The organism is Gammaproteobacteria bacterium, from assembly GCA_016199745.1.
GTDB lineage: Bacteria > Pseudomonadota > Gammaproteobacteria > Acidiferrobacterales > Sulfurifustaceae > JACQFZ01.
The window spans coordinates 57,672-113,152 of the sequence record JACQFZ010000057.1 but is presented as its reverse complement, the minus strand read 5'-3'; the positions used below and the strand labels follow the sequence as shown (position 1 = coordinate 113,152).

Annotated in this window: 62 protein-coding genes (2 of these 62 cut by a window edge); 37 read left to right on the top strand and 25 right to left on the bottom strand. The window is 58.5% G+C overall.

All coding sequences use genetic code 11. The annotated features are described in order from the left end of the window. Window positions 1–157: the beginning of an ATP-binding cassette domain-containing protein gene (locus HY308_16000; GenBank protein ID MBI3899780.1), read on the bottom strand. 797 nt of this gene lie to the left of the window's left edge; the window shows 157 of its 954 coding nt (coding positions 1–157); the start codon lies at window positions 155–157; its stop codon lies beyond the left edge, outside the window. A 212-nt stretch (window positions 158–369) separates the two neighbouring features. On the opposite strand from HY308_16000, the gene HY308_15995 reads away from it, so the two are divergent. From HY308_15995 to HY308_15975, 5 genes are all read left to right on the top strand, one after another. After that, window positions 370–996, top strand: coding sequence for a hypothetical protein (locus HY308_15995; GenBank protein ID MBI3899779.1), 627 nt, complete (start codon window positions 370–372; stop codon window positions 994–996). Between the two features lie 88 nt (window positions 997–1,084). Then, entirely contained in the window at window positions 1,085–2,116 is a 1,032-nt protein-coding gene (locus HY308_15990) for a CDP-6-deoxy-delta-3,4-glucoseen reductase (GenBank protein MBI3899778.1), read from the top strand. Window positions 2,117–2,132: 16 nt separating this feature from the next. Further along, window positions 2,133–2,333 carry a hypothetical protein gene (locus tag HY308_15985; protein MBI3899777.1) on the top strand — a complete coding sequence of 67 codons (201 nt, stop codon included), beginning with the start codon at window positions 2,133–2,135 and terminating at the stop codon, window positions 2,331–2,333. Between the two features lie 513 nt (window positions 2,334–2,846). Next, the gene (locus HY308_15980; GenBank protein ID MBI3899776.1) at window positions 2,847–3,497 is read left to right on the top strand and encodes a hypothetical protein; all 651 of its coding nucleotides are present in this window, start codon (window positions 2,847–2,849) and stop codon (window positions 3,495–3,497) included. A gap of 3 nt (window positions 3,498–3,500) precedes the next feature. Continuing rightward, window positions 3,501–4,271 carry a sel1 repeat family protein gene (locus HY308_15975; GenBank protein MBI3899775.1) on the top strand — a complete coding sequence of 257 codons (771 nt, stop codon included), beginning with the start codon at window positions 3,501–3,503 and terminating at the stop codon, window positions 4,269–4,271. A gap of 195 nt (window positions 4,272–4,466) precedes the next feature. Here the strand turns inward: HY308_15975 and HY308_15970 are convergent, their stop codons facing one another. From HY308_15970 to HY308_15940, 7 genes are all read right to left on the bottom strand, one after another. Continuing rightward, window positions 4,467–5,711: a heme biosynthesis protein HemY gene (locus HY308_15970; protein ID MBI3899774.1), complete on the bottom strand. Its 1,245-nt coding sequence runs from the start codon at window positions 5,709–5,711 to the stop codon at window positions 4,467–4,469. Then, entirely contained in the window at window positions 5,708–6,763 is a 1,056-nt protein-coding gene (locus HY308_15965) for a uroporphyrinogen-III C-methyltransferase (protein MBI3899773.1), read from the bottom strand. Before HY308_15965 ends, HY308_15970 begins: the two co-directional genes overlap by 4 nt. 21 nt (window positions 6,764–6,784) lie before the next feature. Further along, window positions 6,785–7,576, bottom strand: coding sequence for a uroporphyrinogen-III synthase (locus tag HY308_15960; GenBank protein MBI3899772.1), 792 nt, complete (start codon window positions 7,574–7,576; stop codon window positions 6,785–6,787). Further along, a complete protein-coding gene (gene hemC, locus HY308_15955) occupies window positions 7,569–8,540 on the bottom strand; it encodes a hydroxymethylbilane synthase (GenBank protein ID MBI3899771.1) in 972 nt (323 codons plus the stop codon). The genes HY308_15960 and hemC overlap by 8 nt, the downstream gene beginning before the upstream one ends. A gap of 84 nt (window positions 8,541–8,624) precedes the next feature. Beyond that, window positions 8,625–9,395 (bottom strand): response regulator transcription factor, encoded by a 771-nt coding sequence (locus HY308_15950; protein ID MBI3899770.1) that lies wholly within the window; start codon window positions 9,393–9,395, stop codon window positions 8,625–8,627. Beyond that, window positions 9,392–10,522 carry a histidine kinase gene (locus HY308_15945; protein ID MBI3899769.1) on the bottom strand — a complete coding sequence of 377 codons (1,131 nt, stop codon included), beginning with the start codon at window positions 10,520–10,522 and terminating at the stop codon, window positions 9,392–9,394. The genes HY308_15950 and HY308_15945 overlap by 4 nt, the downstream gene beginning before the upstream one ends. Window positions 10,523–10,677: 155 nt before the next feature. Next, window positions 10,678–11,736, bottom strand: a complete 1,059-nt coding sequence (locus tag HY308_15940; GenBank protein MBI3899768.1) for a histidine kinase — start codon at window positions 11,734–11,736, stop codon at window positions 10,678–10,680. 425 nt (window positions 11,737–12,161) lie between these two features. Between HY308_15940 and argH the strand changes: the two genes are divergently transcribed. Genes argH through HY308_15925 form a run of 3 tightly spaced genes read left to right on the top strand, consistent with a single transcriptional unit; the run spans window position 12,162 to window position 15,051 of the window. Beyond that, window positions 12,162–13,559, top strand: coding sequence for an argininosuccinate lyase (gene argH / locus HY308_15935; GenBank protein ID MBI3899767.1), 1,398 nt, complete (start codon window positions 12,162–12,164; stop codon window positions 13,557–13,559). After that, window positions 13,556–14,695, top strand: coding sequence for a GGDEF domain-containing protein (locus HY308_15930; GenBank protein ID MBI3899766.1), 1,140 nt, complete (start codon window positions 13,556–13,558; stop codon window positions 14,693–14,695). Before argH ends, HY308_15930 begins: the two co-directional genes overlap by 4 nt. Further along, window positions 14,692–15,051: a nucleotide pyrophosphohydrolase gene (locus HY308_15925; GenBank protein MBI3899765.1), complete on the top strand. Its 360-nt coding sequence runs from the start codon at window positions 14,692–14,694 to the stop codon at window positions 15,049–15,051. Before HY308_15930 ends, HY308_15925 begins: the two co-directional genes overlap by 4 nt. A gap of 2 nt (window positions 15,052–15,053) precedes the next feature. Here the strand turns inward: HY308_15925 and HY308_15920 are convergent, their stop codons facing one another. From HY308_15920 to HY308_15910, 3 genes are all read right to left on the bottom strand, one after another. Continuing rightward, a complete protein-coding gene (locus HY308_15920; GenBank protein MBI3899764.1) occupies window positions 15,054–15,500 on the bottom strand; it encodes a DUF3106 domain-containing protein in 447 nt (148 codons plus the stop codon). A gap of 84 nt (window positions 15,501–15,584) precedes the next feature. After that, window positions 15,585–15,923: a hypothetical protein gene (locus tag HY308_15915; protein ID MBI3899763.1), complete on the bottom strand. Its 339-nt coding sequence runs from the start codon at window positions 15,921–15,923 to the stop codon at window positions 15,585–15,587. After that, a complete protein-coding gene (locus HY308_15910) occupies window positions 15,920–16,507 on the bottom strand; it encodes an RNA polymerase sigma factor (GenBank protein MBI3899762.1) in 588 nt (195 codons plus the stop codon). The genes HY308_15915 and HY308_15910 overlap by 4 nt, the downstream gene beginning before the upstream one ends. A gap of 127 nt (window positions 16,508–16,634) precedes the next feature. Here HY308_15910 and HY308_15905 point away from each other — a divergent pair, with 127 nt between their 5' ends. Continuing rightward, the gene (locus HY308_15905; GenBank protein ID MBI3899761.1) at window positions 16,635–16,826 is read left to right on the top strand and encodes a hypothetical protein; all 192 of its coding nucleotides are present in this window, start codon (window positions 16,635–16,637) and stop codon (window positions 16,824–16,826) included. Window positions 16,827–16,836: 10 nt separating this feature from the next. Here the strand turns inward: HY308_15905 and HY308_15900 are convergent, their stop codons facing one another. Beyond that, complete coding sequence (locus tag HY308_15900; GenBank protein MBI3899760.1) at window positions 16,837–17,349, bottom strand: hypothetical protein; 513 nt, start codon at window positions 17,347–17,349, stop codon at window positions 16,837–16,839. Between the two features lie 182 nt (window positions 17,350–17,531). On the opposite strand from HY308_15900, the gene HY308_15895 reads away from it, so the two are divergent. Both HY308_15895 and lysA read left to right on the top strand, forming a co-directional pair. Then, entirely contained in the window at window positions 17,532–17,651 is a 120-nt protein-coding gene (locus HY308_15895) for a lipoprotein (protein MBI3899759.1), read from the top strand. Between the two features lie 9 nt (window positions 17,652–17,660). Continuing rightward, window positions 17,661–18,926, top strand: a complete 1,266-nt coding sequence (gene lysA, locus HY308_15890) for a diaminopimelate decarboxylase (protein ID MBI3899758.1) — start codon at window positions 17,661–17,663, stop codon at window positions 18,924–18,926. On the opposite strand, the gene HY308_15885 is transcribed toward lysA, so the two are convergent. Beyond that, window positions 18,923–19,174 (bottom strand): hypothetical protein, encoded by a 252-nt coding sequence (locus tag HY308_15885; GenBank protein ID MBI3899757.1) that lies wholly within the window; start codon window positions 19,172–19,174, stop codon window positions 18,923–18,925. The genes lysA and HY308_15885 overlap by 4 nt on opposite strands. A gap of 98 nt (window positions 19,175–19,272) precedes the next feature. Between HY308_15885 and dapF the strand changes: the two genes are divergently transcribed. The 5 genes from dapF (at window position 19,273) to HY308_15860 (ending at window position 22,928) form a co-directional block, all read left to right on the top strand. Continuing rightward, window positions 19,273–20,112, top strand: a complete 840-nt coding sequence (gene dapF, locus HY308_15880) for a diaminopimelate epimerase (GenBank protein ID MBI3899756.1) — start codon at window positions 19,273–19,275, stop codon at window positions 20,110–20,112. 44 nt (window positions 20,113–20,156) lie between these two features. After that, window positions 20,157–20,864: a DUF484 family protein gene (locus tag HY308_15875; GenBank protein MBI3899755.1), complete on the top strand. Its 708-nt coding sequence runs from the start codon at window positions 20,157–20,159 to the stop codon at window positions 20,862–20,864. 47 nt (window positions 20,865–20,911) lie between these two features. Next, a complete protein-coding gene (gene xerC, locus HY308_15870; GenBank protein ID MBI3899754.1) occupies window positions 20,912–21,799 on the top strand; it encodes a tyrosine recombinase XerC in 888 nt (295 codons plus the stop codon). Continuing rightward, the gene (locus HY308_15865) at window positions 21,799–22,650 is read left to right on the top strand and encodes a hypothetical protein (GenBank protein ID MBI3899753.1); all 852 of its coding nucleotides are present in this window, start codon (window positions 21,799–21,801) and stop codon (window positions 22,648–22,650) included. Before xerC ends, HY308_15865 begins: the two co-directional genes overlap by 1 nt. A 77-nt stretch (window positions 22,651–22,727) precedes the next feature. Beyond that, window positions 22,728–22,928 carry a hypothetical protein gene (locus HY308_15860; GenBank protein MBI3899752.1) on the top strand — a complete coding sequence of 67 codons (201 nt, stop codon included), beginning with the start codon at window positions 22,728–22,730 and terminating at the stop codon, window positions 22,926–22,928. A gap of 40 nt (window positions 22,929–22,968) precedes the next feature. Here the strand turns inward: HY308_15860 and HY308_15855 are convergent, their stop codons facing one another. Continuing rightward, complete coding sequence (locus HY308_15855; protein ID MBI3899751.1) at window positions 22,969–23,886, bottom strand: class I SAM-dependent methyltransferase; 918 nt, start codon at window positions 23,884–23,886, stop codon at window positions 22,969–22,971. Window positions 23,887–24,440: 554 nt separating this feature from the next. Here HY308_15855 and HY308_15850 point away from each other — a divergent pair. After that, a complete protein-coding gene (locus HY308_15850; protein MBI3899750.1) occupies window positions 24,441–25,625 on the top strand; it encodes a hypothetical protein in 1,185 nt (394 codons plus the stop codon). A gap of 116 nt (window positions 25,626–25,741) precedes the next feature. Here HY308_15850 and HY308_15845 read toward each other — a convergent pair whose 3' ends face one another. Beyond that, window positions 25,742–25,945 carry a cold-shock protein gene (locus tag HY308_15845; protein MBI3899749.1) on the bottom strand — a complete coding sequence of 68 codons (204 nt, stop codon included), beginning with the start codon at window positions 25,943–25,945 and terminating at the stop codon, window positions 25,742–25,744. 222 nt (window positions 25,946–26,167) lie between these two features. On the opposite strand from HY308_15845, the gene HY308_15840 reads away from it, so the two are divergent. From HY308_15840 to HY308_15805, 8 genes are all read left to right on the top strand, one after another. Then, entirely contained in the window at window positions 26,168–26,605 is a 438-nt protein-coding gene (locus tag HY308_15840; protein MBI3899748.1) for a DMT family transporter, read from the top strand. A gap of 71 nt (window positions 26,606–26,676) precedes the next feature. Next, complete coding sequence (locus tag HY308_15835; protein MBI3899747.1) at window positions 26,677–27,459, top strand: hypothetical protein; 783 nt, start codon at window positions 26,677–26,679, stop codon at window positions 27,457–27,459. 10 nt (window positions 27,460–27,469) lie between these two features. Next, the gene (locus HY308_15830; protein ID MBI3899746.1) at window positions 27,470–28,153 is read left to right on the top strand and encodes an RDD family protein; all 684 of its coding nucleotides are present in this window, start codon (window positions 27,470–27,472) and stop codon (window positions 28,151–28,153) included. Beyond that, complete coding sequence (locus HY308_15825) at window positions 28,150–29,136, top strand: stage II sporulation protein M (GenBank protein ID MBI3899745.1); 987 nt, start codon at window positions 28,150–28,152, stop codon at window positions 29,134–29,136. The genes HY308_15830 and HY308_15825 overlap by 4 nt, the downstream gene beginning before the upstream one ends. Further along, complete coding sequence (locus HY308_15820; protein MBI3899744.1) at window positions 29,123–30,673, top strand: DUF4129 domain-containing protein; 1,551 nt, start codon at window positions 29,123–29,125, stop codon at window positions 30,671–30,673. The genes HY308_15825 and HY308_15820 overlap by 14 nt, the downstream gene beginning before the upstream one ends. Next, window positions 30,643–31,938, top strand: a complete 1,296-nt coding sequence (locus tag HY308_15815; protein ID MBI3899743.1) for a DUF4350 domain-containing protein — start codon at window positions 30,643–30,645, stop codon at window positions 31,936–31,938. Before HY308_15820 ends, HY308_15815 begins: the two co-directional genes overlap by 31 nt. Then, a complete protein-coding gene (locus HY308_15810; protein MBI3899742.1) occupies window positions 31,935–32,906 on the top strand; it encodes a MoxR family ATPase in 972 nt (323 codons plus the stop codon). Before HY308_15815 ends, HY308_15810 begins: the two co-directional genes overlap by 4 nt. Then, window positions 32,903–34,207: a DUF58 domain-containing protein gene (locus tag HY308_15805; protein ID MBI3899741.1), complete on the top strand. Its 1,305-nt coding sequence runs from the start codon at window positions 32,903–32,905 to the stop codon at window positions 34,205–34,207. Before HY308_15810 ends, HY308_15805 begins: the two co-directional genes overlap by 4 nt. Before the next feature lie 32 nt (window positions 34,208–34,239). Here HY308_15805 and HY308_15800 read toward each other — a convergent pair whose 3' ends face one another. The 4 genes from HY308_15800 to HY308_15785 all read right to left on the bottom strand — a co-directional run bounded on the left by HY308_15800 (window position 34,240) and on the right by HY308_15785 (window position 37,772). Continuing rightward, window positions 34,240–35,019, bottom strand: coding sequence for a sel1 repeat family protein (locus HY308_15800; GenBank protein MBI3899740.1), 780 nt, complete (start codon window positions 35,017–35,019; stop codon window positions 34,240–34,242). A gap of 14 nt (window positions 35,020–35,033) precedes the next feature. Then, window positions 35,034–35,912: a hypothetical protein gene (locus tag HY308_15795; GenBank protein MBI3899739.1), complete on the bottom strand. Its 879-nt coding sequence runs from the start codon at window positions 35,910–35,912 to the stop codon at window positions 35,034–35,036. A gap of 57 nt (window positions 35,913–35,969) precedes the next feature. Further along, the gene (locus tag HY308_15790) at window positions 35,970–36,413 is read right to left on the bottom strand and encodes a hypothetical protein (GenBank protein MBI3899738.1); all 444 of its coding nucleotides are present in this window, start codon (window positions 36,411–36,413) and stop codon (window positions 35,970–35,972) included. 852 nt (window positions 36,414–37,265) lie between these two features. Then, window positions 37,266–37,772: a peptidylprolyl isomerase gene (locus HY308_15785; protein ID MBI3899737.1), complete on the bottom strand. Its 507-nt coding sequence runs from the start codon at window positions 37,770–37,772 to the stop codon at window positions 37,266–37,268. A gap of 192 nt (window positions 37,773–37,964) precedes the next feature. On the opposite strand from HY308_15785, the gene HY308_15780 reads away from it, so the two are divergent. Together HY308_15780 and nfi are read left to right on the top strand one after the other, a co-directional pair. Continuing rightward, a complete protein-coding gene (locus HY308_15780; GenBank protein MBI3899736.1) occupies window positions 37,965–38,372 on the top strand; it encodes a YjbQ family protein in 408 nt (135 codons plus the stop codon). A 114-nt stretch (window positions 38,373–38,486) separates the two neighbouring features. Then, on the top strand, window positions 38,487–39,143 hold the full coding sequence (gene nfi / locus HY308_15775; GenBank protein ID MBI3899735.1) for a deoxyribonuclease V: 657 nt from the start codon (window positions 38,487–38,489) through the stop codon (window positions 39,141–39,143). A gap of 140 nt (window positions 39,144–39,283) precedes the next feature. Here nfi and HY308_15770 read toward each other — a convergent pair whose 3' ends face one another. Then, window positions 39,284–39,775, bottom strand: a complete 492-nt coding sequence (locus HY308_15770) for a 2'-5' RNA ligase family protein (protein ID MBI3899734.1) — start codon at window positions 39,773–39,775, stop codon at window positions 39,284–39,286. 117 nt (window positions 39,776–39,892) lie between these two features. Between HY308_15770 and HY308_15765 the strand changes: the two genes are divergently transcribed. Next, window positions 39,893–41,008 (top strand): PA0069 family radical SAM protein, encoded by a 1,116-nt coding sequence (locus tag HY308_15765; protein MBI3899733.1) that lies wholly within the window; start codon window positions 39,893–39,895, stop codon window positions 41,006–41,008. A gap of 8 nt (window positions 41,009–41,016) precedes the next feature. Here the strand turns inward: HY308_15765 and HY308_15760 are convergent, their stop codons facing one another. Both HY308_15760 and HY308_15755 read right to left on the bottom strand, forming a co-directional pair. Continuing rightward, complete coding sequence (locus tag HY308_15760; protein ID MBI3899732.1) at window positions 41,017–42,336, bottom strand: HD-GYP domain-containing protein; 1,320 nt, start codon at window positions 42,334–42,336, stop codon at window positions 41,017–41,019. Between the two features lie 195 nt (window positions 42,337–42,531). Beyond that, entirely contained in the window at window positions 42,532–43,689 is a 1,158-nt protein-coding gene (locus HY308_15755) for a hypothetical protein (GenBank protein ID MBI3899731.1), read from the bottom strand. Window positions 43,690–43,782: 93 nt separating this feature from the next. On the opposite strand from HY308_15755, the gene HY308_15750 reads away from it, so the two are divergent. Continuing rightward, entirely contained in the window at window positions 43,783–43,962 is a 180-nt protein-coding gene (locus HY308_15750) for a hypothetical protein (GenBank protein ID MBI3899730.1), read from the top strand. Between the two features lie 67 nt (window positions 43,963–44,029). Beyond that, window positions 44,030–44,914, top strand: coding sequence for a protease HtpX (gene htpX / locus HY308_15745; GenBank protein MBI3899729.1), 885 nt, complete (start codon window positions 44,030–44,032; stop codon window positions 44,912–44,914). A 52-nt stretch (window positions 44,915–44,966) separates the two neighbouring features. On the opposite strand, the gene HY308_15740 is transcribed toward htpX, so the two are convergent. Further along, the gene (locus HY308_15740; GenBank protein MBI3899728.1) at window positions 44,967–46,271 is read right to left on the bottom strand and encodes a cation:proton antiporter; all 1,305 of its coding nucleotides are present in this window, start codon (window positions 46,269–46,271) and stop codon (window positions 44,967–44,969) included. Window positions 46,272–46,415: 144 nt separating this feature from the next. Here HY308_15740 and msrP point away from each other — a divergent pair, with 144 nt between their 5' ends. From msrP to HY308_15710, 6 genes are all read left to right on the top strand, one after another. Beyond that, window positions 46,416–47,378, top strand: coding sequence for a protein-methionine-sulfoxide reductase catalytic subunit MsrP (gene msrP, locus HY308_15735; protein MBI3899727.1), 963 nt, complete (start codon window positions 46,416–46,418; stop codon window positions 47,376–47,378). Between the two features lies 1 nt (window position 47,379). After that, window positions 47,380–47,991, top strand: coding sequence for a sulfoxide reductase heme-binding subunit YedZ (locus HY308_15730; protein MBI3899726.1), 612 nt, complete (start codon window positions 47,380–47,382; stop codon window positions 47,989–47,991). 221 nt (window positions 47,992–48,212) lie between these two features. Then, window positions 48,213–49,574 (top strand): hypothetical protein, encoded by a 1,362-nt coding sequence (locus tag HY308_15725; protein ID MBI3899725.1) that lies wholly within the window; start codon window positions 48,213–48,215, stop codon window positions 49,572–49,574. Between the two features lie 41 nt (window positions 49,575–49,615). After that, window positions 49,616–50,464 (top strand): class I SAM-dependent methyltransferase, encoded by an 849-nt coding sequence (locus HY308_15720; GenBank protein ID MBI3899724.1) that lies wholly within the window; start codon window positions 49,616–49,618, stop codon window positions 50,462–50,464. A 114-nt stretch (window positions 50,465–50,578) separates the two neighbouring features. Further along, the gene (locus HY308_15715) at window positions 50,579–51,163 is read left to right on the top strand and encodes a LemA family protein (GenBank protein ID MBI3899723.1); all 585 of its coding nucleotides are present in this window, start codon (window positions 50,579–50,581) and stop codon (window positions 51,161–51,163) included. 24 nt (window positions 51,164–51,187) lie between these two features. Further along, window positions 51,188–53,149, top strand: coding sequence for a M48 family metallopeptidase (locus HY308_15710; GenBank protein ID MBI3899722.1), 1,962 nt, complete (start codon window positions 51,188–51,190; stop codon window positions 53,147–53,149). A gap of 180 nt (window positions 53,150–53,329) precedes the next feature. On the opposite strand, the gene HY308_15705 is transcribed toward HY308_15710, so the two are convergent. After that, the gene (locus HY308_15705; protein MBI3899721.1) at window positions 53,330–53,794 is read right to left on the bottom strand and encodes a GNAT family N-acetyltransferase; all 465 of its coding nucleotides are present in this window, start codon (window positions 53,792–53,794) and stop codon (window positions 53,330–53,332) included. 2 nt (window positions 53,795–53,796) lie between these two features. After that, on the bottom strand, window positions 53,797–54,852 hold the full coding sequence (locus HY308_15700; protein MBI3899720.1) for a DUF2156 domain-containing protein: 1,056 nt from the start codon (window positions 54,850–54,852) through the stop codon (window positions 53,797–53,799). Window positions 54,853–55,442: 590 nt separating this feature from the next. Here HY308_15700 and hslV point away from each other — a divergent pair. After that, window positions 55,443–55,481 carry the start of an ATP-dependent protease subunit HslV gene (gene hslV, locus HY308_15695; GenBank protein ID MBI3899719.1) on the top strand. It continues 498 nt past the right edge of the window, so only the first 39 of its 537 coding nucleotides appear in the window; the start codon lies at window positions 55,443–55,445; its stop codon lies off the right edge, out of view.

Below are 55,481 nucleotides of genomic sequence, written 5' to 3'. Positions count from 1 at the left end.
TCAGGATCTGCATGGTGGTGGTTTTACCGGCGCCGTTCGGGCCGAGGAAACCGAGGATCTCACCCGGATGGATCGTGAAGCTGACGCTGTTCACGGCTCTGAGATCGCCGTAATAGCGGGTCAGGTTGTGGACCTCGGCCAAGGGAGTCGCCGCCATCTGTTTTCCAAGTGATTACGCGGGGTTAGGTAGGGTCGCATTTAAGGCGCCGAGGCCGCCAAAGTCAACGCGAGCCGTCAGCTTTTCGACGTGGCATGGAATCTGCTGAATAGGCGGCAAGGAATCAAAACATGCGCACTCAATCGACGAACCGCGAAGCGAACTCCCGCCCACTCTCCCCTTTCGGGAGCGGGCAAGGGCAGAGCAGGCGCATGAGCGAAACCAATGTCGGTTCGGGTGCACGACAGATGACTAAGGCACGGTCATGGAGCCTCTCCATCATCGCCGGTCTCGCCCTCTACGCCGTTCTCGGAAGCGGCGTCGGCGAATCGTCCGATCCGACGTTGCGGGTCGCCGAGCTGCCGGTCGAGGTACTGAACGACTGCGCCGCGGTTCCGGTCGCTGCGTCCAGCGCGACCTGCGCCGATGCCGGCTACCAAATTCGCTGGCTCAGCCACACGCCGCACGGGCATCTCTTTTTAGTCGAGCACGATCGCTGCAACGCCGACGGATGCCGTGCCTGGTTAATCGAAAAGCAGGCGGGCGGCACGCAAGTGCTGTTGGCGCTGGTCGGCGAATATCGGCTCGATCGCAACGGTGCCTATCCCTCGGTACAGTTGCGGGCCGAGCTCAGCAACAGCTACACCAGCTACAACCGCTATACCTGGGACGGCAACGGTTATACCCGCAGCGAAACCCGGATGGCGCACCGCGTCGACGGCTTCGAGTGCGCCAGCGAGGATGACTGCGAACGGGCGGCCCAACAAGCGCTCAATCATAACCAGGTCGATCGTGCCGTACGCATCTGGCAGCAGGTACACGGCGTCGATTGGATCTAAATCCCCGAATCGTTCCCGTTAAGTTCCTACCATTGGCCGATTAGGCGACAATACGCGTCCGTTCCATTTTGTGTAGGCAGCGCATTACATGACCGATAAAACTTATAAAGTTCGTATCCAACCCAGTGGTCGCGAGGTTACCGTCAAAGCGACCGAAACCGTGCTCGACGGCGTATTGCGCGCAGGGTTGTTGTTGCCGCATAGCTGCCGCAACGGTTCCTGCGGTGCCTGCAAGGGCGTGGTGCTGACGGGCAGCGTCGATTACGGCACGTATGACGAAAAAGCGTTGACCGCCGACGAGCGTGCCGCCGGCAAAGCATTGTTCTGCCAGGCGCGACCGACGTCCGATTTAACGATCGAAGCAAAAGAGATCGACGCGCCCAAGGGTATCGTCATCAAGACCTTGCCAGCACGCGTGATCCAGCTCGAACGGGCAGCGCACGATGTGATGGTGTTGTCGCTCAAGTTGCCGCAACAACCCGAGCCGTTCAAATTTCTCGCCGGCCAATACATCGACATCCTGCTGCGTAGTGGCGATCGCCGCAGTTTCTCGCTCGCCAATCCGCCGCATCAGGTCGATTCGCTCGAGCTACATGTGCGGCATGTGCCGGGCGGTCGCTTCACCGGCCAAGTGTTTAACGAGATGCGCGAGAAGGACCTGCTGCGGTTTCGCGGACCGCTCGGTATGTTTTTTCTGCGCGAGGACGACGCCGAACGGCCGATCATCCTCGTCGCCGGTGGCACCGGCTTCGCACCGATCCAATCGATCGTGCAAGACGCCATCGCCCGCGGTCTCAAGCGGCCGATGCATCTCTACTGGGGCGTACGCGCCAAGCGCGATTTGTATCGGCACGCGCTAGCCGAAAGCTGGTGCGCGGCATATCCCAATTTCCGTTACACGCCGGTGTTGTCCGAGCCGCAACCGGAAGATGCTTGGACCGGCCGTACCGGCTGGGTACACGACGCGGTGTTAGCCGATTATGCCGATTTCAGCGGGCATGAGGTGTATGCCAGCGGTCCGCCGCCGATGATCAACGCGATCCGCGCCGTCTTCTTTCCGCGCGGCCTTGCCGAAGATCGGTTGCACTATGATTCTTTTGAGTTCGCCCATACGACCTAAAGCCGCGGAGGTGTGCATGCGCTACTGGCTCGGTATTTTTGCGGTGTTGTTGTTATGCGTCGGTTGCGAGGAGAAGCCGCCGAAGGAAACCGTGTTCGATCCGTTGCTGAAAACGAAGGAGAAGGCGCGGGCGGTGGAAGGGCAGGTGAAGCAATCGGCTGAGCAGCAGGCGGCGGAGATCAACAAGGCGACGACGGAGGAAGGGCAGCAGCAGTAGCGTCTAACTTTAATACCCCCACCCAAACTATTCCCACCCAGTGCGCACGAAAATCACGTGCGCCCGTTCGGCGGCGTGAGTGTCCGCTGGACACTCGCGAAAATCCCGCTTCATCCCCCGCCATAGCAAGGGTTAAGGTGGGTGGTGAGGGAAATGGGCTTTTATTTTTCCATTCCCCGTCCTCCCGACAACACATCTCCACTCCCAGAAAAATTTCCTCAACCCGAATCGTATAGAACGAAAGTCGCTTGACCGGCCGATTTTCGTCTGGTCGAATCTCCCCGCTAATAAGAAGCAGAATCAAGAAAGGGAGTGTTCTTGTGAAGCCGTATCCCAACGTCGAACCCCCTCTTTTTTATCCATCGCATCGGCACACAAGCGATGCCCTCGGAATTTTGCTGTTGTTTCCTTTTTTTATTCAGGAAACGCCTGTATCGACATGGCTAAAGCAAACGATCGGTAGCGTGAAGGGTGCTATCAATTTTTCTTAATTTTCAATGAGGGAGAAGCGTTATGTCGTCACCAATGGATCTCATACTTGATAAAGCAAAAGATCTGGCAAAGGACGGATTAATCGATGCTGGGCAGGACTACGCACAACAATTAGTAGATGAACACCAGGCGCTGGGACCGCAAGTGTTTAATCATGTGAAAAAGAAACTCGACGAGATTGATAGCGAGGTTAACGACTACTACACAGCTTTTATGGTGGGTGGACACGAGATGCGACGCGGAGTGGTGAATGAGATCAACTACCATTCGACGTGCGTCAGACTTTTTTCCAGAAGCGAGATGGAGAGAGTTAATGAGCTCACGGACATCATCGGCGGACTGACTGTGCGCTCCGCGAAACTTGAACAGGAAGCGGAGCAGCGAATTACGGCCGCTATTCAACAAATTGAGCGTGGCTTTAACAGCAAACAAAGCAAGGGGCCGGTAGCAATGGACGAAGCGGTTCGAATAGGAAACGAGATCACACGTCTAATGGAATCGAAGTATAAGACGGTTAATGCGGGCAATAAACTGCAGGCACATTGCGCCGAAATAATTGGAAAGCTGAATGCGATTCATCGCCGATTGTCCTCCGATAAAATTACGATAAATTTCAGTCGGAAATGCAAACAATGGCTTGATGCTAAGCGGAAAGCCAATGGAGAACGCTAGACCATGCGTCATCCTCTGAAATTAATAAATATCTTCTATTGCATAGTTGCCGTTGGCCTGACGGTCGCTATTACCTCATGCATTTCCGACCCCAATGTTGATGCGCAATATCGCGAGCAACTGGCGGTTTGCCGATCTTTGCCGCAAGTTCCGAAAGGTCCGCAGTACCGGCAAAAAGCGATTGAACTGAGCAAATCGTGCGAATCACTAATAAGCCAAGGCCACGACGATTCCGATTTGCATTTTTATCTCGGCCGTTTGTTCGTATTGGGTGAAGAAAAAGAAAAGGTGATCGAGCAGCTGCGGATAGCAAGCGCTAAGGGTAGTGCCAAAGGTATGACCCTGCTGGGCCGATTGGTAGAGCTCAAGATAATTTCGGTCGAAGCCGCCGGCCGTGATCAATGGTCGCTCTATGAACAAGCTGCTGCTCTCGGCGATCCTGTTGCGCAGGTTTATTTGGCGAGATCTATTTATTTAACTGTCCAACCAGAGACTGACGAGAGCCGTCGGCGCAGATATGCGTTGTTGATGTCAGCCTCTGCGCAAGGTTATGCCATTGCGGACTATTACCTCGGGGAATTCCATGATTCGAATGCCATAAACGGTAAGTCCGCTGAAAAAAAGCTCGCGGTATCGTACTTGGAGCGCGCCGCCCGAGGTGGCGTTCGCGATGCCGTGGAGATGTTAAGAGCAATGGACCACGATATCTCTATCTACGGCAAGCTGGAGGATATGGAAACCACAGCGCGGGGAGACGATTTGTATCGACCTTAACCCTAAGCAATTCTTTTTTGAGTTCTATCGCATCGTTAATGGAAAGCGCTTAATCATGCGCCGCCATCGCAAATTATTAATAACTACTTTCACAACCGTTATCCACGCGGATTCGAATCCGCGTGGATAACAAATTGCTTACCCTACATCGAAGCCTCATTCCCTCCCCCGCAACAGAGGAGAGGGGAGAGGGGGTTAATGAACTGCCGTCGATCGAAACGTAAGACTCGCCGTCGAGCGTTGCGACGGTAGCCGCAAGTCCTCGGCATACACTTCCGTCCCGCGCCGGTAGCACGCTAGTGCGCGGTCTTTCTCGCCTAAACGTTCCAGCAATCCGCCGAGCTCACGATAGGCCTCGGCCGGACCGCGCAGGTTGATGCACTTTTCAAGATAACCGCGCGCCTTTTGCTCGCGGTTAGCGTGGATCGAGAGCCGCCCGAGGGTTAGCAGCAGGTAGGGTTCTTCCGGATGCAACGTCAGCCAGTTCTCGGCGTTCTCCAACTGTTCAGTCGGCGTGTCGCTGCGTGCCTGACCGTACAGATCGACCAGCGCATCGTCCCATTGTTGTTCGATGGTGTTACGCAGTAACTCTTCGGCCTGATTCATCTCGCGTTGCTGGATCAGTTGCCGCGCATAAATCGCGATCAGCGTTGGTTGTCGGCGCAGATGTTTCGGTACGGCGTTCCAAGCTTTCTGTAAGACATCGCCGGCGCCCGACGGCAAGCTCAACACCAGCAACTCGCGATGCGCGCGCAGCTCCAGCGCATCGACTTCTTTCGACGTGAGCACGGCATTCTGCCGCAACTGCGACGCCAGCTCGGCCAGATTGGTCCAGTCGCGCAGCTCGAGATAAAGCTGCGCCAGCAGCTTTAACACATGCTTGTGTTTGGGGGCGAGTTGGCGCAGCTCGGTGAGCGTTGCCAGCGCCTGCTCGGATTGATGCGCCAAGTACTGCAGGTTCGCCTGCGTCATACCGATAGCGAGATGATGTTGCGGCGAGCGCCGATGAGCGCCGGCGAGATATTCGTCGCGCTTTTCGAGATTGCCTTGACCTTGGTTCACGCACGCCGCGCCGAGATAGCTCAAGAGCGGCGTATCGCCGCCGCGCATGCTGGTCAACAGCCGTGCTTCCGCCTCGCTCCAATTGGCTTCGGCCAGTTTGATTAAACCTTGGTAAAGCGACTCGCGTGCTTGGCGCTCGTTACGGTGCGCACGCCATTGCTCGACGTCGCGCGGGATACGGATGAGACGCACCGCCAGGTAAACCACCAGATAAAGCGCACCGGCGGCGACTAGGCCGAGCAACATGAACACCGTGAGCGACATCTCGATGCTCCACGGCGTACGGGCGATCAGCACATAGCCGGGATTATCGAGCGCGTACATCGTCAACAGAATAGCGCTGAGCAGCGCACCGATGATGACTAGAACCAGTCTCATGAGTCTTGCCGCCGGCCGGCGCTCTTGCGCAGCAACTCAAGGGAAGTATTGATGTTTGGCAGCTCGGCCATGACCGGCGTTGCTTGCATTTTTTCCAGATCGGCCAAAGCAGCGGTAACCGCTTGTGAATTGGGATCGAAGTAATCGGTCAACCAACGGTGCGCGGTCTTAAGGTTTTGCTGGTACGTAGCGACGTTGCCCTGTAGCAGCGCGTGTTGTGCGCCGTACAACATCAGGCGCAAATTTTCGCGCACGAAGTATTGTTGCTCGGGCGGCAATAGCGGTTTTTCGGCGGTGTTGTTATGCCGGATACGTACCAGGCTGAGCAGATCTTGCCACATGGCGTGCGCGGTCAGCCGTTGTTCGTCGCTCGGCGCCGCGGCGGTTTGGTTACTGGCGGCGGCCGATTGTTCGGCTTGGGTGCGTAGCGCTGCCGTTAGCGGCAGGCGGTCGACGCTATCGGCCATGCCGCCGAGCTGAAGCGACATGCCGGCGGTATCGGTACGTTCGATGGTCTCGAGGAGTGCAATCTCACGCGCCAATTGGCGCCGCACCGGCAATAGGTTCGGGCTTGCCAACAGCTCGATCTGGCGGTCGGCGGCTTGTAGCGCCGCCAGTGCCGATGTGACATCGCGCGACAACTGCAGCCGGCGGTTGGCCGTCAGCAGCAATTGCTCGGCCTCGGCGACCATCCAATCGGTGCGATTGCGGCTCAAATCCGTCTGAATTTTGTCGAGCGCCGCCTTCATCGTTTCCTGCGTTTCGTGGGCGACGCGCAGCTCTTCGTCGGTATCGGCGAGCGATTCGCGCAATTCGCGGTTTTCGCGCTCGAGGCGGGTGAGCGTGCCGGAGACATCGGTCTGCAACAGCTCCGGTTGATTATGGAACAACGTGTACCAGAGATAGCCGCTGCCGAGCAGGGCGATACCGGCAATGATCAGCGCCAAGCCGCTCGATACGCGGCCACTGCGGGTCGGTTCGCGCCGGTCGCCGCTGTCTGGTGGCGGCTCGGGTTGGTCGTCGGTTGGGAAGTTCGTCGGATCCGTGTTCATGCAATCACCGTGGGCGATGAATTATAGGGAAATTTGCTGGGTCCGCCACGTTCGAATGGCGTCCAGTATAGCCGCGTCGCTCGCGCTGGGCGCGATCGATAGCGCCGCTTGGAAACCGAGCGCGCGGGCGGTGCTTGCTTGCGCCTCGCTCATGACCACGATCGGACTGCGCAGAAGCAGATCGCGGTCGGCGGCGCCGATCATTTCGTAAAGATTATTGAGGCCGTCGCTACTGGTGATGCTGATGATATGGATTTCGTCGCGACGGAAGCAATCGACCAGCGCGGCGATATCGGCCGTCGGCCGTACGCGCCGGTAGCATTCGGCATAGACCACATCGGCGCCGCGCGCTCGTAAGGTCTGCGCCATTAGTTCGCGGCCGCCTTCGCCGCGAACGATGAGCACGTGGACGCCGGCGACGTTCGTCAGTGCCGGCAACGCTAGTACGCCCTCGCTGTCGAAGCGTTCAGTCGGCACTAGCGGATCGTGTAAACCGTGCTCGGCGAGCGCGCGGGCGCTGGTTGGGCCGACGCAGATCGGTCGCACTGCCGGCGGCCAAACTTGACCACGTGCGCGTAGCGCCGCGAATGCTTGCTGGACCGCATTAGCGCTAATGAAGATGGCGAACTGGAATTCCGCCAGCCGATCGAGCAATAACGATAGGCGCTGCGGGTCGGTCGGTGGGGCAATGGCCATGGCCGGGAAGCGGATAGCAACGCCGCCGGCTTGTTCGATTAGGCGGACCAATGACTCCGCCTGATGCGCCGGGCGTGTGACTAACACGCCGACGCCGGCGAGCGTGGCATCAGCCACGACCATAAACCTTGTCGAGGATAGTTTTGGCGCCGCGTGCCAGCAGCTCGCCGGCCAAGCGCGCGCCGATGGCGTCGGCCTCGGCGACGGTACCGCGCGCTTCGCCTTGCAGTATCTGGCGGCCATCGGGATCGCCGACTAAGCCGCGTAGATGCAGTGCCTCGCCGTTGAGCTCGGCAAAACCGGCGATCGGCACTTGGCAACCGCCGTCGAGATGCGCGTTGAACGCGCGCTCGGCGCGGACGCAATGCAATGTCGGGGTGTGATTGAGCGGTGCCAGCAGCTCGTTGGTGGAGTGGTCGTCGCGGCGGCACTCGATGCAGATCGCGCCTTGGGCAACTGCCGGCAGACTGTCGCTGATGGTGAGGCGTTCGCGGATGCGCTCGGCCATGCCGAGACGTTCGAGGCCGGCGACCGCGAGGATAATGGCGTCGAATTCGCCGTCGTCTAATTTGCGCAGACGCGTATTGACGTTGCCGCGTAGTGTGATCACGTCGAGCTGTGGATAGCGGGCACGGATCTGGCACTGCCGGCGCAGACTCGAGGTGCCGACACGTGCGCCGGCGGGTAGCTCAGCCAGCCGCGCGTAACGCGTCGAGACGAACGCATCGCGCGGATCAGCGCGTTCGAGCACGGCACCGATGTGCAAACCGTCGGGTAACGTCACGGTCAGATCTTTCATCGAGTGCACCGCCAAATCGGCGCGGCCGTCGAACAGCGCTTGTTCGAGCTCTTTGATGAACAACCCCTTGCCGCCGATGGTGGCGAGCGGTCGATCGAGGATGCGGTCGCCTTCGGTAGTGATTTTCACCAGATCGACAACGAGCCCCGGATTCAGTGCGAGCAGTCGATCGCGCACATGTTCCGCTTGCCAGAGGGCGAGCGCGCTTTTGCGAGTACCGATACGAAGGGTCTTCAAGTGGACTGTCTCGCTTCTCCCTGGCCGCCGAAGGCGGCCAGGGATGAGGGGATGGTTATCAATGTAGAGTGGGCAGCGTTGTCCTGTGCACGCTGTTTTGGTGCCACGTGGGCAACAAGTTGCCCATAACTAGGCGTTGACGTTGTTAGCGGTGGCCGCGGCCATCGGCCGATTGCGTGCCCAACGGCGTACCGCCGCCGTATGGCGCCGGCTGACGTCGAGCTTCTTTTCAACATTGCGCAGATTTACCTGCCAGGTGCCGACGGTGCTTTTCTCGATACCTTTGATGAACTGGGTTGCTACCAATGCATTGCGATGCACGCGCAGGAAACGTTCACCGAATTCTTTTTCCAAGTTCACCAATGAATCTTCGATCAAGTGCTCCTCGGTCGAGGTGCGCACGACCACGTACTTGCTGTCGGCCAAGAAGTAAACGATATCGGCGACCGGAACCAAGCGGATGTTGCCGCGCAGATGCACGCTGATGTGCGTGCGCGCCGGCATCTCCTTGCGCGAGTGGTGCAGCTCCTGCACTTGTTTCATCGTCAGCTTCCGTGCCTTCGTCAGTGCATTCGCTAACCGATCCTTACGAATGGGTTTCAGCAGATAGTCGACGGCGTTGACGTCGAACGCGTCGAGCGCGTGCTGATCGTAAGCGGTGGTGAAGATGACACTGGGTGGATGTTCCATACCCATCAAGTGCATCGCCGCCTCGAGCCCGTCCATCCCCGGCATGCGGATGTCCATCAGCAGCACATCGGGGTTGAGCTCGGAGGCTTTCTCGACCGCCTCGGCGCCGTTCATGGCTTCGCCGATGACGGAATAACCGCCGATGTCGGACAGCAACTCGCGCAAGCGATCACGCGCTAATTTTTCGTCGTCTACGATCAATACTCTCATACGTTACCTCCACGCGTCGGGATGACGACGCTGACGCTGAACTGACCATTTTCCCCCTTAGCTTCGAGCCGCGCCGCTTGGCCGTAGTGGCTCTCCAGTCGGCTCCGGATGTTATCGAGCGACCGGCTGTGAGACGCGGGCGCGCTCTTGGATTTGGCGGGCGGGTAAGGGTTATCAACTTGGATATGGATCTTATCATCCTGTTCCCAAAGTTTGACGTGGATCGTGCCGCCGGCCGGCAACGCTTCGACGCCGTGGCGTACAGCGTTTTCCAATAGCGGTTGCAACGTCAATACCGGTATTGCCGCCTTGCGCGGAAATGTGCCGATCTGCCATTCGACATGCAAGCGTTGTTCGAGCCGGAGCGTTTCGATGGCGAGATACTTTTTGGTGACATCGACTTCTTTCTTTACCGGGATGAGTTGCTCGTCTTCCGTCAGCATCATGCGGAACAGATCGGCCATGTCTTCGATCGCGCTCTCGGCCCGCGCCGGCTCGTTGCGTGTCAGGCTGGCGATGATGTTCAAGCTGTTGAACACGAAGTGCGGCCGAATGCGCGACTGCAGTGCTTGAATCTTGGCGCGTGCTTCCGACAGCGTGCGCTGCTTGAGCTCGTGCTTGCCGAGCAAGTAGCGCAGCGCCAGGGCGTTGACCAAGACACTGACCGTGAAATTTTGGATGTGAAAATAACCGTACCATTCCGGCCGCGCCGTGCTGATGCGACCGAACGCGTACAGCAGCCATACCGCTGCTTCGCTGACCACGAGCGTCACGACCAATAGCAATGCATAAGCGAGTGCCAGTGCTTTGAGTCTAGGCAGGCGATTCAGATAGGAGCGGGCGCCGCATAAGCAGGCGATGCTGGTAAGCGCGATCCACTGCAAGAACAGCGAGATCAACAGCAGGTCTTCGAGAATGTTGAGCGAGATCCGGCGAGTGATGAGCGTAGTGATGAAGGCAAACACCTCGGCGATCAACATGACGTTCACCACCACCGGCACCGAGCAGAAGTTCGGCAGCACGCCATCGTTTGCCGCCGTCGGTTCGCCGTGCGGCAACAGACCGGCGCGGTCGGCGAGACCGCGGAACCAGTTGAATACGTTGCTCCGTACCGTTGTTAACTCCATGCCCCACCTTTGCTGCTAAATATGGTGCTGCTCGTGTCGAAAAGCACCGTGTGACTTCCGTTACGTTGTGCCTGCCGTCCGTGGCGTCGCATGGAAGGCTTCGCTAAGCCCCGGCCCGCACTTCCGTGTGCGGGCATTCGCGCCGGCCCCACAGTTCACCCACGTACGATCGGCATTTTCACCTTCACGTGGTATTGCCCGCCTTCTTCAAACGCTTGCAGACTCGCTGCCGCGCCGAACTGCGTGGTCAACCGCTGCCGGGTATTCTCCTGGGCGATTTTGTTGCCCTTGCCCGGCGTATTTTTACGCACATCGGGCAGTGGATTACTAATGAGAATGTTAAGGGTTTCGCCTTCGGCCCACATATCGATTTTAATGGCACCGCCGGCGAAGCGCGGTTCGATGCCGTGATAGATCGCGTTTTCAAGCAAAGGTTGCATCGTCAGTGCGGGGATCAATGCGGCCCGCGGAATGTTCGGGCTCATATTCCACTGCACGGTTAATCGATCGCCAAGGCGAATCTTTTCGATCTCGAGGTACTGGCGCGAAATTTCGCGCTCGGCCGAGATGGGAACCAGTTTGCGAGCATCCGCTAACAGTACGCGGAAGAGGTCGGCCAAGTCATGCAACACCGCCTCGCCTTTCTCAGGGTTACTGCGCGTTAAGCTGGCGACGCTATTCAAGCTGTTGAATAGGAAATGGGGACGAATACGCGATTGCAACGCCTGCATGCGTGCCTCTTGCTGGGCGCGTGCCTCGACCTCGGCCCGGTGTTGGGCGATGACGTAGCGCAAGCCGAAGACACTGATGATAAAGGCGACCATCAGGCTGCGAATGATCAACGATTCGCGCCACGCCGGCCAACGCTCAGGGATTAATCCAAAATCATGCAACGCGAAGATCATGCCGTCGGTACCGATGGCGGTAACGAATAGCAATAACACTACAACCAACACCGAGCCGAACGCCACCGATGTCCGTCGCAACAGCGGCGCCGCCAGTTTCAAGATCACCACACTGAACAACGAGATGGCGATGGCGAATGCCGACAACATGTTGAAATCTTGCCACGCCTGCTCGTCGAACACGGCGTTGCGACCGATGGTGATAATGATGGCAATGAGCTCAGCCAAAAGGATGAACCGAATGGCCATGCCGAAGGAACCAAAATCAGGGAGAAAGTTTCGTTCGTGTCGTTGTTCGCGTGGTGGCATGGATTCCTTCCGTTAGTGACCGCCCTGGTCGATGCAAGCGCACCTGAATGCCGATTTTGTAAAATCGCATTGGGTTACGCCATGTAAGGGCGCGTCAAGTATACTTTCCTGCGGTGGGTAACTGCCAAAAAAAACCCCCGTCAGTGACGGGGGCCGGAAGACCTGATTCGGAATTCGGGGTGGGGGTGCACAAAGGAGAGTCCGAATCAGGTGATTTGCTACTGAATTCAACCATAGCCGGCAAACCCTGAGGCAACAATCCCTTACCGATGACCGGGAGCCGGTCACCGATGGGAGGCAACGACGAATTTGCCTTAAAAATCGGCACAAAATGTGTGCGCCGACAAGGTTTAACGTAGGGTCTTCGGCATCATTCCGCTGGCGACAAAACATCGCGCCTTTCATTAACGACAGCGCAGAGAATCATGAGCAAAGACAAACTTTGGGGTGGTCGATTTACCGACGCCACGGATAGCTTGGTGGAACGTTTCACCGGCTCGGTCCACTTCGATCAGCGGCTCTATCACTACGATATCGCCGGCTCGATCGCGCACGCGCGCATGCTGGCGCATGTCGGTGTGCTGACGACGTCAGAGCGCGATGCGATTGTTCGCGGGCTCGAAGAAATCGAAGCCGAAATCGATGCCGGTCAATTCGCCTGGCGCGCCGAGTTCGAAGACGTGCACATGAACATCGAAGCGCGGCTGACGCAGCGTATCGGTGACGCCGGCAAAAAATTGCACACGGCGCGCTCGCGTAACGATCAAGTTGCGACCGACGTGCGTTTGTATTTGCGCGATGGTGTCGACGCATTGCTTACGGCCATCAATGCGCTGCAGCAGGCGTTGCTCAAGATTGCCGAGCGCGAGGCCGACACGATCATGCCCGGCTTCACGCATATGCAGGTGGCACAACCGGTAACGTTCGGCCATCACTTGATGGCGTGGTTCGAAATGCTAGTGCGCGATGCGGCGCGGCTGCGCGATGCGCGTAAGCGTATTAACGTTATGCCGCTCGGCTCGGCCGCGCTCGCCGGCACGAGCTATCCGATCGATCGTGCTTATACGGCAAAGCTGCTCGGCTTCGACACGATCACCGAAAATTCGCTCGACGCGGTGTCCGATCGTGATTTCGCCATCGAGTTCATTTCCGCATGCGCCTTGATCATGACGCATCTGTCGCGTATGTCGGAGGAGTTGGTGCTGTGGTCGTCGTCGATCTTCGGTTTCGTCGAGTTGTCCGATGCCTACTGCACCGGTTCGTCGATCATGCCGCAGAAAAAAAATCCGGACGTGCCCGAGCTCGTACGCGGCAAGAGCGCGCGCGTGCAGGGTCACCTGACGGCGTTGTTGACGCTGATGAAGGCGCAGCCGCTGGCATACAACCGCGACAACCAAGAAGACAAAGAGCCGGTGTTCGATACGCTCGACACGACGTTAATGTCGTTGCAGGTTTATGCCGGTCTCATCGATACGATGCAGGTGCGGCGCGAGCGCATGGCACAAGCGGCGGTGCAGGGCTATTCGACCGCGACCGATCTCGCCGATTACCTGGTGCGCAAAGGCATACCGTTCCGCGATGCGCATGAAATCGTCGGCCGCGCCGTGCGTTACGGCGTCGATCGTGGACGCGATCTTGCCGAGCTCACACTCGATGAGCTCCACGGATTCAGTACGCACATCGACGCCGATATCTTCGCTGTGCTGACGACCGCTGGCTCGGTTAAAGCGCGTAACCATGTAGGCGGCACGGCGCCCGAGCAAGTGCGCGCTGCGATCGTTCGCGCGCGTGCACGGATCAGTCACGAGGCCGGCTCGAAGTGATCGGCGATCGGCGCCAAGCCGAGGTAGCTGGACCGAGTCCGCGGCGGCGGGAGAGCGATCGACTTGGCGCCGATCGGCGCCTGCGCCTGCGACGCCAAGTCGATCGCTTGCGACTGCCGACGTGGGAAGAGCAACGTACCCAATTCATTACCCGTTTTTTGTTCGGTACCCTCGGCCTCGCTTATTTCAACGTCGGTGAGGTGGTCGCGCGCTCTAGTCACTATTGGGTAGCGATCAATATCGTTCACCTGGTGTATCTCGGTTTAACCGGGCTTTACATGCTGCACGCGCGCTGGCGCGTGGTTTCGCCGAGGCGGCTGCGGCTGGCGATGTGGACCGATATTCTGGGGGTATCGGCGGTGGCGTTGGCCGACGTCCATGTCATGTCGCCGGCGTATCTCGTGTACCTCGTGATCGTTCTCGGCAACGGCATGCGTTATGGACTGCGTGCGTTTGCCGAGGCGGCGCTGAGCAGCGTCGCCGTCGCCGCGCTCGTACTCGGTTTGCGCTTTGGCGATTATCTCGACGACCTGTCGGTCGCGAGCGTGTTCTTCATCATGTTCGTCGGCATCATCGTCGCTTATTCGTACTCGTTGATGGCAAATATCGAGCGCACCCGCCTGGGGCTGGAGGCCGCCAGTCGCAACGATGCGCTCACCGGCTTGCTCAATCGGCGCGGTCTAAAAGAACATGCCGACGGGTTGTTCGTTGCCCTCACACGCAACCGCAGCTCGCTGGCGGTGCTGTTCGCCGATCTCGACGGCTTCAAAGCGATCAACGATATTCATGGTCACGATGCCGGCGACCGCGCCCTCAAAGAAGTGGCGCAGGCGATCATGGTGTCGGTGCGTACCACCGACATCGTCGCTCGTTTCGGTGGCGACGAATTTCTCGTCATCATGCCCGACACCGATCTGGAGCAAGCGACCGCCGTTGCTAAGCGCATTCAAGCGATCGTACCGCCGGTGATCGACGGCCAAGCGCAATTGAGTTTGACCATCGGCATGGGGCTGGCGCCGCTGCATGGCGCCGATCTCGATACAGTGTTGAAGTCGGTCGATAGCGCCATGTATCAAGGCAAGCTAGTGGCCGGTCGCGGTGCTATTTGTCGCGTCGACGGCGGTGCGGTCGCATGACGCTGCGTTCCCTGGATGAGTTGCGGCAGCGCCTACGCGAGTTCGCGCAAGCGCGGGATTGGGAGCAGTTCCACTCGCCGAAGAATGTGGCGATGGCGTTGATCGTCGAAGCTGGCGAATTGGTCGAGCACTTTCAGTGGCTGACCGAATCGCAGAGCACGCAGTTGAGCGCCGAGACGCGCGCTGCCGTTGAGCAAGAGCTGGCAGATGTATTGTTGTACCTCGTGCGTCTGGCCGATCGACTCGACGTCGATTTGCTTGCCGCCGCCGAACGCAAAATGGCTTTGAACGAAAAAAAATATCCGGCCGATGAGGTTCGCGGTCGGGCGACCAAGCACAATCCTTCCAATCGCTGACGTTAGGGCTTTGTCCAGTTCTGGCGCTGCCGCTCGCGTTCTTCCGGCGTCATCTTGCGCCACTGCTCACGCAGCCGCTCGCGCTCTGCCGGCGGCAATTGCTTGAACCACTCGTGTCGCTGCCGCAGCCGTTCCTGTTCTGCCGGTGGAAGTTTCTTGAAGTGCTCGTAGCGTTCGCGCGCTCGGGCGCGCGCTTCCGGCGACATCTGTTGCCAACGTTTGAAGCGTTCATGTGCGCGTTCGCGTTCCTCCGGGCTCATTTGCTGCCAGCGTTTAAGGCCCTGGCGCAGTCGCTCTTGCCGTTCCGCCGGCAACTCCGACCAATGTTCAGCAAACGGTTTCAGCATCTCGCGCTCTTCCGGGCTCAGCGTGTTCCACGGAATGGTGTCGGTGGCGTGCGCCAACGCCGGTAACAGCAGTAGGGCGCCAATGAGGATCAGGCGGCGCATCAGGGTCGCTCCTTTGTTGATGGCGTAGTGCTGGCGTGTGCCGGTGTCGCCGTTAAGGCGATCCCCCTGCCGAGCATTGCCCACTCAGCTGGCATTGCCGAGCCAATCATAAAATTCGAGATCCTCGTAGAACTCTGGATTCTCGGTCGTCAGCAACTCGAGATCGGCGACGGTGGTTTCCGACGCGATCGGTTTAGTCGGTGCCGTCAAGCTAATGATGCCGACCAGCGCGAACGTTACGCCCGCGGTCACCAGCCCGCCCATGGCGAACCGGCTAAAACGAGGCCGGCGGCCGGCGTGATCGAGCGCCCGCCTACGCGCGGCCCGCAGGCGGGCGATGGTAAGCGGATCGAGCTCGTGTTCGGTTTGCCGCAACAGTCGGCCGGCGGTTTCGATCAATTCGCGTTCGCTCGGAGTCGTCATGGCTGCCAGTGGTCCTTGAGCTGATTTTGTAACGATTGCACCGCGCGGAAGTAATGCGTTTTAACGCTGCCGGCGGAGCAGCCCATGGCGCGAGCGGTTTGCTCGACGTCCAATCCTTCCCAGGTACGCAATAGAAACGCTTGTTGTTGCCGCAATGGCAGGCGTGCCACCGCCGCTTCGAGCGCAACCAGCGTGCGATTGGCGGCGCTTTGCTCTTGTGGACCGGTCGGGCGCGGGTCGGGCTGGTTTTCCAGCGCATTACCGGCGTCTTCATCGTCGTCGCTGAACCATTGGCGCCAACGGTTGCGTACCCGCGTACGCCGATACCAATCGTAAATTCGCCGCTGCAAGATCTGTTGAAACAGCGGTCCCCACTCGCCCTCGGGCCGGCCGGCGTAGTAGCGGACTAGCTGCAGCATGGCGTCTTGCACGATATCCAAGGCGTCGTCGGAATGGCGCGTCGCCGCCCGGGCCATGGCGAGCGCGCGGCGCTCGGCGCCGGCCAGAAAGCGGTCCAAGGCCTGGTTAGATTCCAGTAAGTTCTCCCAGCTGGGGGTGGTGCTTGCTCGCAATGGCAATTCCATCGGTTGGCCCTCTGAAACTAATAACGTCAGACCCGGCCGGCGGTTGACCGCGGCAGTTCAAGTGGGGCGGGCGACGCGGTAAAGTGCGCGTCTGGGGTGTATTTGGTGTATTTAACGACAAGTAATTATGCGTGCGAACGAGAACAGTAGCGGTGACGGCCATAGCGGTCCGTCTTACAATTGGTGGCGTCAGGGCGATCGGCGACGGGTCGAACGCCGTAGCGGCGAGCGTCGCGGCGATTTGCGCTGGGACCCGAAGATGGGCGAACGCGACCGCCGCTCGGGCAAAGATCGGCGCGAGTTTATCTTGTGCTGCTAGTTGCGCGGCGTTACGCGCGCCAGTAGGCCGCGAGCAAATTGTCGTTGCCGGCGCGGTCTTTTACCGGTAACTGCACACGCCGCAGATAATCGAGCACGTCCGAGATCGGGCTGAATTCTTCATATAGCCGCCGATAGACGTGACGCCGGGCTGGATTGGCTTCGTAGTCGGCCGAGCGCCAGAAGGCATTGCGACCGTGGGCCACGTAGTAATCGAGCTCGCCGCGTGCCGCCACCCGCTCACGAAATAAGCCGCTCATGAACAGCGTGTAGTCGCCGATGTGACGCACGATCGAGCCGTGGCGGCGGCGGTCTTTGGCCTCTTGCGAGGCGATGAGCATGTCGACGATGTATTCGAGGGGCCGACCTTCGGTGTCCTTGAGCGAGTACAGCAAATGCGTGTAGGCGAATCGTGCCAGCACCTCGGCGACGTAGTCGACGGTACCGGCTTCATTGAGCCCATGGTCGTGAAAACTCTGTTGCAGTTGATGACGAAAGAACTGCTGGAGCGTAGGTAAGCGCATATTTCTAAATACCTCCACACCTGCGTGATATCTGTGGGGCCTGCCACGAAGACAATAGCCGGTCGTCGTTTACGGTCCCACTAGTAACTTTAAGTATAGAAAATCCAGAAATTGCTGCAGCGGCAGTAGATGTCGTTACCCACGGACCGGTAAGCTTGTGCTAGCAAAAGGGGAAATTAAGAATGTCGCGTCGGATAATCGTCCTGCTCTTAGCCGTGCTAGCGCTCGGTGCATGTGGCAAAAAAGGTCCGTTGTATCTCCCGGGCGGAATCGCCCCCATCAAACCATTCGCGGTTAAGTAAGTGGAGTCTATGGATCCGTTTGAATATAGAGCCGGTCGGTTGCATGCCGAGGATGTCGACCTCGTCGTCTTGGCGCAGGACATCGGTACCCCATGTTACGTCTATTCGCGCGCTGCTATCGAAGAACGCTGGAATGCGTTCGACGAGGCATTCGCCAGCCATGACCACTTGGTCTGTTATGCGGTCAAAGCGAACTCCAATTTAGCGGTGCTCGATACGTTGGCGCGTCTCGGCTCCGGATTCGACATCGTTTCCGGCGGTGAGCTCGAACGCGTGCTGGCCGCCGGCGGCGATCCGGCGAAGGTGGTGTTCTCCGGCGTGGGTAAGACAGCGGCGGAAATGCGGCGCGCGCTCGAAGTTGGCATCGGTAGCTTTAATGTGGAATCGGCCAACGAGCTTGAATTGTTGAACCGGATTGCCGACGAATGCGGCAGCCGCGCGCACGTGAGCCTGCGCGTGAATCCTGACGTCGATCCGGTGACCCATCCTTATATCGCCACCGGTCTCAAAGAGAGCAAGTTCGGCATCGACATCGATCAGGCGTTGTCGGTGTATCGTCGCGCTCGGGAGTTAGCCAACATCGATGTGAAAGGTATTGCTTGCCACATCGGCTCGCAGCTCACCGATGTCGGCCCGTTCGTTACTGCGCTCGAGCGTGTACTAGAGCTGGCCGGCGAATTGCTCGACGACGGTTTCGCCTTGCGCCAGCTCGATCTGGGCGGTGGCCTCGGTATTCGCTACGGTGACGAGCAACCGCCCGAGCCGATCGACTATGCGCTGGCGTTGCTCGATACCTTGCACCGCTTCGGCACGCGCTATCGTTCGCTCAAGTTGGTGGTTGAGCCGGGGCGGGCGATCGTCGGCAACGCCGGTGTGTTGCTGTCGCGCGTGTTGTATTTGAAACAAGGCAGCGATCGCAACTTCGCCATCATCGACGCGGCAATGAATGATCTGGTGCGGCCGGCGTTGTATGACGCATGGCACGATATTGCGCCGGCCGAGCTCAAGCAGCAGCCATCCGCGGTTTACGACGTCGTCGGCCCGGTGTGCGAGAGCGGCGACTTCCTCGGGCGGGCGCGCACACTGGCGATCGCCGATGGCGATCTGGTGGCGATCGCGTCGGCCGGCGCGTATGGTTCGGTCATGAGCTCGAACTACAACACCCGACCACGCGCGGCTGAAGTCGTGGTCGACGGCGATCGTTATTGCGTGAGCCGGCGGCGCGAAACCGTGGCTGAGCTGTTGGCGCTGGAGTCGTGTTTACCGGGCGATTAGTCGTTCTTCTTACGCGAAAACCGCCGGCGTACGCGCTCCCACCAACCCAGTAGGCGTTGATTGAGCCGGCGGATCGCTGGAAAGTCCACTGCCAGCAGGGCCAATCCAAGCGGGATCATCCAGAACCCGAGCACCGGCAGAAACCCGACCAGCCCGCAAGCAACCAGAAGAACGCCGACGATTTGGCGTAACCAACCATGCCTGCTGTTTTTTAGAGCGCGGAATTGTTTTAGTAAAAAATCTTTCATACGGCTCGCCCATAGCGGGCGTTATTCTTGGGCGGTAAGCTTATCGCTACTGCGCTTATTGCGCTCGCGGAATTCATTCATTGTCGTACAGTGAAAACATGAAGCTCAAGTTTACAAAAATGGAAGGCGCGGGTAACGACTTTGTCGTCATCGACAGTGTCACGGATCGCGTGGCATTGACGCCGGCGCAGGTCCGGCAGCTGTCTGACCGTCATTTCGGTGTGGGTTGCGATCAAGTACTGGTAGTCGAGCCAGCCGACGCGAACGGTGCCGATTTTCGTTATCGCATCTTCAATGCCGACGGCGGTGAGGTCGAGCAATGTGGCAACGGCGCGCGCTGCTTCGTCCAGTTCGTGCGCCAGAAGGGTTTGACGAGCAAGGACGAGATTGCCGTCGACACACTCGGTGGTCGGATTTATCCACGCGTTCAGCCGGACGGACAGTACGCCGTGCAGATGGCGGTACCGCGATTTGCGCCGAATGACATTCCCTTCATCGCTGAAGCCCGTGCACTCGTCTATGATTTAGAAGTGGACCGTGAGCAGATCACGGTGAGCGCGATATCGATGGGCAATCCCCATGCCGTGCAAATCGTCGCTGATGTCGAGCGCGCGCCGGTAACGACACTTGGGCCGCGCATCGAACGACATCCGCGTTTTCCGCGGGGCGTGAATGCCGGTTTCATGCAGATCCTCGATCGTCGGCGTATCCGCCTGCGTGTCTGGGAACGAGGAGCGGGCGAAACGCTGGCTTGCGGCAGCGGCGCCTGTGCCGCGGTCGTGGCGGGACGTCAGCAAGGCTTGTTGGATGAACAGGTCGAGGTGCAATTGCCCGGCGGAACACTGGCAGTCGTCTGGGCCGGTGAGGGTAAGCCGGTGTGGCTGGCCGGACCGGCCCGTACCGTATATGAGGGAACGATCGAGCTAGCGGATCGCTGAAATCTTTCATCGGCAATAGCAATAAATAATTATTGAGGTACGCCATGACGCAGAAAGTATCGAGCGGCGAACAAGATAAAGAGTTGTCGTGGGAGGAAGCCGTTTCCCGTTACCTCGACGATCATCCCGATTTTTTCCAACGGCATGCCGACGTGCTTGCCAAGCTGAATCTGCGGCACGAGGTCGGCGACGGCACGGCCTCATTGATCGAGCGGCAAGTGAGGGTGCTGCGCGAGCAGAACGAGACGTCGCAGCGGCAATTACGTGAGTTGGTCAGCGTTGCCCGCGAGAACGACGTGCTCGCCGAGCGGCTGCATCGGTTCGCCTTGGCCATGGCCGACAGCGCCTCGCTCGACGATGTATTCGACAACGCTTACGAAATGCTGCGGCGTGAGTTCAAGATCGACGTGGTCGCGGTGCTATGTCAGGGCGAAGCGGAGCCGGCGTTTGCGCGCACGGAATTCGTCGGCGACGATCCGCGACTGAAAAGTTTGTTGCGCGAGTACGGCGTCGGTAAGCCGGTGTGCGGTTCGCGCTTCGACGAAGATTTGTTGAAGTATTTATTCAAGCAGCAGGCCGCCGAGCTGCGCTCGGCCGCTCTTATCACGTTGGGCAAACAGCGTCCGCTCGGCATTTTGGCGCTCGGCAGCCATGACGCTCGTCGTTTTCATTCCGGCATGGGTACGGTGTATCTCGCCAAACTCGGCGACATCTTGATGCACAGCATCGCCCGCGTTACGCCGGTGCCCTAAATCAGGCAACCGTGACCGCTTCGCCGTCGACTCCTCTTAGCGAATCCATCGAGCAGTTTCGGCGTTATCTCGCCGCCGAGCGCGGCATGTCACCGCTGACGGTGGTCAATTACCACCGTGACCTCGAGCGTTTGCGCGATTTTTGCCAACGCCGCGGCTTTGCTGATTGGCAGATACTGACGCCGCAACACATGCGTACCTATGTCAGCGAGCTGCATCAGTCGGGGCTTTCGGGACGCAGTATTCGTCGGTTGTTGTCGGCGGCGCGGTCGTTTTATCGCTATTTACTGCGTGAAGGCCGCGTAACGCGTAACCCGGCCGTCGGTGTGGCGGCGCCGAAGTCGCCGCGGCGGTTGCCGAAAAGCTTGAGCCCCGATCAGGCGACCTGTTTAGTCGAAATTACCGCCACCGACGTAAACGCCAAGCGCGATCGTGCGCTCTTGGAATTGCTGTACTCCTCCGGATTGCGCTTAGCAGAAATCGCCGCGCTTAATATCGATAACTTCCAGGGTGATGGCACCGTGCGCGTCACCGGCAAGGGCGGTAAGACGCGGGTGATTCCGGTCGGCGCACCGGCGGCAGCGGCGTTGCGCGAGTGGTTGGTGCAACGTGCCACACGGGTCGCGCCGGACGAGACCGCGGTATTTCTCGGGCGCAGCGGCCAGCGTATTTCTCATAGTACCGTGCAGCGCGTCGTCGGCCAGCGCGGTCGCCAACAAGGGCTGACGCAACCGGTGCATCCGCACATGTTGCGTCATTCGTTCGCCAGCCACGTGTTGGAGTCCAGCGGCGATTTACGCGCGGTGCAGGAACTGCTCGGCCATGCGAGCATTTCAACCACGCAGATTTATACCCACCTCGACTTTCAGCACCTCGCCAAGGTCTACGACCAAGCGCACCCGCGAGCGCGCAAACGCAAGACCGGTTCGCGCTAATGAGCGCAACGCGTTACTACAGCTTGCGGCGGTTGTCGCCTTATCAAGGCACCGTTCAAGTTGCCGAGTGCACCGGTTTCCGAGCGATGAGCGCCGACGGCTTGCGCTGGCGCGTGCAATTTCTCAATCAACGCACGCGCCTGTCGAGTTACGGCGTGTGGCGTGCCGACGGCCACGGCAGTTTGATCGAGACCGAACGCACACAACCGATCGTGAGGGTGTTGCGCGAGCGGCCGCCGTTACCGTTTCCGCTCGCCGATCAGCTCGAGCTGTGGCTGCTCGATGCGCATGAGCAACTGCCGCTGGCACTGCTCGCCAGCACGCTATCCGGCCGCACACCGCCGACCGTTACCGTCGCTCGTTGGCGGGCAACGCTCAGCGGTGACGACGGCTTCCAGGCGCCGAGCTTCATCGCCGATGCTGGACCGGTGTCGCACATTTCTCATGGCGCCGTGCTCGATCGTTGTATCCAGCACGCCGCCGGACCGCAACCGCAGGCACAATGGTTCGAACGCGCCGCCGACGGCAGCGCCATCGGCGTCTCGACGTCCGGTCTCGATACGACGCTCAGCGGCCGTCGCTTGGAGCGCGCCTGGTTTCCGGAATTACTGGTGCGTGAACATTGGGAGAACGAGCAAGAGCGCCAGCTCGTGCGCGATTACCACGAATGGCATGCCGCTAATTTACTGACGCATACCAACCTCAGCCGTCTGACACGACAAATGCTCGAGCAGGCCGCGTGTCGTCAATCGGCCAAGCTGTTTCGTGTGCGGCATCTCTTGCCGGAAGTGGTGAACGAGGAACTATTACGCATTGCGTTGGTGGAGGCGGTAATTCGGCAGTCGGCGTAGCGGCGGCAAATACACAGCCGGCGTGCGGATTTGTCGCCGCGCGCTCGTCGTAGAATGCGACGATAAGGAGACACACCATGCCGATAACCACGGATGCTGTTATCAACATGACATTTTTCTACTGGATGCGCGACGATTCACGCGACGCTATGCGCACGCAGATCTTTCTCGCACGGCAATTGCAACGACTGGAACGGTTGACGGCGATCGTTCCCGGTTGGCCGTCCGTGCCAACGGTTATGCGCGGCCCGAACGGGCCTACCGATTTAAATCTCTAAGGTCGGAATGGCGGGTATTTCTGACGCTGCGATTCAGCGATTAGCGGTAAAGGTGGGCCCGTGACCACGGCAAATTGTTAATGCGGCTGCAGGCAAACATTACCTGAAAAAGTTGCAGCGAACTGGTCGTAAATGCAGCGATCGAACCGTCGAACATAGCCTCGATGCGCGCCGCATTTTTTTCGAAGCGCATCAACCAATGCCGTAGTGTGATCGCGTAATGCAGTCGAAGATTTTTGACGTCCAACACCGAGAAGGCATGGCGCTCGAAGATCGGCATCATTTCACGCAGCGTCGGCGGGTAGGCGCCGGGGAAAATGCGCTTTTCAATCCATTCGTTCATAAGTTCCGGTTGGTTGCGACCGATGGTGTGGATCAGTCCGCGACCTTCCGCCGTTAGTGCGCGATGCAGTACTTCGCCCAAATCGTTGAATTGTTCGCGGCCGACATGCTCCAACATGCCGATGGAAACGAACACATCGTGCTCGCCGCTGATGTTGCGGTAGTCGTCTTCGACGTATTCGATTTGCTGGGCAAGACCCTCGGTCTTGGCGCGTTCGCGGGCATACGCGACCTGCTCGTGCGAGATATTGAACGCTTGTATCCGCACACCGTAGTGGCGGGCCATATAGCGCGTCAGACCACCCCAACCGCAACCGGCTTCGACCACGCGATCGCCGGGTTTAAGACCGACCTTCCGACAAACGTGCTCCAGTTTCGCCAACTGGGCCTGTTCCAACGTCATGGTCGGATTGGGGAAGTAAGCACAGGTGTATTGCATCTCCTTATCGAGCCAGAGCTCGTAGAAAGAGTTGCCGATATCGTAATGATGCTGGATATGCTCGCCGAGCCGGCGAGCGAGTTCGCCCGCGGTCGCCGTTGCACGGCGATGTAGAGCTTTTTGAGCCAATCGTGATTGTTGGCATCGTTTTGGCCGTGATACGCCGCTTCGAGAAATTGAATTAGGTCGCCGTCAACTTCGATGCGGCCGACACTGTAGAGGTCACCGAAATGCAGCGCTGGATTGCGTAGCAGTTGATAGAAGGCGGAACGATCGTGAATGAGTGCTTTGCCGATGGTGGATCGCGGCTGCGCGCGTATTTCGTCGCCGTTCCACAATACGATGCTGATCGGGGGTGAGCCTAGCGACTCGAGCACCTTGCGTGCCAGCCAACGATCGAGGGTAGAAGCGTTCCGATCGCTGCGGTCTGCGGACTGATCACCCGTCGTCGGAAGGTCGAGGGTGGCGGCTTTTTCTTTGCTCATAGTGTGACTATGGAGCAAAGATCGCGACACCTGCATGCTAGCATGGCGCCGCGGACCGGCAACAGTTGAATGGCCCTATGGCTATTTGTTAAACCCTGGCAGGTCAGCAATGGCGCGCTAGACTTCGAGCACGGCGTATCTAGACATAGGTCATGGCATTGTGACGGTCTTACTGAGACATTATTCTTCCGCGAGCGCACCGCGCCCCGCGTGCCGCAAAAAAAAGTCTTTTGCTACGGAGTTTCGATGAACCTTAAGTTCGACACGAAGAGCATTGTGCAAATTCTCCTGCTCGTAGTACTGCTCGTCGGTGGTATCGGCGTGTGGTTATCACAGCGAGAGGGAGGTTTGAGTTTTCTTGGCGGCGATTCCGCTGAACATGAAACCCCGGTTGCCGTCGCCCCGAAGCCGACCATGGCCACGGACCCGCTGCCGACGATTCCGGCGCAACCGGCTAACGGTCAGATCCAAAGCGTCGGCTTCACCGTCGACGCCGCCGAGATCGAGGGTGGGGTCTTAACCCTACGCCAAGGGGTAGAGCCAGCCGATACCCAGGTGAAATTATTTCTGCGGACTAAGCCGTGGGAAGTCCCGGCCGGCCGCAGCTTTCAGCTGATCAATGCGAATGCACAAGATGCGCCGCTGATTCGCATCCGTTGGTACGAACCGGGGCAAAATGCGCCACGCCAGCGTGAGTTTAAAGAGAAGTACACGCTGCGTTTGGAACTCGGTCCGGAGCGAAACCGCAAGGTCGACGGTAAGATTTATTTGACCTTGCCTGATGAAAACAAGAGTCAGGTGGCCGGTACTTTTACGGCGGACGTACGTGGCTTCCGCTTAGTCGATGGCAAGCCAGACCTCACCAGCGATTCGGTCGACACATTGCAATATCTGGCGTTGCGCGAATTGTTGCGTGATGACGCGGATAAGCCGATCAAAGATGTCACCTTCCGCCAGGCGCGCTATGCCGCCACGGGTGGTGTGCCGGCCTCCGGTTATCTGGAGCTCGATTACACGCTCGGTACAGAACCGCCGGCGACGCAGAAATTTCAGTTTGTCAAAGAAGACAATACGTGGCGCGTTGTCGGCAAACTGAATCCGGATCAACTCGATGAAGCTCACCCGCATCACGTACCAGGCCCGAAAGACGCGCCTGAGCGCGTGTTCCCCTATTTAGCGGCGAAGCGTATCGAGACCGATTTGCAGAAGCGTGCACCCGGCCGCTTAGTCAGCGCGACTGAATTCACCACCCGTTACAGCGACAAGCACAAAATTGGTGTGAGCGAGGTGAGCTACAAGGTCGGTGACGGACAGTTGGTACAGACAGCGTTCTTGTATCGAAAGGTAGACAACGGTTGGACCTTGGCACGCGAGCTAAATAAGAAAGAACGTGTCAATCTCGCCAGCGGTAAAGTTGAGACGCAACGATAGCCAGGCGCCGGGCGAGTGAGTGGGAGTAATCCCGTTCTTCCGATCGCAACGCCGAGTGTCGAAATAAAAAACCCCGCTTGCGCGGGGTTTAACTTCATAAATTGTATAAGCCCCTTTTAGATGGGCTTGACGAATGTGGCTTGCATCCCTTTTGGCCCCTTTTCGCTTTCGAACTCTACAGCCTGTCCCTCTGCGAGCTTGCGAAAGCCCGTGCCTTGGATTACCGAGTAGTGCACGAATACATCAGCGCTGCCGTCCTGCGGCGAGATGAATCCATACCCCTTTGCTTCGTTAAACCACTTAACGGTACCAGTGCGCATTAAAGCCTCAACCTCACTTGGTGGACGAGTCGTTGCGATGCTGCAATAAGCGGGAATTTCGCGTTGGGATGTTTGCCCTGCAAAACGCCAACCGATACAACACGGCAGCTCGGAGCTGCTATTTCAGTATATCCGACCGATTTTGGCTGTACAGAGAGTAGGGATTCGCAAAAATCGGCGGCCAAGTAGCGCCGCTCCTTACTATTTTTTTAAGGAGAACGCATGACACTTCCTTGGTATGTCACGGCACTGGCGGCGGCACTGGTATGGGGCGTGCATTACCCGTTGATTGATTATGCGTTGCAGCGACTATCGCTATTAACGGTATTGCTGTTGACGGCAGCGCCGATCGTATTGATCGCACCGTTTTTCTATCGGACCCTGGCATTGGATACCTCGGCTTGGCGCCAACTCCCGTGGACCGAACGCCTGCCGATTTTGGCGCTGATGCTAACCAGCCTCGTCGGCACCGTACTGCTGTATTTATCGATCAGCCATAAGAACGCGACGCTGGCAAGCCTTATCGAAATTTCATATCCGGTTTTCGTCGCGTTATTCGCGTTTCTATTGTTTCGGCAGGTACATTTCACAGCGTCGGTGGTCGTCGGCGCCTTATTAGTTTTTAGCGGGGTGGTACTGATTATCTGGCGTAACCCCTAATAGTCAGGTAGATATGTTGGCCGGTTTCGCTATTATCCAAAAACACGTAGACCGACTGGGAGGGCATAACAATGACCGAGCGCAATCCGTACATGCCGCCAACGGCGGTAGTCGAAGATCAGCAGCAGACGTTGAGCGATGGTACGTTCATTCCCGGTGGCCGCGGTCGTCCGGCAGGCAACGGTTGGCAGTGGATTGCAACTAGCTGGACGCTGTTCAAGCGCCAGCCCGGAATGTGGATTCTCGGTATCGTCCTCAGCTACGGCGCGCTTTTCTTAACATCGCTCATTCCGTTCGTGAACTTTGTCATGGGCGCAGTCTGGCCGATTTTTACCGCGGGTTTCGTGGCGATGGCGCATGCAGCTGCCCGCGGCGAGCGTTTTGGTTTGAGTGATCTATTCGCCGGCTTTCGGCATCGCGCCGGTGAGTTGTTCTTGGTTGGATTAATCTATCTGGCAATGGCGGCGATCGTTGTTATTGTTTTCGTCGTTATTTATGGCACCGTTTGGTTTGGTATCGTTACCGGCAAAACCCCGGACCCGGCTGTTATCGCCACCATGGGATTGGCGTTCCTCGTTTATATATTAATCATGATGGCGATCGGCATGGCGATCTCGTTTGCACCAGCGCTGGTGTACTTGCACGATGTATCGCCGCTGTCGGCCATAAAGATGAGTATCACCGCTAGCATGAAGAACATGTTACCCGGGCTCGTTTCCAGCCTGATCTTCATACCGATCCTGTTGCTTTCGATGATACCGCTGGGCCTCGGATTGTTTGTAACCGTGCCTTTGGCCATCATCACTTTCTACGCCGCTTATCGCGACATCTTCCTCGAAACCGCACCGGCCTAACGCTCGCTATATGCTCGATACGGTACGCGAAGTCTCCACACCGGAGCTCGTGGCGCTGCATTTGCGGCTCGCCGGCCCGGTCGCGCGAGCGTTGGCATGGCTTATCGATTTCTTGCTGCGCTTTGGCATCTTCGCCGCCACCGGCGGTGTGTTAGCGGCGTTCGGCAAATTCGGTTGGGGCATGTTCGTCATCATTATCTTCGCGCTCGAATGGTTCTATCCCGTGCTATTCGAGGTGCTCGGCAATGGCGCGACGCCGGGCAAGCGCGCGCTCGGGCTCGCCGTATGTAACGACGACGGCACGCCGATTCGCTGGGGGCCGTCGTTCACGCGCAATCTGTTGCGCACTGTCGATTTTCTACCGGTGGCGTATGGCATCGGCTTGTTGGCGATGTTCACCTCGTCCGAGTTTCGCCGCGTCGGCGATGTGCTCGCCGGCACCGTGGTTGTTTATCGCAGCACCTCGCGATCGACGACATTGCCGGCGGTTGCCCCGTTGGCACCATCGACACGACTGTCGCGCGATGCGCAGCGAGCAGTGCTTGCCTTTGCCGAGCGCGCACCCAAGCTGACATCGGCACGTGCCGAAGAGATCGCCGCACTCGCCCCGCAGCTCACCGACCAGGCGTCCGGTGCCGAGTCGGTGCAGCGGTTGTTAGGGTTGGCGAATTACATCGTCGGGCGGCGCGCGTGAGGCAAGAACAATTCGAAGCGCTGTACGGCGAACGTTGGCAAGCGTTCGAGGATTGGCTGGCGCATCGTGAGTTGCCGCGGCGTAAGCGGCAGCAACAACCGGCGCCATTGCCGTCGGCCAGCGTGCCGCGCCACTACCGCGAGATCTGCCGCCACTTAGCACTGGCCCGTGCGCGCGACTACGGCACCGCCTTGGTCGCGCGTCTGCACCGGCTGGCGGTCGCCGGGCACGACGTACTGTATGGCGCCGCTTCCGGGTTTTGGACGCGTGCCCTGGCGTATCTCGGCGGCGGATTCGCCGCCGACGTGCGCGTGCTCAAGACGTTCGTGCTGGTGAGCGCCTTGCTGTTGACCGTGCCGTATGCCGCCATCGGTATTGCCACTCGCCTCGATCCGGATTTCGCTTATCTCGTGCTGCCGCCCGAACGCGTCTGGGAGTTCGAGGAAATGTACAGTACCAACACCGAGCACCTTGGCCGCACGCGTGATGCCGGCACCGACGTGCAAATGTTCGGCTTTTATATTTACAACAACATCGGCATCGCCTTCCGTTGTTATGCCGGCGGCGCGCTCGCTGGTCTCGGCTCGGCGGCCGCGCTGCTGTCCAACGGCGTGTTCATGGGCGCGGCCGAGGGACGTATCGTCGCCAAAGGCTATGGCGAGAATTTTTACTCGTTCGTCGTCGGTCACTCCGCCTTCGAATTGTTCGCCATCGTGTTGTCCGGCGCCTGCGGTCTACGGCTCGGTTGGGCATTGATCGCCCCCGGCCGACGGTCGCGCGCGCAGGCGCTGAAGCAGGCGGCCCACGCCACCGCCGGCGTCATGGCCGGTGCCGCTGTCATGCTATTGATCGCCGCCGGCATCGAGGCGTTCTGGTCGCCGATCCGGTTCGCGCCGGCAATCAAGTACAGCGTCGGTATCGGGTTGATATCGGCAGTGGCAGCGTACTTCCTCTTTGCCGGACGCACTCATGCAGATCGATAAACTCGCCGTCGAGTTGCGGCCGCGTTCCACCTGGGAGGCAATCGATCTCGGCGTGCGGATGGTGCAAGCGTGGGCGCGGCCGTTGTATCGCGCTTGGTTGTCGGTTTTTTTGCCGGCGGCGGTGTTGATTGGCGTCGGCATCGGTTATGGCCTGGAATCGCCGACGATAGCGGCACTGGTCATTTGGCTGTTCAAACCGTTGTTCGACAGCGTCGCGTTGCACGTGCTCGGGAGCGCCGTCTTCGGCGAAATGCCAAGCGTGCGCGCCACCTGGCGTGCGGTACCGCGACGGCTGCTTCGCGCCGACATGTGGCGGTTGCTGGCGTTGCGTTTGCTGCCGTGGATCTGGTGGTTCAACACGCAGCGCTCGCTGTTGTTGCCGGTCATGCAGCTCGAAGGCATGCGCGGCAAGTCGGCGCGCGAGCGCCGGCGATTGCTCGCGCGGCAAGTCGGTGGTGCCGCCAGTTGGCTCACGATAACCATGATGCATTTCGAGATCGTGCTGCTGTTCGCGTTAATCGGCTTAGTGGCACTAATGTTGCCAGCATCGATCGCCGAGCAACTCGATTTCGAAACTTATCTTTTCAGCAACGAAGCAACGGCACAGCTCATTGCCGGCTTGCTGTTTACCTTTATTGGCGTGGCCACCACCGCGTTGCTCGAACCGTTCTACGTCGCTTGCGGTTTCGCGCTCTACTTGAGCCGCCGGACCGATCTCGAAGCGTGGGACGTCGAGTTGGCGTTCCGGCGCGTGCGCGATGCCGGCGCGGCATCGGCGCGGGCGGCAACGCTGGTGGTCGCGCTCGCATTAACGATCATCGCCGGTTCGATGACGCCGACCGCCGAGGCAGCGGCTCCGCCGACCGCGCCCGCCACATTGGCCGACGCGCCCGAGCGCGCTCGCGAAAAAATCGGCGAGGTGTACCAACGCCCAGAGTTCGGCAGCGAGCGCAGCAAGTGGCGTTGGAAATATATCGGCCCTAAACCCGAGGCGAGCAACGACAAGAATTGGATTGAGCGTGTGCTGCGTTCGATCGGTAAGGCAATAGTTCTTATCGGTAAATGGATCGCTACCGTCGGCCGCATGGTCGCGTGGCTGACGCTCGCCGGATTGCTGTTGGTGCTGACATGGGCGCTGTATCACCAGTGGCAACGACGCACCGGTGCCGCGGCGACAACACCGCCGCCGCCGGCTGAAGTCGCCGGTTTCGATATTCGACCGGAATCGCTGCCGACCGATATTGCCGCTGCCGCGCTCAAGCTCGCGCGTTCACGGCAAGCGCGGGCATGTTTGAGCCTGCTCTATCGGGCGACGTTGTCGGCATTGGCGCATCGCGAGCGCGTGGATTTTCTGCGCGGTGATACCGAGGGCGATTGCCTGCGGCGTGTACGCGCCACGGTACCGCCGCGTTACGGATTTTTTTCGCAGCTGACGACCGCTTGGCAAGAAGTGGCCTATGCCTGTCATGAACCCTCGCTCGAGCGTTTGGAGGCGCTGTGCCAGCAATGGCCGGAACATTTCGCGTATCAATCTTGAAGCGGGTCCTGCTCTGGGGGTTGCCGATCGCGCTGTTGATCGGCACGGCGCTGTGGTATGTCGGCGCCTACTACGAACGCGTGGAAGAGAAAGAGCGCGTCGGGATGACCGGCGAGGCGCGGAAGAATCCGTATCACGCCGCGCAACTGTTGTTCGAGGGGCTTGGCTTTCAGGTCGAGCGGGTGACCGATACGCGTCGGCTGTTGAACCTGCCGCCGCGGGCGACGCTGCTGCTGCCCGCACCGGCGGCGTTTGATGAGGCGCAGGCGCGCCGCTTAGCGGCCTGGGTCGAAGCGGGTGGGCATATTATTTTGTTGGCCGATGACGATCGCTTGAGTGCGCTGCTCGGTGTGCGCAGCGTCGGCTATCGCGCGCCGCCTAAAGATGAGAGCGCGACCGTCGGCGTTGCTTTCGGCGATCGCCGATTAACGATCGATCTCGGTAGCACCGGGCTGCTCGCCACCGAGCAGCCGGTAATAGACGAGGTGTCGGTCGCGGACGGCGAATTTACCTGGTACACCGAGCAGTCGCCGCGGCACCGCACGAACACGGACGCCAGCGACGATGACGACGATGACGACGATGAGAAAAACACCGCCGACGATACCGTCGAACGTCTGGATCGCGTCGATCAACCCAAGGAAGGTTTTGCCTTGCTCGGTATCGAGTTCGGCCGCGGCCGGGTGACGGCGCTCGGCAGCGTTGACCTATTCAGTAATAAGTTTCTCGCTGATCACGACAACGCCGAATTCCTCGTTCGACTCGCCATGCTTCACGGCACCGAGCCGATTTTTATTGCGCCGCGTCCGGAATTTCCCAATCTCATCGCTTGGCTGTTCGAGCGTGCTTGGCCGGTGTTCATCGCTGCCGCGGTGTTGTTGTTCGCGTGGTTGTGGCGCGCGTCGCCACGCTTCGGTCCGATCGAACGCGAGCCGGCGCCGGTGCGTCCGGGGTTGCGCGAACATCTAGCTGCGGTCGGCGAGTTTCACGCGCAAGATCGCGACTACGAGCCGTTGCTCGCGCCGCTGCGCGAAGACTGCCGGCGGGCGTTGCAATTGCATGCCGCGCGCGAGGGTTATGCCGGCCGGCCGATTGCGTTGGCGCAGCGTTTGACCGGCATCGATGCCGCCGAGATCGAGCACGTGCTGAGCGCCGGCGCCAGCGATCGTTCGGCTTTTTTGCGCATTGCCGCTACGCTCGCGCATATTCGTGACGCGTTAATTTCGTCTCGTTCCACTCAACAACTATCGAGTCCACACTCATGAACGCTCCGATTACATTTCCCCAGGGAGTCGAACTCGTGCGTCGCCTGCGCACCGAGGTCGCCAAGGTATTCGTCGGTCAGGAGGCGATCGTCGAGCAAGCGCTAAGCGCGTTGCTCATCGGCGGTCATGTCCTGCTCGAAGGCGTACCCGGTCTCGGCAAGACCTTGCTGGTCAAGGCGCTCGCCAAAACCGTCGGCGGTCGTTTTGCGCGCATTCAGTTCACGCCGGATCTGATGCCGGCCGACATCACCGGCCATGCCATGTTCGACGCCGCCAGCAGCCAGTTCGTGATTCGGCGCGGGCCGTTGTTCGCCAATCTGGTATTGGCCGACGAAATCAATCGCGCACCGGCGAAAACACAGGCGGCGTTGCTCGAAGTGATGCAAGAGCGGCAAGTGACGATCGAAGGCACGCTGCACGAGTTGGCGTCGCCGTTCCTGGTGTTGGCGACGCAAAACCCGATCGAGCAGGAAGGCACCTATGCGTTGCCGGAAGCGCAGCTCGATCGCTTTCTGCTCAAGGTGTACATCGACTATCCGAGTATCGAGCACGAGCGCCAGCTGGTGCGGCATGTTACCGAAGGCCGCGTCGGCGATCGGTTGGAAGTCGATGCTGTGGCGCAGGTATTGGCGCCGGAGCAAGTGGCGGCGTTGCAGCAATTGACGGCGAGCTTGCGGGTCGACGAGACGGTCACCGATTACGCCGTACGCCTGGCGCGGGCGACGCGGTCGTGGCCCGGCATCGCCATCGGCGCCGGCCCGCGCGGCGGCATCGCCCTCGTGCGTGCAGCCCGCGGGGTCGCGCTGCTCGCCGGCCGCGAGTTCGTCACGCCGGACGACATCAAGGTGATCGCCAAACCGGCGTTGCGCCATCGCGTGCTACTGGCGCCGGAGGCGGAGATCGAGGGTCTGACGGTCGACACTCTACTCGGTAATCTGTTGGCACAGGTCGACGCACCGCGCGCATGATTTTCCCGGCGCGCGCATTGTTGGCGTGGCTGGCGGCCTGGCTCGCGCTGGCGCTGGCAGTGTCGTTGTTGCCGGGTTACACCGCGGCGTGGTTCGTTGCCGGTGCCGTGCTTGCTGTGGTCGCGCTGGTCGATGCCGTGCTCGTTCGCTGGTTACCGTTGCCGACCGCGCAACGTCATGTGACCGATTCGCTGCCGCTCGCGGTGTGGAGCGGCGTCGAGCTGCAACTCAGTAGCGCGCGCTGGCTGCGCGCGGTCGAGCTCTACGACCACGCGCCGGCCGATTGCGAAACCACCGGCTTACCGGCGCGGTTCGATCTTCAGCGCAATGCCATTCGCCAGCTGCGCTATCGCCTGCGACCGATCGCACGCGGCGATCATAGTTTCGGTCCAATCGAGTTGCGCGTGCCGTCGCCGCTGCGTTTGTGGCGCCGGCGCGCGCGCCTGCCGGCCGCGCACACGGTATGCGTCTATCCCAACTTCGCCGCGCTCACGCGCCGTGCGCTGCTGGCCGCCGACGCGCATACACCGGCCAGCGGCATTCTCAAGCGCCGTCGTCGCGGCGAGGGCATCGACTTCGAGCAGCTGCGCGAATATCGCCAAGGCGACAGCTTGCGCCAAATCGATTGGAAGGCGACGCGCCGCATCGGCAAGTTGATCTCGCGCGAGTACCAAGACGAGCGCGATCAGCGCATCGTGTTGTTGGTCGACTGCGGCCGACGCATGGGCGCACGCGATGGTCAACTATCGCACTTCGATCACGCGCTCGATTCGGTGTTGTTGCTTGGCTATGTCGGCCTACGCCAGGGCGATGCCGTCGGCTTGATGACGCTCGGCGGCCACGACCGTTATCTTGCGCCGCACAAATCGCGGGCGATGGTCAGCCGTATCTTGCACACCGTTTACGATCTACAGCCGACGCTGACCGTGACCGACTTCGAAGCCGCCGCGGCATCGTTGGTGCAACGATTGCGGCGTCGTGCGTTGGTGGTGATCTTCACTAATTTACGCGACGAAGACGACGCGAGCTTGATCAGCGCCGTGCAATTGTTGGCGCCGCGGCATCTGGTGTTGGTCGCGAGTTTGCGCGAGCAGGTACTCGATGAAACCCAGCGCATGCCGGTCGAGACCGCACGTGATGGGGCCTTACGCGCCGCCGCCGTTGAATATCGTCGACTGCGCGATGTCACGGCGGCACGCCTTCGACAAGCCGGCGTGATGTGCCTCGACGTACCGCCGCACGAGCTGGCGATCGCAACGGTGAATCGTTATCTCGCGATTAAGGCGGAAGGGCGATTGTAGATGGACGGTTATGATCGCGACCGTGGTTGGCACTAAGGCCGGCGTATCTCATCGGGGCTGGCGATCTGGTAAGTCATTTCGTCCAAATCGACATAGCTCGAAACGTCATGGTTTAAAAGCTCCAATCGCTCGACCGCGGCCCGTACTCCTCCTTGGGCCGCTCGCTCATAGTGTTGCGCTGCGAGTTTCTCGTCGGGTTTACCCGCCGCCGGAAATTGATAGAGATGACCAAGGTAGAATTCCGCCAAGGCATCGCCTTGCGCGGCTGCCCGTTGCAACAGCTCGACCATGCGTCGGTGGCTCTCCGCGGTGGACGGCTGATGGTCTTTGAGAATGGTAAGGGCCAACCGCACTTGAGCGACCGGATCGCCGCGAGCCGCGGCGTCTTCGTAAAACGCGCGAAAATCTTGTCCGGCCGCTTCGCGGGAGAGCAGGCCGCGTTCGACCAGCGAGCCGAGCGCGGTAATGCTCTTGGCGCTGCCAGCCGTAGCGGCAATCCGCAAATGAGAGATGGCCTGTTCTTCTTCACCGGCAAGACCCAGCAGGCGACCTAAGTAAAAATGCAGATCGAGATCATTATCGACTGTTGTTAACAGCGTGCGGCAGGCGTCGATTTGGCGCAGGATCGCCCGGCCGTAGACGACGTTCAGGTAGGCGTCTGTCGGATCCCGCGGAAAGGCGAGCGCGGGCGGGTTCGGTGGTACCGATCGGCAAAGCGTTAGCAGCTCCGTTGTCGATGCGGAGGCGCGCATCGACAACGCGGTTAACGTCAGCAGGCTAACTAATACGGCCTGTCTTCCTGGGCGTCGCATCAGCTAGTACTCCGTCAGATAAGTTTTTCCGCATGCCACCGTGCGTAAACCCCTCGCCCTCCGGGAGAGGGAAAGGGGTGAGGGACGGCGTGGCTACGATCACCGATGTTTTCCCTCACCCCAGCCCTCTCCCGGAGGGCGAGGGGGTCAGTTCGTGCCGTCGTCATCGGGAAAAACTTATCTGACGGAGTACTAGCTTGCCCGTAGGCGCGCCGCTTGTGTTCGAGCCACTGCTGGCATTTCTCGGCGAAGCTCACGTAAGGTTGTTCTCGGGTTAGCTTGTCGTGAATGCTCACAAGATCGGCGATTATCTCGGCATAACTATCTTGCAGCTCGCGGCCGTGATTGTCGGTGAACTCTTCGTTTACCTGGTACTCGATTTGTTCCATGACAATAGTGCCGAGCTCTCGATCACGCGACACCGAACTGCCTCGCGGCATGGGCTCGTACTTCTTCCGATCTGCACGGAAGTTTTGCCATTCTTCAAGAGCGCGATCGAATTGCGTATGCTGCCAACGCATGCGGTTTACCGCTCTTTTTTCGACCTCAGCCGTTGTCGCTGCCGTTGCGCGCGTCGTCTCGATGAACTCGTCGAGTTCTTTGCGTCGGGTGGCGGAAAAGATACCTACGCATGACCATTCTAACTGCCAGTCCTCAATGGTCTCGCGACCCATCCAGTCCTTTGCCCTGTCAAAATGTAGACGAGCAATCTCCGCTTTTATCGTTAAGTCGTAGATATCGTGTTGCGCGCGTTGCAAAACCTGGGGCCCAAGCGCCATATTTTCGTCGGCACGCTCCGGCGCGAGCATAAGTGCGACGACGGCGGCGCAGATTAAAGCGATGGTCCACTTTAAGACGCGGCGCGGCTTACTAATGTTGTTGAAACGGCTCATGCGAGCAGCTTCCACTGCCAAAGAATGATCTAAGCTCGATCAGCTGGCTGCTTCTTCTCATTCGGATTTTTCCCCCAACCGGATTTTTTGGATTATAAAAAAAATGATTCCTCCCAAAGATCCTAATAACGCCACTACCCCCGCGTCTCCAACAATGTTCTTCCACCCTTCCATAGTTATCTTGCCGTTCATTACCAGTACGTCACCACCAGCTTCAAAAGCGCCAAAACCACCGTAGGAGCACGCTGAATATGCGATTGAGAGCAAGAATAAAATGACGAACGGAATAACCGTGGAAGAATAAATATTGAATTTACGAGTACGCACCAGAATCAAAAACGAAGGGAGCATCAACGCGATAGTGAGCCCGTAAGCAACAACGATCGTAAGCAGAAACAAGAACAACGACGTTTCCTGACCCCACGACAAATACACATAGACAATGCTTGGAATGATAGGCGCAAGCATAAAAGCAACGGGTGTACGGTAGAGAATCGACATATTAGTTACCGTGTCCGATAAAGCAGGTTTGCGCGATATCGGATGTGGCTGTTAACTACGCCGTTCCACAAAGTTCTAGCAAGATCTTTATTCAATCTCGGCATGGCGCCGATTCCTTCGCCAACGGTTCGTATAAAGATGTGATCATTCCTCCGAAAAACGGTTCGTTTTACGTAGCCGGGGAATAACCTATGCGTTGAATCTGTGTAGTTTGCAACTGCTAGCCCATCGTCTGATACAAAATGGATAATTGGACCCAAGTCATCGAATTCAGCGTTTTTATATCCTAGACTTGCGAACCTAGACTTGCGAATCCATGCAGTCCGTCTTTTACAGGGATAGTATTTGAAAACGTTCCGGGCGCTGGATGCATTCTATTGAATGTAGCCACTTGTTCGAGAGTGCATTTTTTATCAACTGCGCATATGACACCTTCGAAATCATAGAAATGGTAGTTTGGATGACTACGATCGTACAACCGCTCGTCTTTCCATAAACGCTTGGGTCTTATAGCGTCATTCAGCAATTGCATAAATCCCCCTGTAGTGCACGTTGGTTATTTATAACGATTTCGGCACGAGGCAAGCGAAGAAAAGGCAGGCAACGGACGGCGAGTACGGCTTCATTAGAACACTCCCTATTCTTGTTTGTATTTCCTAAGCCGGCAATTCGAGCAAACAAAAAGCGTTCGGTCAAGGGACTATCAGCAGTTGCAATCCCTTTGCTACAGATAGAAATGCAGATAAGTCATCATGCAGCGTCACAATGACGCGATGCTAATTTCGACAAGGCGGTGCGGGGGTAAGTACTGCAGTCCCCTCTCTATCCCGAGAGGGGACTCAATCAAAGTTTTTACTCGTGCTCGTGGCCGTGTTCGTCGTGGTGATGACCGCCCGCACCATGCACATGTCCGTGCGCCAGTTCTTCTTTCGTGGCCGGACGGACTTCGACAACTTCAACGTCGAAGTGTAGCGTCTTGCCGGCGAGCGGATGGTTGCCGTCGAGGACGGCGCCGGTGTCGGTCAGTTTGACGACGGCGAAGGAGACCGGTCCTTGCGGACCTTCAGCGTACACGCGTGCGCCTTCTTCCAGCTTCATGTCGGTCGGGAAGTGTTCGCGCGGTGCTTCGAAAATCAGTTCGTCGTTCTTCTCGCCGTAACCATCGGCGGCCGCGACCGATACTTTCGATTTGTGGCCGACGGTTGTACCCTCGAGCGCTTTTTCCAGGCCGGGGATAATGTTGCCGTGACCATGGAGATACGCCAACGGTTCGTTGCCGCTGGAACTGTCGAGCACCTCGCCGCTGTCGTCTTTCAGGGTGTAATGGAGACTTACCACCATGTCGCGGGCGGTTTTCATGAGAAGGGGATCCTATAGGGAATGGATGGAGCGGCTACTATAACGCGCCGTCCGCCACTGTGCATCCCAGCCGGGAAGATTGGTTTTGCCGCTTTATATCGTCGGTTGGGAGCTCTGTGAGGTGGTTGCGCGCAACCCTCACCCGAAGGGGGATATGTCCGCGGTGGCGTGACGGTGCGTTAGGATGGTCGCATGATTAAACGCATACGCATTTCGACATCGTCGCCGGGCCTGCATGAATTTACCGGGGCTGTGCGACAAGCTGTACGGGAATCGGAAGCCAACCAGGGGGTATGTACGTTATTTGTTTGCCATACCTCGGCCAGTCTACTCATCCAAGAGAATGCCGATCCGTCGGCCAAGCACGACCTGGAGCGTTGGTTGAATCGTCTGGTGCCGGAAGACGACGCGCTCTACACGCATCGCGCCGAGGGCCCGGACGACATGCCGGCGCATGTTAAAGCGGCGCTGACCGCGACATCATTGTCGATTCCAATCGACGCCGGCCGCTTGGTGCTGGGGACCTGGCAAGGAATTTATCTTTGGGAACACCGGCACCGCGGCGGTATGCGCGAGGTTGTCTTGCATATTCGCGAGTGACTACGGGGTGCCGAAGAATCCGGAAATATCTTCCAAGCGTCCGTCGGCTGCGCTGCGGGCGAAGTTGACAAGCAAGCGCTGGTTGCTGGCGCTTGCTTGTGGTGCAATCTTTCTATGGCAGCAGTTCGACACCCTTGGCCGAGAACAGTAGCGCGAGCGCGAATGGTGCAGGAGCAGTTGCGTGACCAAGTTGTGGTGCGCGATCGGTTACCGCCGGTGCGTTGGGTGGCAGGGGTTGATGTTGGTTTCGAGGATGACGGCCGAGTGACGCGCGCCGCCGTCGCCGTCCTTTCTTATCCCGAGCTGGTGTTGCATGAACAGGCGGTCGCACGCCGGGTAACGCGTTTTCCCTATGTTCCCGGTTATCTGAGCTTTCGCGAGATTCCGGCGGTGCTAGCGGCGCTGCAGCGGTTGCGTACGTTGCCCGATCTACTGGTGTGCGACGGCCAGGGCTACGCGCATCCACGCCGAATCGGCCTTGCCTCGCACCTGGGTATCGTTACCGACATCCCCAGCATCGGCGCCGCCAAGTCGTTGTTAATCGGCACGCACGACCCGGTGCCGCAACGTCGCGGCAGTTGGCGCCCGCTCGTCGATAAAGCCGAACTCATCGGCGCCGCATTGCGCACGCGCGTCGGTGTACGGCCGATGTATGTGTCGATCGGCCATCGCATCAGCTTGGAAACGGCGATCGGCTATGTGTTGCAACTAACGCCGCGCTACCGATTGCCGGAGACCACGCGCCACGCGCATCGGCTGGCGTCAGGTTAAAAGCCATTTTGCTTTGTTGAAACTCTGTAACAACTTCCCCTCTCCTGTGGGGGGAGAGGGGTTTTACTCCCTTCTCCCACCGGGAGAAGGGGCGGGGATGAGGGAAAGGCGATTCGCATTCGATATTTTTGAGATAGCTTCTAGTTATTACCGGCGAGCGCAAATGGTCCGAGCAGTCGCCACATCGAAGGATCACCGTCCGGTGCGCACACGGTCAATGTGTCCGCCGAAAATGCGATATCGAATTCGCGGCTGTATCTATCGAGAATTTTTTCTTTTTCGTCGATCGAAAGTTTTCCGTACACCAAGCTCAAGTGCGGCATGAAGTCGTCGTCGACCGGTCGCGCGAATACGTATTCGGCCGCCAGCCGGTGGGCATCGAGTAGGGGTGCGTTGCGGTCGGCGTATACGAACAAGCAACGGAAATAGTGCTCGGTATAACCGGCGTGCGTTAGCTGAATCGGGATGGCCTGTAGTTGCGATGCTAGGGCGGTTGTGCGGGCAATGACGTCGGCTTCGGTGCCGTCGCCGCTGGCCAATGTGAGGTGCGGCTCGAAGCGCGGCGTTCCAAATTGCCGGCTTAGCTCGTCGATAATCGCGGCGAACCGTTGCCGCACGGCTAGTGGCGGCATGAGCCAGAGCGAAAATCGTCGAGTCTGTGCCATGGGGTTTTTAATGGGATATCCCTGCAACTTGCAAAGTGGCTCGTGTCATTCTAAAACGATGACGACGTTTGCGAGAGTGTAGTTATGAAAGATCCGCGATCTTTCCCGCCGATACCTGATGCTAAGCCGTTAACCCGCACGGTGCATAAAGGCCGCGGCGCGGCTAGCAATACCGATGGGCGTTTCGAGTCGCACCGGCATGAAGCTGATGACGACGGTTGGGGCGCGCTCGACGAAGCGGTGGCGCGGCCGGCAACGACCGTGCAAGTCGATGCGGCGCGCAGCGTTATCTCGCGCAACGATTCGCCGGATGTTCCGTTCGACCAATCGATCAATCCTTACCGCGGCTGCGAGCACGGCTGCGTTTATTGTTTCGCGCGGCCGTCGCACTCGTATTTAGGGTTGTCGCCCGGCCTCGATTTCGAAACGCGTCTGTTTGCCAAGCCCGACGCGGCAGCGCGGCTGATCGATGAGTTGCGCGCGCCGAGTTATCGGCCGAGCCCGATCGCGCTCGGCATTAACACCGACGCGTATCAGCCGGTCGAGCGCCGTCTGCGAATCACGCGCTCGATTTTAGAAGTGCTGGCGGCGTGCGATCATCCGCTCACTATCGTCACTAAGTCGGCGTTGGTCGAGCGCGATCTCGATCTGCTGGCGCCGATGGCGAAGAAAAATTTGGTGCAAGTGTTTTTCAGTATTACCACGTTGAAACACGAACTCGCGCGCAAGCTTGAGCCGCGTACGACCGCGCCGCAACGCCGGTTACAAGCGTTACAGACATTAAGCGCCGCCGGTGTGCCGACCGGCGTGTTAGTCGCGCCGGTGATTCCGGTGTTGACCGACGGCGAAATGGAATCGATTCTCGAAGCCGCCCATACCGCCGGCGCCGGTCATGCCGGTTATGTGCTGTTGCGGTTGCCGCACGAGGTAAAGGATTTGTTCAAGGAGTGGCTAGTGCTGCATGCGCCGCTCAGTGCAGAACACGTCATGGCGCGGGTTCGCGAAGCGCGTGCTGGCAAGGAATACGATTCGACCTTCGGCTCGCGCATGACCGGCCACGGCGAGTACGCGCAAATGCTGGGTCACCGATTTCGTTTAGCGTGTCGTCGCTTGGGGTTAAACGCGCGTGATCACGTCGATCTCGATACGACGCGCTTTCGCGCACCGATGGCGGCGGGTGATCAGCTCGCGCTTTTTTAAGCGGCGATCTAGCGATCGCGGAAAGAGGCTTGCGGTTGCTGGCCGAAGAATTGTTTCACGTCTGGCAACGGCAGATAAAGCGTCGGATTGATGCCGTATATGCCTGGCTCGAGCACTCGCTCGATTTCGCACGGTCGTCCGTCGGCGGTCTTGTGTTGCATCAGGTCGATCGTGACGGGTACCGGATAAGGCGCGTAATTGGCATTGAGTACCACCGTGACGCGCGGCTTTAAGCGGCGTACGCGGTTCATGGTGACAACGACGGCGATCTCGCCGGTACTGAGCTCGACCACGCTACCGATCGGGTAGATGCCCATGCATTGAATGAACTGCTCGACCAGCCGCGGATGGAAATCGCGGCCGCGCCACTCGTACATTTTTTTCAAAGCAGCGTGCGCCGACATACCATCGTGATAGGCGCGGTCGCTGGTGATAGCGTCGTAACAGTCGACGATACCGCCGATCATGCCGAAGAACCCGATCTGCTCGCCTTTGAGGCCTTGGATATAGCCGCCGCCGCTGTAGCGTTCATGATGACAACGCGCCACTTCGATGGCGGTGCGTGGGATGCCTGACGTTTTCTCCAGTATTTCCACGCCGCGCGGGACATGGCTGCGCATTACCTGGAACTCTTGGTCGGTGAGCACGCCCGGCTTATTTAGTATTTCGTTCGGCACGGCCATTTTGCCGATATCGTGCAACAGTGCGCCGATGCCCAGAATCTGTAAGCCGTCGCGGTCGAGGCCGAGATGGCGACCGAAGGCGAGGGCCAAGACGCACACGCGCAAGCTGTGCAGCGCCGTGTATTCGTCTTTCTTCTTTAGCTGGCTGAAGCAGGTGAGCGCATCCGGGTTGCGGATCACGCTCTCGGCCAGCTCACCGACGACACGTTTGGCGGCGGCGACGTCGATGCTTTTCCCTAGGCGCGCATCTTCCAAAACTTGGAAGATCATGGTGCGCGCTTGGACATGCTGCTCGCGGATCTCGTGGATCTCTTGTTCGAGCGTGGTTTGATCGTGGTAAACCGGCTCGGTGCGCGGTTGATTGATGATCTTAAGAATGTCGCGCGCAATCCGCTGCTCGGCCTCGGTGGGGGCGGCCGGCGGCGTTGGGATAGATTTGGCTACCGGACGGGGCGTCGGTGTGTAGTTGACGGTGTCGGGGATGTTGACGTAAACCCACTGACAATAGCGCCGCAGCTCCGCAATCTCTTCTTGAGAGCGGATCTCGAAGCCTTGGAACAGGAAAGGCGTTCCTAACCACGGCCGGTCGAGTTCGGCCACGTACATCCCGGGTTGTAAGGACTGAACGTCGATTTTTTTACGCACGTCAGCCTCTGGAGTTACTCGTCGCCCTGTGCGGGGGTGCGAGCGCTAGTTTGAACATCGTTACTACGCTAAATAAATAGCTATAAATCATTATACCGGCAAATGAATTTATCCGATGCCGCCAGTCGGCATTTTCCTGGCGATGTAAGGTTAAGCGTAGTCGAATAACCGACGCGACCAAAGGGGTCACTGATGCTAGAGGCGGGTGCTAATCTCAGCTTCTGCTTGAACTTTAGCGCGTAACAGGTCTTCCACGATGTGGTTCCAGGGGGCGCGTCGGTCGGAAATCGTGGCCGAGAGATCGCGCGAAAATTTGTGGTAAGTATCCATTTCTTCTGACTTCGCCAACCGCACGGCGTTTTCCAAGAACGGAATCAATCCCTCGATTTTTTGTAGTTTTTCCCGCTTTAGGCGCAAGTCGCGGTCTTCATCTTTGGCTTGGAAATAGGCATCGTTGTTTTCGAGCATGGTTTTAAGCGCCTGTTTCAGTTTTTCGTAATCCAGGCGCAGCATGCCGTGCGCATGTTGGTAGAGCTTAAATAGATGTAGAAAAACCTCTTTCAGCGCAAAAACGCCCGGATGGCGCGGTAGTGCGTTGGTAAAACGTACGAAAATATCGTCCTCGGGCTTAATAACAGCCGTTCGATCGCGCGCGCTGGGGTTCATCGCCGTTTGACACATCGCCTGGATCGTTTGCAGGCGATTTTCCGAGTCTTGCTCGGCATTGCGCGCATTGCGTGTCGTGGTTTTCAGGTTGGCTTCGGCCTCGGTAAAGTTAAAGGCCGAGGTCAACTCGACTTTGATTTTCTTTTCCACTTCGCCTTCGCCCTGACCGAGATCGCCGGCGAGCCGCTGCCGTAGGCGTTCGCGGGACTCTTGGGCGATTTGATAAATGCTTTGCGCGCGCGATTCTTGTTCGCGGGTCATGAGGAAGGCCGCCAGACCGCGCGAGAACTCACCAATTTTATGGATGAACGCCTGCGAAAACGACAGGAATGGCCCGACAAAGTCCTCGTTCGCCTCGGCGCTTACCGGCGATTGCTGAAGCTGCGCCCGCAACGCCAGGACCCGCTCTTCAATGGTATGCACGCACTTCGAAACACCACCCAGCGTGCCCGAGATGTTGGTAAAGGCATGGTGAATATTACGTGTGGCCCGAAGAACGGCGATCAACTTGCGCAGCATGGTTTCTTCGCCGCTGGTCCGCAGGAATAGCGCCTGTAGGCTTTTCCGGGATTCTTCCAGTTGATCGGGGGGTAATAGATTGTTTTCCTCGATGTAAAGAATCGTAGTCAACGAGATCAGCGCGTCACGCTCGCGCGGGGCGATAAAATGGTTGCGATTGAGTGTCATCCGGCGTCACCCGTTCCTGCAAGGAATGCGATGCTTCCGCGGTACTTCGTATTCATGCTAGCGTAGTCGAAGCGTAGTCGAGGGAGGCCAGACATGCAGGGTAGCGGCGATGGCAAATTCCACCATGTAGGCCCGGAGCGCCGGTTAACCGCGCGGCGGCAGATTCCGGACCGGCGGGCGGCTATACGTTGGGGTGGCACGGACCGGCGTAGTCATCGTATCGATGCCGATCGGCGGCGACTCAGCAGTTACAGCAATATCGTCAGCCCTTGAACTTGCTCCCCCGGACCCCCATCTAACAATACGGTTTTTCCCACGATTCGCGGAGAGTCATTCATCCATGAAGCGCATTTTGCTGTTTATCGCCACTAACCTGGCCATTGTGTTCGTGCTCAGTATCACGCTGCACTTGCTTGGCGTGGACCGTATTTTGGACGAGTCCGGGAAGGGACTTAATTTCAATGCCCTGCTCATTTTCGCCGCCGTATTTGGTTTCGGCGGGGCCTTTATTTCGCTGGCCATATCGAAGTGGATGGCGAAGCGCATGACCGGCGCCGAAGTTATCGAACAGCCGCGCAATCAACTCGAATCGTGGCTAGTCGAGACGGTGCGCCGGCAGGCGCGCACTGCCGGCATCGGAATGCCGGAAGTCGCTATTTACCGCTCGCCCGATATTAATGCCTTTGCCACCGGCATGAATCGCAATAAAGCGTTAGTCGCTGTCAGCAGCGGCCTATTGCAATCGATGGACCGCGACGAAGCCGAAGCGGTCCTGGGTCATGAGATCAGCCACGTTGCTAACGGCGATATGGTGACGTTGGCGCTGATTCAGGGTGTCGTGAATACCTTCGTTATTTTCATCGCGCGCGTGATCGGCCATGCGGTCGATCGCGTTGTCTTTAAGAATGAAGAAGGGCACGGCCCAGCGTTCATGATTACGACGATCGTCGCCGAGCTGCTGCTAGGAATTCTCGCCAGCATCATCGTCATGTGGTTCAGCCGTCGTCGTGAGTTCCGTGCCGATTTTGGCGGCGCCAAGTTGGCTGGGCGCGAGAAGATGATTGCGGCGTTGGAACGGTTGCGCGCCGCGCATACGCCGTCGCAGTTGCCGGATCAGATGGCGGCGTTTGGCATCAACAGCGGGGTGGCGCAGGGCATCAAGAAGTTGTTTACGTCACATCCGCCGCTCGAAGATCGGATCGCCGCGCTGAAAGCGATTCACTAAATTAAAAGATAGCCATGCAGTGATAAGGCCCGCCATCCAAACGGCGGGCCTTTTATTTTCTCAGCAAATGAGCGAGCACCACCGGGGTTATCAGCGTCGTCAGCATGATCATGAGGACGATCACCGAGAACTCGTGATCGTCGACTACACCGAGTTGTTTACCGACGACAGCGAAAATGAGCCCCACTTCACCGCGCGGCGCCATGCCCCAGCCGACAACCCACTTATTAACCTTACCGGCAACTAAACCCGATACGAGCTTGCCGACAAAGGCGATCACGGTAACCGCTAGCGCGATCCAAAGCGTATGGAGATCGGCCAGTGTGCGTAGATCGACTTGCATGCCGGTATAGACAAAAAACAACGGTATAAATAGATGACCGACGGGCGCAGTCAGTGACAACAAGTGATGCTTGGCGTGGTTATCAAGGACCGCCGCTACTCGTTGGCGCACACTCGGCTCGGCATCGGTAAGCGCTCGGCGAACATCGGGGATCACCTCAAGCCCGTCGTAATCTTTGAAAATAACTTCATCTAATACTAAGCCGGCAGCGAACGCGCCTACGATCGGTGCAAGGCCGATGAGCTGGGCCAAGTAAGCAAGCACGAAGCAGAAGGCGATGGCGATCGTGAATTTCATGCCACTGCCAGTCGTAATGCGAGCAAACCAACGGCTAATGATCGGCGCCGATAGTTGACCGACGATTAATGCGGCACCAAGGAACAGCAGCGCTTTCGCCGTAATCCAGGCAATTGTGCCAACACCGACGGTGCCGGTGGTGGCGATGGCCGAGACGACCGCGAGCAAAATAAGGCCGATCACATCGTCGATCACTGCCGCCCCGAGCACGATCTGCGCTTCTGCGGTTTGCAGGGCACCCCTATCTTTGAACACGCGCGCGGTGATGCCGACGCTGGTAGCGGTGAGGGTGGCGCCCAAGAAGAGGTATACGTTCGGATTCATCCCGGGAAACAACAGCGGTCCGGCTAGCAGGCCTAGCGCCAACGGCACGGCGACACCGACGCAGGCCACCAAGAACGCGCGCCAGCCGACGCGACGCATTGCACCGACCTCCGATTCGAGGCCGATTTGGAACAGCAGGATCACGACGCCAAGCTCTGCCAGGAAACCGATCAGCGCGTCGTGTTTAATAGGCTCGAATGCGCCGATGCCGACGAGTCCCAGATTGCCGAGCGCGATGCCGATCAGCAGTTCGCCCAATACCGCCGGTTGGCCCAGTTTTTCGACCAAACTTGAGCACTTAGCGAGTAGCAGCAACACCGCTAGCCATAGCAGCACGAGCGTGGTCTCGCCGCCGCCGGCAGCCCAGGCGTATATCGGTGTGGCGCCTAACATTGCCGCCGACATCCAGATTCGATTCTGTATCGTATGCATAATGCAAAATCATAGGGAAAAAGCTGACCCCTGACGAGCAAATGCCGGTGAAAGGTTGGATCATCGGCGGCGACTAAGCTGTCTAACTATCGAATGGAGCGTGCCATGCTGATAAAAGTGAAAACCGGCAGCGAGTTGCCGAACTCGGCGATTACCGACAAACATCTGTACTTGTCGCGGCGAAGTTTTTTGGCAGCGGCGGCAGCGCTGTACGCCGGTGTTGCCGTTGCTGGTGACAAGCTCGCTGGCGCCCGCAAAAGCCGGCTATCGACCGAGGAGTTACCGACCTCGTTGCAAGACATCACGCATTACAACAATTTCTACGAGTTCGGCTCCGATAAAAAAGATCCGGCGAAAAACGCCCAGCAATTTCGCACGCGTCCGTGGCACATTGCCATCGACGGTGAAGTGAAGAAGCCGGCGGTATACACGCTCGATGACTTCATCAAGCCACATGCCTTAGAAGAACGTGTTTATCGGCTGCGCTGTGTCGAGGCTTGGTCGATGGTGGTCCCGTGGATTGGCTTTTCATTAGCCGATGTCATAAAGCGTGTCGAGCCGACATCACGCGCGAAGTATGTCGAACTCACTACGCTGCACGATCCGACGCAAATGCCCGGGCAACGACCCGGCTTGTTCGGTACCGGGCTCGATTGGCCATACGTCGAAGGTTTGCGCATGGATGAGGCGATGCATCCACTGACGATGCTCGCGGTCGGACTCTACGGCGAAGTGTTGCCCAATCAAAACGGTGCACCGATCCGTTTGGTCGTTCCGTGGAAGTACGGCTTCAAGAGCATTAAGTCGATCGTCAAGATTCGCTTTGTCGAACAGCAGCCGATGACGACATGGATGAAGGCAGGGCCGCGCGAGTATGGCTTTTACTCGAACGTTAATCCGGCGGTCGATCATCCGCGCTGGAGTCAGCGGTACGAAACGCGTGTCGGCGAGGCGTCGTTGCTGGATCGATTGAGTGGTAAAGGCAAGCGACCGACACTGCCGTTCAATGGCTACGCCGATCAGGTGGCGTCGCTCTACACCGGCATGGATTTGAAGAAGAATTTCTAGCATGTCTGATCGCGCCGTTATCATTGCCAAGCCGTTCGTGTTTATCGCCGCGCTGGTTCCGCTCGCGCTGTTGATCGTCGACGTTGCCAACGACGCGCTTGGGGCGAACCCGATCGAGACGCTCAATCGTTATACCGGCGAATGGACGTTACGGTTTTTGCTGATCACACTCGCACTGACGCCGCTACGCCAACTCACCGGTTGGTATTTCGTCATTCGCTTTCGGCGCATGCTGGGATTGTTTGCATTCTTTTATGTGTGTCTGCATTTCCTGTCGTGGATATGGGTCGATAAAGGATTCGACGTCGTCGAGATCGTTAACGATGTCTACAAACGGCCGTTCATTACGGTTGGTTTCATATGCTTGCTGCTGTTGCTACCGCTGGCGTTCACCTCGACCGCCGGCATGGTGCGGCGATTGGGCGGCAAGCGTTGGCGGGCGCTACATCGTTTGGTTTACCTCATCGGTATCGGCGGCATCATTCACTTTCTGTGGATGACGAAATCCGATTTTGCTCGGCCGCTGATTTATGCAACGATCCTGGCGCTGCTCCTTGGGTATCGTGTTTGGGTGCGTTGGCGCTTGCAATTCCCACGGAGAGTACAAGCCTAAACGTCACTCATTTCTTTTCACGCCCCTATTTTGAAAGTAAAAAAGGGTAAACCCTGATTGTCCCGTCAAGGTTGACCACGCTACGTTTGCGCCCCACTACGGCGGATGACCGCTTTGTTGCGTTGATATAACAAATTCGGGGACTGGTACAACAACTAATGGCCATCAATTGCGGAATGTCTCGTCACACACGCTATCTCGCGATCTCTGTAGTTGTTTCCGTGATCTCACTGCTCACCGCTTGCGGTGGCGGCGGTGGTGGTGACGGTGGTGGCGGGGGAGGGGGCCAGACGAATCCGCCACCGACCGCGAGCGCTGATTCTTACTTAGTCGATCGCGGCGGCGCACTTACTATTAGCGCACCTGGTGTACTGACAAACGATACGGGTGCTGGGCTGTCGGCGGTGTTGGTGCATGCGGCCAGTCACGGCACGTTAACACTCAATGCCAACGGTTCTTTTAACTACACGCATGACGGCAGCGCGTCGGCCGATAGTTTTACGTACAAGGCGCAAAATACCAACGGCGCGTCGGCCGAGACTACGGTTACGATCGGTTTCGATCTGCCGCCGGTAGCGAGTAACGCGTGCCAGTCGATCATCGACAATCAGAACGAAGTTGTCGGCAACTTGACCGTCAGCGCCGGCAATAATTTGACCTATTCCATCGTCGGCCAACCGGCCAACGGCACGGTGCAAACCACGCCCGCCGGTGTCTTTATGTACCAGCCCAAGGCGAACGCCACCGGTCTACGCGGGATGGATAAGTTTACGTTCGAAGCGCGTGATGCACGTGGGCGTAGCTCGACCGGGACAATTACGATTCTTAATAAGGGCGAGTGGCGCATTATGCCGCTCGGTGATTCGATTACCGCAGGAAAAATGGCGAATGATTTGCCTACTATCGGCACGCGTATCGGCTATCGACGGAAGCTCTACCGGGATATGCATGCCTTGAGTAGTACCGTGGTTTTTGTCGGCAGCAAAGTTGACGGCGAGGTCACCGATGCCGATTACGAATTTTACAAAAATCACCAGGGTATTGACGGTGGATGTGCCAAAGCTCCGTGCTTCATCGACGGGAAGTCTATGGATACGATAGATGTAAATATTATTAACTGGCTCAGCGCTACGCCGGCCGATGTCATTTTGCTTCACATCGGTACCAATGATCTCGGTAACCTTGATGCGACCGGCGTTGCCGGGCGAGTTGACGGTGTAAGAGTCGCTTTAGATAAGATTGATGAGTGGCAAAAAGCAAATCACCCGATGACGGTGTTTCTCGCCAGAATTATTGGTGATGTGCCGGGCTTTTCATCGGACCGGCCGGTTGCTGATTTCAATAACCAAGTCGCCGCGATGGTGGCTAACCGCGGATCTAAAGGCCCTAGTGTCTTGTTGGTCGATATGTATGCGGGTGCCGGTATCAATTATGGCTCCGGCACACCCCCCACTGGCGACATGTCCGACAATTATCACCCGAATGAAGTTGGCTACGAAAAAATGGCCAACAAATGGAAAGCGGATTTAACCAATACGAGCAACGTCGGCCCGAAATATCTCGGGTTGCCGACCTGCCCTTAAGACGACGTCTATGACGCGCGCGATAACTTGGAGGAGTACTTATGGCGTTTGAACTTCTCGATCGTTCTATTCATTTGCCGACAACGACGGCACAGCTGACGCAACGTACCGGTAGCACGCACGATGACTGGCTGATGACTGATGCCGAACGCGGTACATTGCAAACGCTCGTGCGCAATCTCAAACCGCAATGCGCCATCGAGGTCGGCGTTTATCGCGCCGGCAGTTTGGCTATTCTCTCCGCCAACGCTGCTAAGGTATATGCGCTCGACATCGATCCTTCGTGCGCCGAGCGTTATGCGCCGCAATTTCCTAACGTCGAGTTCGTCATCGGCGACTCCGGTGTGGAACTACCGGCGTTGCTCGATCGTCTTCAAACCACCGGTGCGCCGCTCGATTTCATCTTGATCGACGCCGATCACAGCGAAGATGGTGTCCGGCGCGATATCGAAAGCGTTTTACGGTATCGACCCAAGCGCCCGCTTTACGTCGTGATGCACGACAGTTTCAATCCGGGCTGCCGACGCGGTATGAAGCGAGCGAAATGGGCGGCGAATCCGCACGTGCACCATGTCGAGCTTGATTTCGTTCCCGGCCGTTTCGTCACGCGCGAGAAGCCGGGTCAGTTTCGGCAAATGTGGTGTGGCTTGGCACTCGCTATTTTGTTACCGGAAGAACGGCGCGGCGAATTAACGTTGCACGAGAACGAGGGGTTGTTGTTCCAATCGACGCTGCGTCAGTCGGCCTATCGATACCACAAATGGTGGAACCCGATGTATATGCGCAAGCAGTTTCGGCCGACGGTGGCGCGGATGTTGAAAGAGCATGCGCCGGGACTGTACGGTTCTTTAAAGCGGCGCATGGCGGGAACGGCGACGGGCACCAGCTAGTTGTCGTAACCCGGCCCTTTCACCGCAGAAGGGGCCGGTTCCAGAGGTTCAGCCGTCTATACTCCTCCAGTAGACTGCAACGGTCTGTTGGGTCTCACAACAATAGGAGGCGCGATGGTCGGCTTGATCGTTCTTGTTGTTATTGCGGCGCTGCTTTTCTTTGTCATCAGTCTGTTCAATCGTCTCGTTACGCTGCGCAATCGTGTTAAGAACGCCTTCGCCCAGATCGATGTGCAGCTAACGCGCCGGTACGATTTGATCCCCAATCTAGTCGAGACCGCCAAGGGTTACATGAAGCACGAGCGGCAAACGCTCGAGGCGGTCATTGCCGCCAGGAATTCGGCGGTGGCGGCGTTGAAGACGGCAGTGGCGGATCCGACCAGTAGCGATGCAGTCAAGCAATTGAGCGGTGCCGAAGGGGCATTGACCGGGGTGCTCGGGCGGTTGATGGCGGTGGCCGAGGCGTATCCGGACCTCAAGGCCAATCAGAACATGATGCAGTTGTCGGAAGAGTTGACCAGCACCGAGAACCGCGTTGCCTTCGCGCGGCAGGCGTATAACGATTCGGTGATGGAATACAACAACGCGCGCGAGATGTTTCCCAGTTCAGTGATTGCCAACACCTTTCAATTCACGCCGGCGACGATGCTCGAGATCGAAGACGTCGCCAAGCGCGCGGTGCCGAAAGTGGCGTTTTAACGAGACGGCGGTTGCTACGGGCACATGCCCATGAATTTTTTCGAGCAGCAGCAGCACGCCCGTCACCGCACGACGATTTTTCTTTTGTTATTCGTGCTCGCAGCGACGGCGGTTGTCATCGCCGCTGACGTGGCGATTCTCTTCACGCTCTACATTTGGGACGACACGCAATCCGTTCCAAAAATCGTCATGCCTTTCGGCGCCTGGGTGCGCGACCATCCGCGGACATTGCTCTGGACGACATTCGCGGTGGGTAGTTTCGTCGCCGGTGCGGTGGTTTGGCGCATGGCGGCATTAACGAGCGGTGGCGGTGGGGTCGCGCGCAGTTTGGGGGGGACGCTGGTCGACCCATCGACGCATGAGCCGTCGTATCAGCTGTTGCTGAACGTCGTCGAGGAGATGGCGCTAGCCGCCGGCCTGCCGGTGCCGCAGATTTACGTCCTCGAACAGGAAGATGGGATCAACGCTTTCGCCGCCGGCTTTCGCCCGACCGACGCTGCCATCGCCGTCACCCGCGGCGCGTTGGTACGGCTGAACCGAGACGAGTTGCAGGGCGTCATCGGTCATGAGTTCAGCCATATCCTCAATGGCGATACGCGTCTCAATACCCAACTCATCGGCGTGTTATATGGAATCATGGTCATCGGTCTAGTCGGCCGGTTTATTCTCCGCGGGGCCAGTGAGTCCAGCGACGTTCGGTTTGGGGTAGTGGCGCTGGCGCCGGGCATCGCGCTTACTGTGATCGGTTATCTCGGCCTTTTTTTGGGGCGCCTGATTCAGACGGCGGTATCGCGTTCGCGCGAATGGTTAGCCGATGCTTCGGCGGTGCAATTTACCCGCCATCCAGATGGTTTAGCGGGAGCGTTGAAGAAAATTGCGGCAACACCGTTTCAGGGCACTTTACGGCATGCCAATGTCGACGAAGTCGGTCACATGTTGATCGCCGACGGCCGCAAAATGTTCGACCAATTCTTCGCCACGCATCCGCCGTTGCTGAGCCGCATCAAGGCGATCGATCGGCATTTCGATCCCGCCGAAATCGGGCGCATCAAATTGTCGCCGGTGGTAATAGAGGCGCCGCGCGCGGCATTGTTGGTGGTGCCACCGATCACATCGATCCTGTCGCCGGCGTCGGTCATCGCCAGCATGGGCCATCCGACGGAAGCGCAGTGGCAGGCGGCCATGCAAAACCAAGCAGCGATACCGGAGTCCCTGCGTCGCGCCGCGCATTCGCAAGCGTATGCGCCGAGCCTGGCGTTGGCATTGGCGCTGAACCGAGAGGCCGGCGAGCGCGCGCGAGAAATCGCGCGGCTGCGGCAGCAACTGCCGGACGCGTTGCGTCCGCATCTGGAAGCGGTCGTCGCCATGACCGACGCCTGCCCACCGCAGTCGCGATTGTTATTGCTCGAGCTTGTCTTTCCGACATTGCGGCAACGCTCACGTGCCGAGTTGCAAACCCTGATCGCGGCGATCGACGAGATCAGTCGCATGGATGGGCGCTTCGATTTTCTCGATTACGCCTTTGTACGGCTGATGCGGTTGCAATTGCTGGAAGCCGCAACGCCGCCGTCAGCTAGTATGGGTGCATTGTTAAAACTAAAGGCCGTGCGCAATGAGGTTGGTATTTTGTTTGCCCTGGTCGCGCGCGCCGGCAGCACCGACAAATTTACGGCACATCGTGCCTACGACGCTGGCATCGGGCCGCTGTTTGGGGCGGATGTCCCGGTATACGATCCGCCGGATCCTTGGGTTGCGCCGCTCGATCGCGCGTTAACGCGGCTAGATGCAGTAACACCACTTTCCAAGCAGGCGCTGATAGAAGCGCTGGTGGCGACGATTCTGCATGATCGGCAGATCAGTTTGGGTGAGGTGGAATTGCTGCGGGTGATCTGTGCGAGCTTGCATTGTCCGTTGCCGCCGTTGTCGGTGATGGATAATGCGGGGGGTGGCGGTGCCAAGCCGATGGTCAGTAGCGGAGGGATTTAGCGCGGGTCGAGTGGTTTTTCTCTTGCTGCTGTCCGGCGTCCCAACCTGTCGAAATTCTTCAGACATATCAGATCACGTCTCCCTCTCCCCTTGCGGGAGAGGGAACAAGGGAGAGGGGGAGGCAAATGGATCTGTATTAATCCCCCTCTCCCCCGGCCCCTCTCCCGCAAGGGGAGAGGCTTACGGCCGACGTTCGCGTCGTAGATTTTTCTCCAGCCGCAACGCATCCGTCCCGTCCTCATAAAACCCCGGAAGCCGCTGCCGCCGCTGATAGCCAAGCTTGCGATAGAGTGCGATCGCCGCGCGATTGTCCAGGCGCACTTCGAGATACAGTCGCTCACGCCCGCGTCGGCGCGCCGATTTCTCCGCCAGCGCCAACAACGTCTGGGCGATGCCGCGGCCACGGGCGGCGGGGGCGACAACTAGCGAGTAGATACGCGCGCGCTTCGAGTCGGCGCGATACAGCACGGCGATGTTGGCAACCAGGTGGTCGCCGAGGACGCCGATCCAGACGTCGGCGTGGGCGCGCAGGAGCAGGTGTTGGAAGCTGCGGCGACTGAGGCGGTCGGTGGGAAAGACGCGCTCCAACTCCAGGAGCGCGTCGATATCGCTGAGCCGAGCGCGGCGCAGCGTAAACCTCGGCATGCTCAGCTCGCCGGATTGTGCCGCAGCATGACCTTCTCGCCGAACAGCGCCGGGCGGTAGCTCATCTTTACCCGCCGCAGGTTTTCGAGGCCAAGGTCGTCGCCGACGTTGATGTAGGTACAGCTGCGGAAGGTCTTGGCGTATTCGCGGAACAGGTACTGCGCCGATCCCGGGATGGCGAAGTTGGTCTTCTCGACCAGAACATTGCCGACGTCGGGCGTGATGTGGTCGCCGAAGGTGAAGCCTTCGAGCTTGCCGCTGATGATGAGGCAGAGGCCGGAAAGCTTGAGGGTGTCGTAGTGCTCTAACGCGCGCTCGATAGCGCGGCGCTCTTGCTCGACCGTATAGAAGAAGTCGGCGATGGCGTCGGCGCTCAAGTATTTGAGCCGGTTGCGCAGCCAGGTATCGATCAGCCCGCGGATACCGTCCCAATGCTGCGGTCCCAAGATCTCCATATGGTGGTCTGGGTAGGTGCGACGGAATTGGTTGATTTCGCTGCGCTTGGTCTTGTAGGCATTGCCCTTTAGCTCGATCAAGTCTTCGGTCCGGTAGATGTAGTCCGGCAAGCTGCGCTCGATCAACCAGCGCTCGCTGTCGAGCTGTTGAGTAAATTCGGGATAGACGAACTCAACCAGGCTTAAGTATGGGCTCGGGTTGTAGTGGTCCATGATCTCGAAGCAGGCCGACAGCGCCGCCGCCTGACGGTCTGGCGCGCCGAGGGGCGGCAACAACAGGGTCAGGCACTGTCCGTTCAGGCTGAACAGGCAGAAGCAATCTTCGATGATCTGGTAGAAGCCGCTTTTCTGCGACAGCCAAATGATGTTGTTGGCGAAGGTGTAATCGGAGAGCGGGGCAGCGACCGACCGGGCGTAGCGGTCGAACGTCGGTTTGGCTTCGATAGTGAAAGGGTAGAGCTTGTGTCCTTCGATGGACAAATAGTGACGCGGAAACGTCGGCGCCAGCAGTTCCGCTGTCGGCGCGGCTGGGGTTGGGGCACGCTCAATTCGGGCAAGCGTGCCCACGCTAGTTTGCGGAGGTTCTTCGGTTTGGCTGAGCATCAGGGACTCCTTGTAGGGTGCTCTGGGTTGACGTCCGCCCACGCGCCGCCGCCGGCGGTTGCCGTCGCTGACATCGGGGAGGACAAATTGGGTCGAGGGTTCACGCGGACGCTGGCGATCCTGGCGTAGGCGCAGCGGTAACGGCCGGTAAACCGCTAAGGTTTTGCAAAGGGAAAAGAAGGGCTGGCAGCTTATCGCTACCGAGGACGGGACTGCAGTCGATGAAGGCTAACACGGATGCTTATGTTGATCGGCTTTATAGCAGATGAAAATGAGGTCGACAACGTAGAAATGAAATTTGTCGGCGAGTCGTCGTCACCTGACGTTGATGATGTCGCGCCGACTTGAAAGTTGGTCATCGTGGGAGCATTGAGCGAACCAGGGAGAGCGATCAACGTTCGTCTCGTTTAACAAGGCATCCTGCTGTTCCCGGGAACGGGGAGGGTAAGGGAGTCTGCAAGAGCATCGGCGCGGGGCAGGTTATCGCGCCCGGGTCGATCATGCCTCTGTACTAACCCTCTCTTTTCAAAGGAAGGCGAATCGAGAGACGGAGTTACACTACAAACGTTTTTCACGAGGCATAACGAAGTATGGAAATTCACGGAACAACCATTTTGTCGGTCCGTCGA

Bases quoted from the DNA above. Each gene is read 5' to 3' on its own strand.
- HY308_15995 (MBI3899779.1), top strand. From the start codon at position 370: ATGAGCGAAACCAATGTCGGTTCGGGTGCACGACAGATGACTAAGGCA.
- HY308_15990 (MBI3899778.1), top strand. From the start codon at position 1,085: ATGACCGATAAAACTTATAAAGTTCGTATCCAACCCAGTGGTCGCGAG.
- HY308_15985 (MBI3899777.1), top strand. From the start codon at position 2,133: ATGCGCTACTGGCTCGGTATTTTTGCGGTGTTGTTGTTATGCGTCGGT.
- HY308_15980 (MBI3899776.1), top strand. From the start codon at position 2,847: ATGTCGTCACCAATGGATCTCATACTTGATAAAGCAAAAGATCTGGCA.
- HY308_15975 (MBI3899775.1), top strand. From the start codon at position 3,501: ATGCGTCATCCTCTGAAATTAATAAATATCTTCTATTGCATAGTTGCC.
- HY308_15970 (MBI3899774.1), bottom strand. From the start codon at position 5,711: ATGAGACTGGTTCTAGTCATCATCGGTGCGCTGCTCAGCGCTATTCTG.
- HY308_15965 (MBI3899773.1), bottom strand. From the start codon at position 6,763: ATGAACACGGATCCGACGAACTTCCCAACCGACGACCAACCCGAGCCG.
- HY308_15950 (MBI3899770.1), bottom strand. From the start codon at position 9,395: ATGAGAGTATTGATCGTAGACGACGAAAAATTAGCGCGTGATCGCTTG.
- HY308_15945 (MBI3899769.1), bottom strand. From the start codon at position 10,522: ATGGAGTTAACAACGGTACGGAGCAACGTATTCAACTGGTTCCGCGGT.
- HY308_15940 (MBI3899768.1), bottom strand. From the start codon at position 11,736: ATGCCACCACGCGAACAACGACACGAACGAAACTTTCTCCCTGATTTT.
- argH (MBI3899767.1), top strand. From the start codon at position 12,162: ATGAGCAAAGACAAACTTTGGGGTGGTCGATTTACCGACGCCACGGAT.
- HY308_15925 (MBI3899765.1), top strand. From the start codon at position 14,692: ATGACGCTGCGTTCCCTGGATGAGTTGCGGCAGCGCCTACGCGAGTTC.
- HY308_15920 (MBI3899764.1), bottom strand. From the start codon at position 15,500: ATGCGCCGCCTGATCCTCATTGGCGCCCTACTGCTGTTACCGGCGTTG.
- HY308_15915 (MBI3899763.1), bottom strand. From the start codon at position 15,923: ATGACGACTCCGAGCGAACGCGAATTGATCGAAACCGCCGGCCGACTG.
- HY308_15910 (MBI3899762.1), bottom strand. From the start codon at position 16,507: ATGGAATTGCCATTGCGAGCAAGCACCACCCCCAGCTGGGAGAACTTA.
- HY308_15905 (MBI3899761.1), top strand. From the start codon at position 16,635: ATGCGTGCGAACGAGAACAGTAGCGGTGACGGCCATAGCGGTCCGTCT.
- HY308_15900 (MBI3899760.1), bottom strand. From the start codon at position 17,349: ATGCGCTTACCTACGCTCCAGCAGTTCTTTCGTCATCAACTGCAACAG.
- HY308_15895 (MBI3899759.1), top strand. From the start codon at position 17,532: ATGTCGCGTCGGATAATCGTCCTGCTCTTAGCCGTGCTAGCGCTCGGT.
- lysA (MBI3899758.1), top strand. From the start codon at position 17,661: ATGGATCCGTTTGAATATAGAGCCGGTCGGTTGCATGCCGAGGATGTC.
- HY308_15885 (MBI3899757.1), bottom strand. From the start codon at position 19,174: ATGAAAGATTTTTTACTAAAACAATTCCGCGCTCTAAAAAACAGCAGG.
- dapF (MBI3899756.1), top strand. From the start codon at position 19,273: ATGAAGCTCAAGTTTACAAAAATGGAAGGCGCGGGTAACGACTTTGTC.
- HY308_15875 (MBI3899755.1), top strand. From the start codon at position 20,157: ATGACGCAGAAAGTATCGAGCGGCGAACAAGATAAAGAGTTGTCGTGG.
- HY308_15865 (MBI3899753.1), top strand. From the start codon at position 21,799: ATGAGCGCAACGCGTTACTACAGCTTGCGGCGGTTGTCGCCTTATCAA.
- HY308_15860 (MBI3899752.1), top strand. From the start codon at position 22,728: ATGCCGATAACCACGGATGCTGTTATCAACATGACATTTTTCTACTGG.
- HY308_15850 (MBI3899750.1), top strand. From the start codon at position 24,441: ATGAACCTTAAGTTCGACACGAAGAGCATTGTGCAAATTCTCCTGCTC.
- HY308_15845 (MBI3899749.1), bottom strand. From the start codon at position 25,945: ATGCGCACTGGTACCGTTAAGTGGTTTAACGAAGCAAAGGGGTATGGA.
- HY308_15840 (MBI3899748.1), top strand. From the start codon at position 26,168: ATGACACTTCCTTGGTATGTCACGGCACTGGCGGCGGCACTGGTATGG.
- HY308_15835 (MBI3899747.1), top strand. From the start codon at position 26,677: ATGACCGAGCGCAATCCGTACATGCCGCCAACGGCGGTAGTCGAAGAT.
- HY308_15830 (MBI3899746.1), top strand. From the start codon at position 27,470: ATGCTCGATACGGTACGCGAAGTCTCCACACCGGAGCTCGTGGCGCTG.
- HY308_15820 (MBI3899744.1), top strand. From the start codon at position 29,123: ATGCAGATCGATAAACTCGCCGTCGAGTTGCGGCCGCGTTCCACCTGG.
- HY308_15815 (MBI3899743.1), top strand. From the start codon at position 30,643: ATGGCCGGAACATTTCGCGTATCAATCTTGAAGCGGGTCCTGCTCTGG.
- HY308_15810 (MBI3899742.1), top strand. From the start codon at position 31,935: ATGAACGCTCCGATTACATTTCCCCAGGGAGTCGAACTCGTGCGTCGC.
- HY308_15805 (MBI3899741.1), top strand. From the start codon at position 32,903: ATGATTTTCCCGGCGCGCGCATTGTTGGCGTGGCTGGCGGCCTGGCTC.
- HY308_15800 (MBI3899740.1), bottom strand. From the start codon at position 35,019: ATGCGACGCCCAGGAAGACAGGCCGTATTAGTTAGCCTGCTGACGTTA.
- HY308_15795 (MBI3899739.1), bottom strand. From the start codon at position 35,912: ATGAGCCGTTTCAACAACATTAGTAAGCCGCGCCGCGTCTTAAAGTGG.
- HY308_15790 (MBI3899738.1), bottom strand. From the start codon at position 36,413: ATGTCGATTCTCTACCGTACACCCGTTGCTTTTATGCTTGCGCCTATC.
- HY308_15785 (MBI3899737.1), bottom strand. From the start codon at position 37,772: ATGAAAACCGCCCGCGACATGGTGGTAAGTCTCCATTACACCCTGAAA.
- HY308_15780 (MBI3899736.1), top strand. From the start codon at position 37,965: ATGATTAAACGCATACGCATTTCGACATCGTCGCCGGGCCTGCATGAA.
- nfi (MBI3899735.1), top strand. From the start codon at position 38,487: ATGGCAGCAGTTCGACACCCTTGGCCGAGAACAGTAGCGCGAGCGCGA.
- HY308_15770 (MBI3899734.1), bottom strand. From the start codon at position 39,775: ATGCCGCCACTAGCCGTGCGGCAACGGTTCGCCGCGATTATCGACGAG.
- HY308_15765 (MBI3899733.1), top strand. From the start codon at position 39,893: ATGAAAGATCCGCGATCTTTCCCGCCGATACCTGATGCTAAGCCGTTA.
- HY308_15755 (MBI3899731.1), bottom strand. From the start codon at position 43,689: ATGACACTCAATCGCAACCATTTTATCGCCCCGCGCGAGCGTGACGCG.
- HY308_15750 (MBI3899730.1), top strand. From the start codon at position 43,783: ATGCAGGGTAGCGGCGATGGCAAATTCCACCATGTAGGCCCGGAGCGC.
- htpX (MBI3899729.1), top strand. From the start codon at position 44,030: ATGAAGCGCATTTTGCTGTTTATCGCCACTAACCTGGCCATTGTGTTC.
- HY308_15740 (MBI3899728.1), bottom strand. From the start codon at position 46,271: ATGTTAGGCGCCACACCGATATACGCCTGGGCTGCCGGCGGCGGCGAG.
- msrP (MBI3899727.1), top strand. From the start codon at position 46,416: ATGCTGATAAAAGTGAAAACCGGCAGCGAGTTGCCGAACTCGGCGATT.
- HY308_15730 (MBI3899726.1), top strand. From the start codon at position 47,380: ATGTCTGATCGCGCCGTTATCATTGCCAAGCCGTTCGTGTTTATCGCC.
- HY308_15720 (MBI3899724.1), top strand. From the start codon at position 49,616: ATGGCGTTTGAACTTCTCGATCGTTCTATTCATTTGCCGACAACGACG.
- HY308_15715 (MBI3899723.1), top strand. From the start codon at position 50,579: ATGGTCGGCTTGATCGTTCTTGTTGTTATTGCGGCGCTGCTTTTCTTT.
- HY308_15710 (MBI3899722.1), top strand. From the start codon at position 51,188: ATGCCCATGAATTTTTTCGAGCAGCAGCAGCACGCCCGTCACCGCACG.
- HY308_15705 (MBI3899721.1), bottom strand. From the start codon at position 53,794: ATGCCGAGGTTTACGCTGCGCCGCGCTCGGCTCAGCGATATCGACGCG.
- HY308_15700 (MBI3899720.1), bottom strand. From the start codon at position 54,852: ATGCTCAGCCAAACCGAAGAACCTCCGCAAACTAGCGTGGGCACGCTT.